Genomic DNA, 57,388 nt, shown 5'->3' with positions numbered 1-57,388 from the left:
CGACCAGGCTCTGGGCGAGGCCACCGTCGGAGAGGTCGTGCGCCGAACTGAGGTGCCCGACCCGGGCGGCCTCGGCCAGCAGGTCGGCCAGTGCCTTCTCCCGGGCGAGGTCGATCTGCGGCGGGATGCCGCCGAGGTGCTCGTGCGCCACCCAGGCCCACTCCGAGCCGGAGAGCTCCACGTTCGTCTCGCCGAGCAGGTACAGCTGGTCGTGGTCGCCACCGGCGCGCGGCACGAAGCCCATCGGCACCCGGTCGGCGACGTCGTCCAGCACGCCCAGCACACCGACCACCGGGGTCGGGTGGATGGCCGCCGCACCGGTCTGGTTGTAGAAGCTGACGTTGCCGCCGGTGACCGGGATGCCCAGCTCCAGGCAGCCGTCCGCGAGGCCGCGCACGGCCTCGGCGAACTGCCACATGACGGTCGGGTCCTCCGGGGAGCCGAAGTTGAGGCAGTTCGTCACGGCGATCGGCTTCGCGCCGGTCACCGCCACGTTCCGGTACGCCTCGGCCAGGGCCAGCTTGGTGCCGTTGTACGGGTCGAGCCGGGCGTACCGGCCGTTGCCGTCCACCGACAGCGCCACGCCGAGCCCGGTCCGCTCGTCGATCCGGATCACGCCGCCGTCCTCCGGCTGGGCGAGCACGGTGTTGCCCAGCACGTAGCGGTCGTACTGCTCGGTGACCCAGGTCTTGTCGGCCAGGTTGGGCGACGCGATCATGCGCAGCACGGTCTCCCGCAGCGCCTCCGGGTCGGCCGGGCGGGGCAGTGTCTCGGCCCGGTCGGCCTGGAGCAGAATCAGGTCGGCCGGCTCACGCATCGGTCGGGCGTACACCGGGCCGTCGTCCACCAGCGAGCCCGGCGGCACGTCGACGACCAGGTGGTCCTGCCAGGTGATCAGCAGTCGACCCGGGCGGCCGTCCGGCTCCGGAGCGGTGACCTCGCCGATCGCGGTGGCGAGCACGCCCCACTTCTCGGCGGTCTTGAGCACCGCGTCGAGCTTGTCCGGCTCGACGACCAGCAGCATCCGCTCCTGGGACTCGCTGGCCAGGATCTCGTGCGGGTCCATCGAGGGCTCACGCAGCGGCACCCGCTCCAACCAGACCCGCATACCGGTGCCGGCCGCGGCGGCGGTCTCGGTGAGCGCGCAGGTCAGCCCGGCGCCGCCGAGGTCCTGGATGCCGACCACAAGCTGGCCGTCGTACAACTCGAGGCACGCCTCGATCAGCAGCTTCTCGGTGAACGGGTCGCCGACCTGCACGGCGGGGCGGCGCTGCTCGCTGCCCTCGTCGAAGGTCGCGCTGGCCAGCACCGACACGCCGCCGATGCCGTCCCGGCCGGTCTTGGCGCCCATCAGCACGACGACGTTGCCGGGGCCGGCGGCGGCCTTGTTCTGCAGCCGGTTGACGGGCAGGACGCCGAGGCAGAGCGCGTTGAGCAGGGGGTTGCCCTGGTAGGAGGGGTCGAAGACCAGCTCACCACCGATGTTGGGCAGGCCGAGGCAGTTGCCGTAGCCGCCCACACCGGCGACGACGCCGGTGAGCACCCGGGCGGTGTCCGGGTGGTCCGCGGCGCCGAAGCGCAGCGGGTCCATCACCGCGATCGGGCGGGCACCCATGGCGAGGATGTCCCGGACGATGCCGCCGACGCCGGTCGCCGCGCCCTGGTACGGCTCGACGAAGCTCGGGTGGTTGTGCGACTCGACCTTGAAGGTCACCGCCAGCTCGTCGGACACCTGCACCACGCCGGCGTTCTCGCCGATGCCGGCGAGCAGCCGGTCGCTCTGCGGGGCCTTCTCGCCGAACTGCCGCAGGTGCACCTTGCTCGACTTGTAGGAGCAGTGCTCGCTCCACATGATCGAGTACATCGCGAGCTCGGACTGGGTGGGCCGGCGGCCGAGGATCTGCCGGATCCGGTCGTACTCGTCGTCGCGGAGCCCCAGCTCGGTGTACGGCTGAAGCTCGCCCGGGGTGCCGTTCGCGCGCGGCACGGTGTCCACGCCGTCGGTCCAGTCGACGGTCGCCGGCTGGACCGGGACGACCGCCGGGGCGGCGGGCTGCGCCGGGAGCGGCGCGGCGGCTGCGCCGGGGCGGAGTACGCCTCCGGTGTGTCCCGTACCGGGTCCGGATGGGTGGTCATGACCTCTCCTCGCTGCGCTCGTGCCCGCCAGACCGGCGGTTGAGCTGACCGGTGATCGTGTCGCCGGTCACCGTTCCGCTCTTCGTTCGCGACTGCGGGGCTCGCGGACCCGGCTCGCTCCTCGCGCTCACCAACGCGCCGTTCGTTCGCGACTGCGGGGCTCGCAGACCCGGCTCGCTCCTCGCGCTCACGCCGGCGTCCCCACCAGGTGCTTGAGGACCGAGGTGAAGAAGCCGAGGCCGTCCAGTGAGGGGCCGGTGAGCGCCTCCACCGCGTGCTCGGGGTGCGGCATGATGCCGACAACGTTGCCGGCGGAGTTGGTGATCGCGGCGATGTCGCGCAGCGACCCGTTGGGGTTGCCCCCGACGTAGCGTGCGACAACCCGGCCCTCGGCTTCGAGCTGGTCCAGCGTCGCGGTGTCGGCGACGTAGCAGCCCTCGCCGTTCTTCACCGGGACGAGCACCTCCTGGCCGGGCTGGAACGTGTTGGTCCACGCCGTGCCGGCCGACTCGATGCGCAGGACCTGGTCCCGGTTGCGGAAGTGCAGGTGCTGGTTGCGGGTGAGCGCGCCGGGCAGCAGGTGCGCCTCGCAGAGGATCTGGAAGCCGTTGCAGATGCCGAGCACCGGCAGGCCACCCTGGGCGGCGTCCACGATCGTCTCCATCACCGGCGCGAACCGGGCGATGGCGCCGCAGCGCAGATAGTCACCGTAGGAGAAACCGCCGGGCAGCACGACCGCGTCCACCCCGTGCAGATCCGGGTCACCGTGCCAGAGCCGGACCGGCTCGGCGCCGGCGATCCGGACGGCCCGGGCCGCGTCCCCGTCGTCGAGCGAGCCAGGGAAGGTGACCACACCGACCCGGGCGTCACGAGCGGGCGTCCGCGGTCTCGTCGGCCTCGACCAGGCGGACGGTGAAGTCCTCGATGACCGGGTTGGCGAGCAGCTTGTCGGCGATTTCCCGGGCCCGGTCCAGGTCCGGTTCACCGGTGAATTCGATCTCGATCCGCCTGCCGATCCGAACCGAGGCGACGTCGCTGACGCCGAGCCGGGGCAGCGCGTTTGCGACGGCCTGGCCCTGCGGATCGAGGATCTCGGGCTTGAGCATGACGTCGACGACGACGCGAGGCACTGGGCACTCCTGACTGTGTACGCAGTTGGGTGCCGACCCACAACGGGCGAGCGCAGCCAGCGTACCTGGCAGATTCCGTCGCGGACGCACCGGCCGGGTGCAGTTCAGACGGTGATCGACATAACCGGTGCCCGAGGTGGGTCGCCAGCCGGGACACGCGGTCTCACCAGGGCATACACGGCGCTCGGGGTAGCCGAATCGTTACATTGGTTAACCTCGATCGAATCCTTGAAAACGCCGGCCGTGGGCCCTAATGTACATCGACGTACCTCGATGTAGAGCGATGGCGGGGACCTCCCGCCGTCGCCGTCCGGCACCCGGCGACCCCGGGCCCGCCCCGTCCAAGGAGTCCACCCGATGCGCATCCGTCCCCTGCTCGCCGTACTCGGCACGGCGCTGGTCGGCGTCCTCGGCGCCACGTCCGGCGCGGTCGCCGCCCCGGCCGGCCCGCAACCCATCATCGGCGGCAACACCGTCTCGTCCGCCCCCTGGGCCGCCGCGGTGCTCAGCAACGGCTCGTTCACCTGCTCCGGCAGCGTGATCGCCCCGCAGTGGGTGCTCACCGCCCGACACTGCATCAGCGGCACCATGTCCGTACGGGTCGGCAGTGTCTACCGCGCCTCGGGTGGCGTCACCCGCACCGTCAGCGCCACCTACACCCGCAACGACCTCGCCCTCATGCGGCTCTCCAGCACCGTCAGCACCTCCGCGGTGAGCCTGGCCAGCAGCAACCCGCCCGTCGGCTCCACCAACTCGATCTACGGCTGGGGCATGACCTGCTACAGCGGCTGCTCCGCGTCCAGCCAGCTCAAGACCGCCACCGTCCAGGTGACCAGCAACAACGCCACCGACGCGTACGGCGGACAGGCGATCCGCAGCACCCGGATCAACGGCAACGCCTGGCGTGGTGACTCCGGTGGGCCGCAGTTCTACAACGGTCAGCAGGTCGGCGTCGCCTCCACCGCCGACGGGTCGAGCATCCAGAACTACGGCAGCGTTGCGTACAACCGAGCCTGGATCACCTCGACGGCCGGTGTCTGACGGTTAGCGCCCGGCGCGGCGTGGATGGCCGGCCGAGTGCCCGCCGTCCGCGCCGCGCCGTTTTGCAGCATCCGATCAGGTGAACAATGCGCACGATCGGGTCGGGCCGCTCCTGACAGCATCGGAATCGTGCTGGTCGTGACGACGGAGCAACTGCCCGGCTACGAGATCCGCCAGATTCTCGGTGAGGTGGTGTCATCGATGGCCAGGACGCGCAACCCGTACCGCGAGGGGGTCAAGAACCTGCGCGGTGGCGCGTACGACCCGATGGCACCGGACAACCTGACCCGGTGGCGTACCGACTCGGTGGCCCGCCTCGGCGAGGAGGCGCTGCGGCTCGGCGCGAACGCGGTGATCGGCATGCGGTTCGACAGCCGGGACTGCGGCGAGATGTGGATGGAGATCTGCGCCTACGGCACGGCGGTGATCGTCGTACCCAAGATGCCCGAGGTCATGCCGGCCGACCAGCCGGTGGTCGCGGCGGAGACCGCGGAGCCCGCGGGCTTCACGGGGTCGCCCGGCGGCATCGCCGAACCGGCCAGCGCCCCCAACCTGAGAACCGCCGCAGAAACCCCCACCGGCGAGTAACCCGCGCCCGCCGCAGTCCGTCGATCATGAAGTTATTGCCCTACACATCGGCGTGTCGGGGCAATAACTTCATGATCAACCGATGGGAACGCGGGGGTCAGAGGATGGGGGGTGGGGAGTAGGTGGCTGCGTCGGGGTGGGCTTCCACCACCCTGGTGATTCGGCTTGTCACCGCTGCCACCTGGGCCTGGGCGGTGCCGACGAAGGCGCTCCGGTCGGCGACGAGGGTGTCGATGTCGGCGCGGGACAGACCGAGCCGCCCGTCCGCCGCCAGCCGGTCGAACAGGTCGTTCTCCGGCGCGCCCTTCTCCCGCATGGCCAGCGCCACCGCGACCGCGTGCTCCTTGATCACCTCGTGCGCGACCTCCCGGCCGACGCCACGCCGGACCGCCGCCACCAGGATCTTGGTGGTGGCCAGGAACGGCAGGAACCGCTCCAGCTCCCGGTTGATCACCGCCGGGTACGCGCCGAACTCGTCGAGCACGGTCAGGAACGTCTGGAACAGCCCGTCGGCGGCGAAGAACGCGTCCGGCAGGGCCACCCGCCGGACCACCGAGCAGGACACGTCCCCCTCGTTCCACTGGTCACCGGCCAGCTCGCCGACCATCGACAGGTAACCCCGGATGATCACCGCGAAGCCGTTCACCCGCTCCGACGAGCGGGTGTTCATCTTGTGCGGCATCGCGCTGGAGCCGACCTGGCCCGGCTTGAAGCCCTCGGTGACCAACTCCTGACCGACCATCAGCCGGATCGTGGTGGCCAGCGACGACGGCGCGGCGGCGACCTGCGCCAACGCGGCCAGCACGTCGAAGTCCAACGACCGCGGGTAGACCTGCCCCACGCTGTCCAGCACCCGCGAGAAGCCCAGGTGCTCGGCGACCCGGCGCTCCAGGTCGGCCACCTTGTCGGCGTCGCCGTCGAAGAGGTCGAGCTGGTCGGCGGACGTGCCGACCGGGCCCTTGATCCCGCGCAGCGGGTAGCGGGCGATCAGCTCCTCCAGCCGCTCGTACGCGATCAGCAGTTCCTCCGCCGCCGACGCGAAGCGCTTGCCCAGCGTGGTGGCCTGCGCCGCCACGTTGTGCGAGCGGCCGGTCATCACCAGCTCGGAGTGCTCGTACGCCAGCCAGGCCAGCCGGGCCAGGGTGGCCACCACCCGGTCCCGGATCAACTCCAGCGAGGCACGCACCTGGAGCTGCTCGACGTTCTCGGTGAGGTCCCGCGAGGTCATCCCCTTGTGCACGTGCTCGAACCCGGCGAGCGCACTGAACTCCTCGATGCGGGCCTTCACGTCGTGCCGGGTCACCCGTTCCCGCTCCGCGATCGAGGCGAGGTCGACCTGGTCGAGCACCCGCTCGTACGCCTCGACCACACCGTCCGGCACCGGTACGCCCAGATCGCGCTGGGCGCGGAGCACGGCGAGCCAGAGCCGCCGCTCCATCCGGACCTTCTCCTCGGGCGACCAGAGGGCGACCAACTCGGGCGAGGCGTACCGGTTGGCGAGCACGTTGGGGATCGTCGTCACGTACCTCATTGTCCCGCACGTGCTGGCCAGCACCCGGACCGGGCCGGGCCGGGCCGTCAAGGGTTGCTCAGCTCGTGGACGGTGACCGTGCCGGCGACCAGCCGCACCGGGGCGAGCCGGGCCAGCTCCGGGGACACGGCGCCCGCCCTGGTGTCCGCGAAGAGCCACCGGACACCGTGGCGCGTGCGGAGCAGCTCCAGGTCGGTCGCATCCGGGGCGGCGAATACCCGCTCGTTGAGCGCGAACAGGTCCTGGTCGGGGAAGCTCTGCCGGGCGTACCCCAGGTTCGCCACACCGTGCGCGGCCACGACCGCGTCGGTGTAGCCCCAGCTCTCCACGACCGCCCGGTGCCCGCCCAGACCGGTCACCCAGAACGCGCGGGCGTCGCAGTGCGGGCTGGTCGGCACCGGCTGGCAGTGCACGTTCGTGGCGATCACGTCGTCGTCGGCGGCATGCCCGTCCAGCCACAACGCCGCGCGCATCTCGTCGGCCGTCAACGCGTACGGCTGCGGCCCGCTCGCCGGCACCGGCTCGCTGAGCACGGAGCGGACGGTCCCGGCCAGGACGAGCGCGACGCTGGCGCCGAGCAGCGCGGCGGTGATGCCGGCCATCGCCACCGGCACCGCCCGCCGACGGCCGTCCGGTGCCGGTACCCGCCGCCGCCACAGCGCGGCCACCACCACGGCGAGGGCCGCGGCCACCACCACGAACAGCGCGTACCCGGCCGCCGAGGCGCCCAGCGCCCGCAGCCACCCCTCGACGCTCGGCGGAACGGGACGGTCGATCGTGGGCACGGCGAGACCCACCACCGTGCCGGCCGCGGCGAGCGCCATCAACGCGCCGACGCCCGCGGTCGCCGTCAGCACCGTCCACGGCACCCGGGCCGCCGCGAGCGACCAGGCGGTCAGCACCACACCGACCGGGATGACACCCATCCAGAAGTAGATCTGGCTGACCGACGGGTGCTGGAACACCCAGGTGGTGGCGGCACCGGCCAGCACCGTGCCGGCGAGCAGCCAGACGGCCGGGTCGGCCCGGCGCTCCCGGTCGGCGAGCAGGGCCATCCCCACCCATCGCGGCGCCTGACCCAGCACCCACCACCCCACCAGGGCGAACGCCAACAGCCACCCGAGAGCACCGCCGTCGTCGATGCCCGGCGGCAGCGGCGCGGCCGGCCAGATCCCGTCACCCCGACCGAGGGTCTCGGCGTACGGGCCGATGAAGTGCAGCAGCGCCAGGGCCTGCACCCGCAGTGTGGAGGCCCCGCCGCCGGCGAACAGTCGGAAACCGAGTGCCATCGCCGCCACCAGGCAGGCCAGCGCCACCAGCGCGGGGCGTGGCACCCGCCGGTCCCGCCACCAGACGACGGCGGCGGTGAGACCCAGGCCGGCGATCAGCGGCGGCAGGGCGCTGGACTTCGCCCCCGCACAGGCCAGCCCGAGCGCAGGGACCAGCGGCCAGGCCGGCCCGAGGTCACGCCCCCGGGCAACGTCGACGCAGAGCCCGGTGAGCAGCAGCAACGGCACCAGCACGTACGTCTGGGACGGGCTGGCGTACGACAGCGGCAGCTCACCCGACGCCCCGACGGGCGAGGCGAGCGTGACCGTGCCCCCGACGAAACCGGCGACGGCGACCACCGGACCGGTCCAGACGGCGCCGCTCAGGTCCCGGACGAGCCCGGCCGCGAGCACCACCGCCGTACCGATCACCGGCACCAGCCAGAGCCGCAGCAGCACCACAGGCGGTGCGCTGCCGGTGATCATGCTCCCGGCGGCCAGGTGGGCGTCGGAGAGGTAGTGGTAGCGCAACTCCTCACCCGCCACGTGCGGCAACTCGAACGGCATCGCCCGGGTCAGCTCCTGCACCAGCCCCAGGTGGTAGAGCAGGTCCTGGTAGTAGTAGCCATCGACCGGCGGCAGCGGGACCAGCCGCCACTGGGTGTAACCCCAGGCCAGCACCAGCAGCAGAGCCGCGCCCATCGCCCAGTGCCACGCGAGGGGAAGCGGCCGGCGCTCGCCGACCCGCCAGTGCCGGCGCAGCCGGGGTACGGCGGCGAAGGCGACGAGCAGCGGCAGCGGCCACCACCGCAGCAGTGACTGCTGGCCGGTCGCCGCGGCCGACGCCCAGGCGACGAGTTCGAGCAGCAGACCGGTGGCCGCGCCGTGGGCGAGGTCCTCCGGCAGGTTGCCCCGGCCGCCGCGCAGCGCGCGGTGCACCAGCGTCCCGGGAAGCACCAGGGCGAAGGTCCAGTAACCGGCGTACCGGGCGAGGTCGGGGACCGGCACGCCGCCGCGCCACCAGAGCAGGAGCAGTGCGGCGACGGCGAGCAGCCAGGGCATCCCGGCGAGTGCCGGCACGAGGATGTTGCGACGTGACGCCGACGTCGGTGTGTCGACCCGCTCGGCGAGCAGGGTGTCAGCCATGGACGCCGACGGCTGGTGTGCGTGACCCGTCACCGGTTCGGTCGGGCGCGTTCGTCGCGGTGCCACCCACGCCGTCGTGGGAGTCGAACCCCACGTGGAAGGCGGGCCTGTTCTGCAGGGTGGCGTAGATCCGGCCGACGTAGTCGCCGAGCAGGCCGAGGCAGACCAACTGCACGCCGCTGAGCAGCAGCACCGCGACGAACATCGACGTCCAGCCGGGGATCGTGGCGCCGGATACGTGCACGACCATGCCGAACGCGATCAGCACGAGGCAGAGCAGGAAGCTGCACATCCCCAGCCAGGTGGCCAGTCGCAGCGGCGCCGCGGAGAAGCTCGCCGTGCTCTCCCAGGCGAGGGCGACCATCCGACGCAGCGGGTACTTCGTCTCCCCGGCGGCCCGCGCCGCGCGGACGTAGCGCACCTCGGCGCTGGGAAAGCCGAGCGACGGCACCAGCAGCCGGTAGACCGGGGCGCGTTCGGGCAGCCGCCGCAGCACCTCGATCACGTCCCGGCTGAGCAGCCGGAAATCGCCGGCCTGGGCGGGCAGCTCACCGCCGACGAGCCGGCGCATCAGCCAGTAGTAGACCCGGGCGGTGTTGCGCTTGAAGGCAGTGTCGGTGCTGCGGTCGGCGCGGACGCCGTAGACCACGTCCACATCGTCCTCGCGGGCCACCCGGAGCATCTCGGCGATGACCTCCGGCGGGTCCTGGAGATCGGCGTCGAGGCTCACCACCCACCGGCCGGCGGCCCGCTGCAGCCCGGCGGTCAACGCCGCCTGGTGGCCGCTGTTGCGCCGCAGGCGGATCACGCGCAGCTGCGGCCAGTCCCGACCGTGGTCGGAGAGCACCGACACGGTGTCGTCCCGGCTGCCGTCGTCGACGGCCACCACCTCGTAGTCGACGGCGAGCGCGTCGAGCACCGACCGCAGCCGGGTGACCAGAGCCGGATGACGGCAGTCTCGTTGAACATCGGGATGACCACCGACAGGGTGGGCGACTCCATGGTGTTACGGCCCCGTTCCGCACGCAGGAGTAATCACGTTCAGCAGCGATCACCATCGCGTGGTCAGCCCTCCACCAGCGGGCCGACTTCTGAACGGAGCGTTAACGCCGGTTGGCGGGTGCCCCGGTAAGGGACGATCGGCGCGCTCAGCGCTCCAGGATCGCCGTGACGCCCTGGCCACCGGCGGCGCAGATGGAGATCAGGCCGCGTCCGCCACCCTTCTCGGCCAGCAGTTTGGCCAGCGTCGCCACGATCCGCCCGCCGGTGGCGGCGAACGGATGCCCGGCGGCCAGCGACGAGCCGTTGACGTTGAGCCGGTCGGTGTCGATCGCGCCCAGCGGGGTGTCCAGGCCGAGCCGGTCCTTGCAGAACTCCGGCGACTCCCAGGCGGCCAGGGTGGCCAGCACCTGCGAGGCGAACGCCTCGTGGATCTCGTAGTAGTCGAAGTCCTGCAGCGTCAGCCCGGCACGGGCCAGCATCCGGGGCACCGCGTACGCGGGGGCCATCAGCAGCCCTTCGTCGCCGTGCACGAAGTCCACCGCCGCCGTCTCCGACCAGCTGAACCAGGCCAGCACGGGCAGGTTGTGCGCCGCCGCCCACTCCTCGCTGGCCAGCAGGACGGTGGAGGCTCCGTCGGTGAGCGGCGACGAGTTGCCGGCCGTCATGGTGGCCTGCTCGGCGTCCGGGCCGCGGGTGCCGAAGACCGGCCGGAGCGAGCCGAGCTTCTCCAGGCTGGTGTCCGGGCGGAGGTTCTGATCGCGGGTGAGCCCCAGGTAGGGCGTCATCAGGTCGTCGAAGAAGCCCCGGTCGTACGCGGCGGCGAGCCGCTGGTGCGAACGCAACGCCAGCTCGTCCTGGGAGCGCCGGTCGATCTGCCAGCGCAGCGCGGTGCGGGCGGCGTGGTCACCCATGGAGAGGCCGGTACGCGGCTCGGCGTTGCGCGGGATCTCCGGCTTGAACGGCTGGAGCGGGCGCAGCTTCGCGGCGATCTTCAGCCGCTCGCCGAGCGTGCGGGCGGAGTTGAGCTTGACCAACGTGCGCCGCATCTCCTCGTTGACCGCGAGGGGCGCGTCCGAGGTGGTGTCGACACCGCCGGCGATGCCCACGTCGAGCTGGCCGAGAGCGATCTTGTTGGCGACGAGGATCGCCGCCTCCAGGCCGGTGCCGCAAGCCTGTTGGATGTCGTATGCCGGGGTGTGCGGGTCGAGGCGGGACCCGAGGACGACCTCGCGGGTGAGGTTGAAGTCGCGGGAGTGCTTCAGCACCGCGCCGGCCACCACCTCGCCGACCCGCTGTCCGGCCAGCCCGTACCGGGCGATCAGACCGTCCAGCGCCGCGCCGAGCAGGTCCGCGTTGGACGCGTCCGCGTAGCGGGAGTTGGAACGGGCGAAGGGGATGCGGTTGCCCCCGATGACCGCGACCCGCCGGATGCTCTGCACGATCCGCCTCCTCCGAGATGTGTTGCTCGAACCCTACTCGCCAGTAGGCTACGCCCATGACCGACAGGTACGCGAGCTTCGTCCAATCGGCCGCCGGCCGCGCGCTGGTCAAGCGCCTCGGGCTGCCCGACCCGCCCCGACTGCGCCGACATCACCCCGGCGACCCCCTGCTGGCCGGGCCGGCCCTGCTCGGCTCGGCCACCGGCGGCCGGCTCGCCGAACCGGTCGCCGAGATCCTGACCGCCGCCGGGGTCGAGCTGGCCGACCCGGCCGCCGACGCCGCCGCCGACACCCCCCAGCGGTACGGCGCACTGCTCTTCGACGCCACCGGGATCACCGACTCGACCGTGCTGCGCCAGCTCTACGACTTCTTCCACCCGCAGGCCCGGGCCGTGCTGCCCAGCGGCCGGGTGATCGTGCTGGGCACACCTCCGGGCGAGTGCGCGACGCCCCGCGAGGCGACCGCCCAGCGCGCCCTGGAGGGGCTGGTGCGCAGCATCGGCAAGGAGTTCGGCCGGGGCATCACCGCGCAGCTCGTCTACGTGACCCGCGCCGAGAGCGCCACCCGCACGAGCCTGGAATCGACCCTCCGGTTCCTCCTGTCCGGACGGTCCGCGTACGTCTCGGGGCAGGTCATCCGGGTCGGTGCCGGCGCGGCCAGTGCCCCGACCGACTGGGACCGCCCACTGGACGGGCAGGTCGTGCTGGTCACCGGCGCCGCCCGGGGGATCGGCGCGGCGCTGGCGAAGGTGCTCGCCCGCGACGGCGCGCAGGTGGTGGCGCTGGACGTCCCGGCGGCCGGGGATGCGCTCGCCGCCGTGGCGAACGAGATCGGCGGCACCGCCGTGCAGCTCGACCTGACCGCACCGGACGCGCCGACCCGGCTCGCCGACCACCTGGCGAGCCGGCACGGCCGGGTCGACGTGGTGGTGCACAACGCCGGCATCACCCGGGACAAGACGCTCGGCCGGATGGACGCCGACCGGTGGGACCAGGTCATCGACGTCAACCTGTCCAGCCAGGAGCGGATCAACGACGTGCTGCTGGAGCGGGAGTTGATCCCGGCGGGCGGCCGGATCGTCGCGGTCTCCTCGATCGCCGGGATCGCCGGCAACCGGGGGCAGACCAACTACGCCACCAGCAAGGCCGGCGTGATCGGGCTGGTCGACTCGCTGGCCCCGGTCCTGCGCGAGCGGGACATCAGCGTCAACGCGGTGGCCCCCGGCTTCATCGAGACCCGGCTCACCGCACGCATCCCGCTGGTGGTCCGCGAGGCCGGGCGGCGAATGAACAGCCTCGCCCAGGGCGGACTGCCGGTGGACGTGGCCGAGACGATCGGTTGGCTGGCCTGGCCGGCCAGCGGCGCGGTCAGCGGCAACGTGGTCCGGGTCTGCGGCCAGAGTCTGCTGGGGGCGTGATGGCAAGGAGAAGAAAGCCGGCGGAGGGCCCGGACGACCTGTCGGTCCACGAGCTGACCGACGGCCCCACCGAGATCCTGTCGCGGGAGATCCTGGACGCGATCCACAGGCCGGAACCCTCGGGGCAGGACCTGAGCCTTGAGCAGACGCACGACCTCTCCGGCGGCGGTCCGGCCGGGCGCACCGAAACCGGTGCCCGGGAGCGGGTCGCGCTGCCCCGGATGCCGGCGGCCGGGGCGCTCTACCGGCGGGCCGTGCTCGGTGCGCTGCCGGGCCTCGGCGGTGGGCGGCGGGGGCCGGGCCTGCCGGCGGTCGAGGTGGCCGTGGGCGGGGTGACCGTCGACCGGGCGCATCTGGCCGACTACGACCGGGTCTGCGGATTCCGGCTCACCGATCGACTGCCGGCCACGTTCCCGCACGTCATGGGTTTCCCGCTGTCCCTGCGACTGATGACCATGCCGGGGTTTCCCATCCCGCTGACCGGTGTCGTGCACATCGGCAACCGGATCACCGTGCACCGCCCGATCACCGCCGACGAGACTCTCGACCTCACGACGTACGCGGAGAACCTGCGCCCGCACGACCGGGGGCGGCAGGTGGACGTGGTCCTGGTCGGCTCGGTCGCCGGGGAGGAGGTCTGGCGCGGCGTCTCGACGTACCTGGGTCGGGAGCGTAAGCCCAGCGGCGGCGAGGCGCGCGATCGGGGCGGACGCCCGGAGGCGCCGGACGCCACGGCTCGCTGGCGGGTGGAACCCCGCGTCGGCACGCGGTACGCGCGAGTTTCCGGGGACCACAACCCGATACACACGTCCCTGCTCGGGGCGCGGCTGTTCGGCTTCCGCCGGCCGATCGCGCACGGCATGTGGAGCAAGGCGCGCTGCCTGGCCGCGCTGGAGTCCCGGCTGCCGGACGCCTACACCGTCGAGGTCGCCTTCAAGGTGCCCGTGCCGCTACCGAGCACGGTGAGCTTCGCCCTTCTGCCGGACGGCGGCTTCGCCCTGCACGACTCGCGCGGCCGACCGCACCTGGCGGGTCTCGTGCGCTGACGCGCCCCTGCCAATCCGGATTCGGGCTTGGCAGGGGCGTTCGCGTGCGCTAGGTTCTTCTCACAACGAGATGTTCTCAGAATGAGAGAGACATGGTTGACGAGCAGGACTTCCTGAAGGCGTACGACCCACGGGCCTACCCGTCGGTCGCCGTGACCGTCGACGTGGTGGCACTGACCATCCGCGACGACGCGCTGCACCTCCTGCTGATCCGCCGTGGCCAGGCGCCGTTCGAGGGGCACTGGGCGCTGCCCGGCGGCTTCGTCCGCCCCGACGAGGACCTGATCGCCGGCGCCCGACGGGAGCTGGCCGAGGAGACCGGGCTCGGCGGCGAAGGGCTGCGCCGCGTACACCTGGAGCAGTTGGGCAGTTACGGCGCGCCCGGCCGCGACCCGCGGATGCGCGTCGTCTCGATCGCCCACCTCGCGTTCGCCCCCGACCTGCCGGACCCGGCCGCCGGCACCGACGCCGACGAGGCGATCTGGCTTCCGGTGACCGCGTTGACCAGCCGGCAGCTCGCCTTCGACCACGGCCGGATCATCGACGACGCGCTGGAACGGGCCCGGTCCAAACTGGAGTACACCCCGCTCGCCACGCGCTTCCTCGCCGCCGAGTTCACGATCAGCGAGCTGCGAGCCGTCTACGAGACGGTCTGGGGTCACCCGCTGCACGCGGGCAACTTCCACCGCAAGGTGCTCTCCGTGCCGGGCTTCGTGGAGAGCACGGGCGCCAGCACCGAGCGCGGTGCGCCCGGGGCGGCCCCCGCGCCCGGCTCTACCGGGCCGGCGACGCCCGGCTGCTGCACCCGGCGCTGCTGCGGCCGGCCCGCGAGGAGACGGTGCGGTGAGGACGACGGCTGCCATCCGCCTGGTCACGGCGGCCCGCACCGACGCCGACCTGTTCGGCACGGACCAGCCGGCCCGGCGCTACCGCGAGCTGGTCGCGGCCCTGCACCCCGACCGCCTGCCGGCCGACCCGGCGGTACGCGCCGAAGCCCTCGACGCGTTCATCCACGTCACCACCCGGTGGCAGGCCCGACAGGTCACCGTCCTCGGCGACTACCGACTCGGCGTGCCGGTCCACTCCGGTGACCTGGCCGACCTCTACGACGTCGGCGACGACCGGCTGCTCAAGCTCCCCCGGCGGCCCACCGACAACGACCTGATGGCCCGCGAGGCGTACGCGCTGTGCACCATCGCCGAGCGTGGCGACCCGCGCTACCTGCCGTACGTGCCCCGACTCGTCGACGAGTTCCGGCACTCGGACGCCGCGACCGGCGCCGAACGGCGGATCAACGTGCTCGCCACCGCGCCCGGCCTGCACGACCTCGACGAGGTGCGGCGCGCGTACCCCGACGGGTTGGACGCCCGGGACGTTGCCTGGATGTGGCGGCGGCTGCTGGTGGTGCTCGGTCTGGCCCACCGAGCGGGAATCGTGCACGGCGCCGTCCTGCCGCGACACGTGCTGATCGAGCCGGACGCCCACGGCGTGGTGCTGGTCGACTGGTGCTTCTCCGCACCCGTGGGAACCACTGTCCCAGCGCTGGTGCCCGGCCAGGAGGACTGGTATCCGCCCGAGGTCTTCCAGAAGCTGCCCTGCGGGCCGGGCACCGACATCGCGATGGCCAGCCGCTGCATGACCTCGCTGATGAACCGTCAGGCGCCCCGCGAGCTGCTCGACTTCGCCGACGGCTGCCGGCAGCGACCCCTGGTCGCCCGGCCCGACGACGCCTGGCGCCTGCTCCGCGAACTCGACCAGGTGCTGGACCGGCTGTACGGGCCACGCACCTTCCGCCCCTTCGCCCTCACCCCATAAGGAGCTGTCATGGGCAGTGGAATCTGGTCCACCGACGTGTACGACGCCGCCGACCGCTACCGGCGCTCCACCGGCCGCAGCGCTTTCTCCTACAGCGACAGTGGAGCCCGCACCGTGCACCCCGCGCTCGACCCCCGGGGCGCGACCCGTGAGAGCCGGGACTCCGCCGAACACCCCCGGTCGACGCCCATCGCGGTGCTCTTCGACGTGACCGGCTCGATGGGCAAGGTACCGCGCGTCCTGCAGACCAAGCTGCCGCAGCTGCTCGGGCTGCTGCAACGGCAGGGCTACGCCAGCGATCCGCAGATCATGTTCGGCGCGATCGGGGACGCCACCTGCGACCGGGTGCCGTTGCAGGTGAGCCAGTTCGAGTCGGACAACCGGATGGACGACGACCTCGGCCGGATCGTGCTGGAGGGCGGTGGCGGCGGGCAGATGACCGAGTCGTACGAGCTGGCCATGTACTTCATGGCCCGGCACACCGTCACCGACAGTTGGGAGAAGCGCGGCCGGCGCGGCTACCTGTTCATCATCGGCGACGAGCTGGCGTACCCGCGGGCGAAGGCCCGTGAGGTGGCCGGCCTGATCGGTGACGACCTGGCCGAGGACGTGCCGCTGCGGCAGGTCGTCGACGAGGTGAGCCGCCGCTGGGACACCTACTACCTGCTTCCCGCCGGCAGTCACTACGCCGGCAACGCCAAGGTGCTCGACTTCTGGCGGGACCTGCTCGGGCAGAACACCGTCGTGCTCGACGACCTCGACGCGGTCTGCGAGACCATCGCGCTCACCATCGGCCTCGGTGAACAGGCCATCGACCTGGACGAGGGCCTTCGCCACCTGGACCGCTCCGGGTCCGGCGCCACCGGCACCGTGTCCAAGGCTCTGGCCCGTCTCGGGCGGGGCCGGCGGGCCGAAGTGTCGACACTGCCGGCGTTCCGCGACACCGGTGGTGGGGTGACCAGGCTGTGAGGCACGTGGCGGTGGTCGACCTCGGTTACGGCGACGCGGGCAAGGGCACGGTGGTGGACTGGCTCTGCGCCACCCGCCCCGTGCACACCGTGGTCCGCTTCAACGGGGGCGCGCAGGCGGCGCACAACGTCGTGCTGCGCGACGGGCGGCACCACACGTTCGCGCAGTTCGGCGCCGGAACCTTCCATCCCGGGGTCCGTACGCACCTGTCGCGGCACGTGGTGGTGGACCCGCTGGCGCTGGCCGCCGAGGCCGACCATCTCGCCACGGTCGGGGTGCCCGACGCGCTCGACCGGCTGACCGTCGACGGGGACGCGCTGCTCGCCACCCCGTACCACCGGGCCGCCAACCAGGCCCGGGAGATCGCCCGGGGAGCCGACCGGCACGGCTCCTGCGGGCTGGGGGTGGGCGAGGCCGTCGCGTACGGTCTCGCCCACCCCGACGAGGCACCCCGGGTCGCCGACTGCCACCGTCCGGCGCTGCTGCGTCGCAGGCTGACCGCCCTGCGGGACCGGCTGACCGCCGAACTCGGCCCACTGGACGCACCGCCGGTCGAGGACTGCCTGCCCGCCTTCACCGGGTTCGCCGGGCGGGTCGCGATCGTCGACGAGACCTGGCTCGCCGGGGCGCTGCGCGCCGGAACCTGTGTCTTCGAGGGCGCACAGGGCGTACTGCTCGACGAGTGGCACGGCTTCCACCCGTACACGACGTGGAGCACCACCACGTTCGCCAACGCCGACAGTCTGCTCGCCGAGGCGGGCCGGTCCGGCGACGTGACCCGGATCGGGGTGCTCCGCGTGGTCACCACCCGGCACGGGCACGGCCCGTTGGTGACCGAGGACCCGAGCCTGCCGTTCACCGACCACCACAACGCCACGAACCCGTGGCAGGGCCGGTTCCGGTTCGGCCACTTCGACGCGGTCGCCCACCGGTACGCCCTCGCCGCGGCGGGCGGCGTCGACGGCCTGGCGCTGACCCACCTCGACCTCGCCGGCCCCGGCCTGCGGATCTGCCGCCGCTACGACACGACCGACCGGCTCACCCCGGGCCCGCCCGGCGACCTGGACCGGCAGGCCGCGCTCACCGCCCGGCTGCTGCGCTCCCGCCCGCTGTACGACGACCCGCCGCCCGACTGGGCGGAGGCGGTACGCGCCGAGCTGAACACGCCGGTGGTGCTGACCTCGCACGGCCCCACCGCCGACGACAAGGCCACGCACGGCCCGCTGCTCGCCGCACCGGCCCTGGCCTACCCGGTCTGAGGCCCTGGTCGAACGCGGGTGATCCGCCGACTCGGCCACCGGGCGGGTCGCACCCGGCGAGCATGAGTGCATGGACTCCGTGCTCGACCTGCTCCGACAGCTGGTCACCTCGCCATGGGTGTATCTGCTGATCTTCGGGCTCACGGCGGTCGACGCGTTCTTCCCGGCCGTACCCGGCGAGGCGGCCGTCATCACCGCCGCCGTGCTCTCCACCGGCGGCAACCCCAACCTGGCGGCGGTGATCGTCGCCGCCGCGTTGGGCGCCTGCGCCGGCGACCACATCTCGTACGCCATCGGGCGCGGCGGCGGCGCGAACCGGCTCGCCCGGTTTCCCGACAACAGCCGCCGGCGGGCCAGCTCGGAGTGGGCCCGACGCGCGCTGGACCGGCGCGGCGGGCTGATCCTGACCACCTCCCGGTACCTGCCGGGCGGCCGGACCGCGGTCACCCTCACCATGGGCGCGGTGCGTTATCCACGCCGGTCGTTCCTGCTGTACGACGCGATCGCGACGGTCAGCTGGGCCCTGTACTGCGGTCTGCTCGGCTACTTCGGTGGGCTGGCCTTCGAGCGCCACCCCGTGAGGGGAATCCTCGCCGGGATCGGCCTCTCGGTGATCGTCACGCTGGGCATCGAGGGCGTCCGTTGGCTGCGCCGCCGGGCACACCGCCACGCCGCCGCCCGCCACTGACCGGGCTCGATCGGCCTGCCACCCGTCACAGCAGGTCAGCGTCGTGCACAAGGATCGCCAGTTGCACCCGGTTGCCCGCCTGAAGTTTCGCCAGCGCCCGACTGACGTGCGCCTTCACGGTGGCCTCGCTCATCGCGAGCCGCCGGGCGATCTCCGCGTTGCCAAGCCCGCGCGCCACCTCCCGGACGATCTCCAGCTCGCGCGCGGTGAGCGGGGCGAGCCGTCGGCGCGCCGCGTCCCGACGGGCCGGACCACGCTCGGCGAACGAGCTGATCAGGCGCCGGGTCACCGTCGGGGCGAGCATCGCGTTCCCGGCGGCCACCGTGCGGACGGCGGCGGTGAGCTCGCGGGGCGGAGTGTCCTTGAGTAGGAAACCCACCGCCCCGGCCCGCAGCGCCCGGTGCACGTACTCGTCGACGTCGAAGGTGGTCAGCATGATCACCTTCGGGCCGGCGGCGATCACGTCGGGCGCGACGGTCAGCCCGTCGACGCCCGGCATCCGCACGTCGAGCAGCACGACGTCGGGGCGTAACCGGTGGGCCTGCTCCAGCGCGCCGGCGCCGTCCGCGGCCTCGCCCACCACCGTGATGTCCTCGGCCGCCTCCAGGATGAGTCGCAGCCCGGCCCGGACGAGTTGCTCGTCGTCCACCACCACCACCCGGATCACGCCGCACCCTCCACCGGGATCAGGGCCCGGACCAGGAACCCGCCGTCCGCCGGCGCCGCCTCCAGCCGTCCGCCGAGCAGTTCCACCCGCTCGCGCAGCCCGAGCAACCCCTGCCCGGCACCGGGTAGAGATTGCCCGGCTCCGGACGGGCCGTTGCGGACCGCCACCTCCAACCCGTCGGGCAGGTACCGCAGACAGACCGTCGTCTCGGCGTCGGCGGCGTGCTTGCGCACGTTGGTCAGCGCCTCTCGGACCACCCGGTACGCGGTGCGCCCCACCGTTGCGGGCAGCGCCGCGGGAACGCCCTCGTCCCGCCGCCGTACCCGGAGTCCGGCGGAGCGGGACTCCCCGATCAGCTCGTCCAGGGCGTCCAGCCCGCGCTCCGGCACCGTGGTCGGACCGCCCTGCCGCAGCACGCCCAGCACCTCGCGCAGGTCGGTGAGCGCCTGCCGGCCGGTCCTGCGGATCAGCGCGGCGGCCTCGACCGTCGCCGGGTCGGCGGCCGTCACCTCCAACGCGCCGGCGTGCACCACCATCAGCGACACCTGGTGCGCCACCACGTCGTGCATCTCCCGGGCGATCCGGGTCCGTTCCTCGGCGCGGACCCGGTCGGCACGGGCCTCCTGCTCGCGTTCCAGGCGCTCGGCCCGGTCCCGTAGCGCGGCGAGCGTGTCCCGGCGCGCCCGCACCCAGAGACCCAGGACCAGGGGAAACCCGACCAGCCAGAGGACGAGCAGCAGCACGTTGCCGAGGGTGGCGGTGGTGAGCCGACGCACGCCGCCCACCTCCAGCCCGACCAGCACCCCACCGGCCAGCACGAGGGCGGCTCCGAGGAGGAAGTCGGTGAGCCGCCGACCACGCAGCCGCAGGCCCGCCTGGTACGAGGCGACGACCCCGGGCGCCGCGGCGGCGAGCACCAACCAGCCGACCGCAGCGGCCAGGAACAGCGGCCAGCGCCGGGTCCGAACCAGGCTGGCGGCCCAACCGGAGGCCACGGCGACGAGCAGCGCGACGACGGGCGGCAGCGGCGAGCGGACCCCGATCGCGCCGGTCGCACTGGCCCAGACGGCGGCGGCGACCACGACAGCGAGCAGCCACGGGGCGTACCGCTCGACGACCCGCCGAAGCACGACGGCGCTGGAGGCCACGCAGCGAGCGTAGGGCCTCACCGGCGGATCGGGCCGCGGCGACGGACAGACCCGGGTGCGGTGGGGGAAGACCCCTACCCGCCGTCCGGGCCGGACGCTACCTAAGTCATCCCGCGCGGCTGACCACTGGCCGATGGCGGGAGCCGTCGCCGGCACCAGCATCGGGACCATGGATCTGCTCGACCTGCTGCATCAGACGATGTCCTCGCCGTGGGTGTACCTGGCGATCTTCACGATCGCGGTGCTCGACGGTTTCTTCCCGGTGGTGCCGAGCGAGACAGCGGTGATCACCGCCGGGGTGTTCGCGGCCTCCGGCGCGCCGTACCTGCCCGCGGTGATCCTGGTGGCCGCCGCCGGTGCGCTGGTCGGCGACCACATCTCGTACGCCATCGGGCGAGGCGGTGGCACCCGGCTGCTCGACCGGCTCCCGGCCGACGGCCGGCGCCGGGCCGCCGTCGAGCGTGCCCGCCGGGGAATCGCCACCCGGGGCGGTCTGATCCTCACCGTCGCCCGTTACGTGCCGGGTGGCCGGACCGCGGTCACCCTCACCATGGGGGCCGTCCACTATCCGCGTCGACGCTTCCTGGCCTTCGACGCCCTCGCCGCCGGCTCCTGGGGGCTCTACTCGGGGCTGGTCGGCTACCTCGGCGGGATGGCGTTCGAGCAGGATCCGCTGCGCGGCCTGCTGCTCGGCCTGGGTCTCGCGCTGACGATGGCCCTGGTCGTCGAGGTGGTGCGCTGGTTCGGCAGGCGCCGCCGATCGGCGCGGTCGGCACCGATGGCCGAGCCGGTGGGTGGGACCCACGTGCGGTGAAGTCCGGGTCAGCCCGCCGGCGGGCGCCAGGTGACACCGTGCAGGAGCTGGCCGGCGCCGAGCCAGGCCACGTTCATCATCCGGGTGGCGGTCTTCTCCGGGTCGGCCTCCGGGTGATCCGCGAGCCAGTCGGCCAACGACTCGGACGCGCCGACCAGCGCGTACGCGACCACCTCCAGGTCGACGGCCGTGATCTCGCGGCCCTCGGCGCGTAGCGCGTGGTCGAGCATCCCGGCGACCACCTCGACGAGCCGGGCCCGCATCGTGGCCAACTCGCCGGCGAACGGCTGCTCGCCCCGGGCCTGCCGGTAGAGCACCGCCCAGCCGTCGCGGTGTGCGCCGACGAAGCCGAAGAACGCCTTCAGTCCGCGCCAGAGCCGTTCGTCGGCCGGCAGGTCGGGGGCGGCGGCACCGGCGATGGCCTGCATCATCCGGGTGCCCTCCCGGTGCAGGCAGGCGACGAACAGCTCCTCCTTGGTGCCGAGGTACGCGTACACCATGGGCTTGGAGATGCCGGCGTCCTCCGCGATCTCGTCCATGCTGGCGGCGTGGAAGCCGCGCCGGGAGAAGACCTTCACGGCCGCGTCGAGCATCTGCTGCTCGCGGACGGCCCGTGGCAGGCGCTTGAAGGCGGGGGCGGTGGACACCTTGCGAGCATACCTACTCGTGCGTAGGGTTACGCGCGAGTAGCCAAATCTTCCGGAAGGCGCACCTCATGACTGACTTCGACCCGGCCACGTTCGCCAACGTCGGCCCCAAGGAGTTCGCCCAGCTGGTCAAGTCCACCCCGGACGACAAGATCGCCCAGGTGATGTCCGGCGACCTGCGCGGCAAGGTCCTGGGCGAGGTGTTCGGCCGGATGCCGTCGCTGTTCCGGGCGGACCGGGCCGGCTCCACCAACGCGGTCATCCACTGGGTCATCACCGGTCGCCCCGACGGTGGCAGCGACACCTACGAGGTGGTCATCGCCGACGGCAAGTGCGACGTGAACGAGACCCCGCAGCACGACCCGAAGCTGAGCCTGACCATGGGCCCGGTCGAGTTCCTGAAGATCGTCTCCGGTGGCGCCAACCCGGTGATGATGTTCATGACCGGCAAGCTGAAGGCGAAGGGCGACCTCGGGCTCGCCGCCAACATCGCCAACCTGTTCGACATCCCCAAGGCCTGACATGGCCGAGTTCTCGCTCGACCTGAACGAGGAACAGCGGGATCTACGCGACTGGGTGCACGGCTTCGCCGCCGAGGTCGTGCGCCCGGCCGCCGCCGAGTGGGACGAGCGCGAGGACACCCCGTGGCCGGTGATCCAGGAGGCCGCCAAGGTCGGCCTCTACGGCTTCGAGTTCCTCGCCACCTGCTGGGCCGATCCCACCGGGCTCTCCCTGCCCATTGCCAGCGAGGAACTCTTCTGGGGTGACGCCGGCATCGGCCTCTCCATCTTCGGCACCTCGCTCGCCGTCGCCGCCATCTACGGCGCCGGCACCCCCGACCAGATGGTCGAGTGGGTGCCACAGTGCTTCGGCGACGTCGACTCGCCGGCCGTCGCCGCGTTCTGCACCAGCGAACCCGAGGCCGGCTCCGACGTCGGCGCGATGCGCACCCGAGCGGTCTACGACGAGGCCACCGACGAGTGGGTGCTGAACGGCCAGAAGGCGTACGCCACCAACGGCGGCATAGCCGGAGTGCACGTGGTCACCGCGTCGGTCGACCCCACGCTCGGCTCCCGGGGCCAGGCGGCGTTCGTCGTACCGCCGGGCACCCCCGGCCTGGCCGCCACCCGCAAGCTGCGCAAACTCGGCCTGCGCGCGTCGCACACCGCCGACGTGTTCCTCGACTGGGTACGCGTACCCGGCCGTTGCCTGCTCGGCGGACGCGACGCCCTCCTGGAACGCCTGGACCGGGCCCGCTCCGGTCGGCGGGCCACCGGGCAGGCCGCGATGCGCACCTTCGAGCTGTCCCGACCCACCGTGGGCGCGCAGGCGCTCGGCGTGGCCCGGGCCGCCTACGAGTACGCCCTGGACTACGCCAAGGACCGGGTCCAGTTCGGGCGGCCCATCATCGAGAACCAGGCGGTCGCGTTCGCGCTGGCCGACATGCGGATGGAGATCGACGCAGCGCGTCTGCTCGTCTGGCGGGCCTCCTGGATGGGTCGCAACAACCGTCCGTTCACCGCGGGTGAGGGCTCGATGTCCAAGCTCAAGGCCGGTGAGGTGGCGGTGTCGGTCACCGAGAAGGCGGTGCAGTTGCTCGGCGGAGCCGGCTTCCTGCGCGACCACCCGGTCGAGCGCTGGTACCGCGACGCCAAGATCTACACCATCTTCGAGGGCACCTCCGAAATCCAGCGGCTGGTCATCTCAAGGGCGATCTCCGGAATGCAGATTCGCTGACCCTCCGGTTGGCCGTCCCTTGGCCCGGCTGTCGCTCGGGCGCCTCGGCGTTCCGGCTCGGGCCGGGCCAAGGGATCGGCGGCGTACTCCTACCTATCCGTGCCGTCTTCGTCACCCCACGCCGACGCCGGCTGGGTCTCGTGCCACGCCGGGTGCATGATCAAGGACGACGCCCCGACGGACGGGGAGCGCCACCGCCCTGTCCGCGTACCGCCCCCGAAGGAGGTCTGCGGCATGGACCTGCCGTTCATCGTTGCCACGCTGACCCGTCGCGGCCTGCTCACCCCGGGCCGGCCGGTCCGGATCGCCTCGCAGCTCAACGCGTTGCGCACGTGGGGGTGGAGCCTCGCCGGTGAACTCCGCCAGGCAGCCGCGCGGGACCCCGGTCGACCAGCGGTCATCGACGAGGACGGCAACGAGCTGACCTACCAGGACCTCCTCGACCGGGCCGAACGCATGGCCCGATCGATGCGGGCCGGGCTCGGCGTACAGGCCGGCGACCGGATCGGCGTGCTCTGCCGCAACCACCACGGGCTGATCGAGACGATCGTCGCGGCCACCCTGCTGGGTGTCGACGCGGTCCTCGTCAACACCGGCCTCTCCGCGGCCCAACTGGCCACCGTCGCCGAGGAGCAGCGACTCCGCCTGCTGGTGCACGACGACGAGTTCGCCGATCGGGTCCTCGGCCTCCCCGCCGAACTGCCCCGCCTCGACGAGCGCGCCCGCGAGGAACTGGTCGTCGGAGCACTGCCCGGCGAGCTGCACCCGCCGGAGCGGGACGGCCGGATCATCGTGCTCACCTCGGGCACCACCGGGGCACCCAAGGGCGCCCGACGGCCCACGCCCAGCGGCTTCGGCCCGCTGGTATCCATCATCGACCGGATCCCCCTGCACGCCAGGGACCGCGTGATGATCGCCGCACCGATCTTCCACACCTGGGGCTTCGCCGCACTCCAGGTCTGTTTCGCGCTACGAGCCACCATCGTGCTGCAACGCCGCTTCGACCCGGCCGCCACGCTCGCCGCCCTGGTCGAACACCGCTGCGACGCGCTGTTCGCCGTACCGGTGATGGTGCAACGGCTGCTGGAGGTTCCCCCGCCGGACCCGCGCCCCAAACTCAAGGTCGTCGCGGTCAGCGGCTCGGCCCTGCCCGGCGGGTTGGCGCCGAAGTTCATGGACGTCTACGGGGACGTGCTGTACAACCTCTACGGCTCCACCGAGGTCTCCTGGGCGTCCATCGCCGGACCGCCGGACCTGCGTCAGACGCCGACCACCGCCGGCCGGCCACCACACGGCACCCTCCTGGCGATCCTCGACGACGCCGGCCAGCCGGTGCCCGAGGGACGGGTCGGGCGGATCTTCGTCGGCAACGAGATGCTCTTCGAGGGCTACACCTCCGGTGCCAGCCGGGAGACCCGCGACGGGCTGCTCGACACCGGCGACCTCGGTCGACTCAACGCCGACGGGCTGCTCTTCGTCGACGGCCGCGCCGACGACATGATCGTCTCCGGCGGCGAGAACGTCTTCCCGTCCGAGGTGGAGGATCTGCTCGCCCAACTGCCGCAGGTCCGCGAGGCCGCCGTGATCGGCGTACCCGACCCAGAGTACGGCCAGCGACTGGCCGCGTTCCTCGCCCTGCACCCCGGCGAAACCCTCGACCCCGAAGCGGTCCGCGAGTACGTCCGCCACTACCTGGCCCGGTTCTCCGTCCCCCGGGACGTGGTCTTCGTGAAATACCTGCCCCGCAACGCCACCGGCAAGGTGCTCGCCCGGGAACTGCGCCGCTACTACGGCTGAGGCGCCGGCCCGACTCTCAGCCAGGGATCGTGATCCGGCCCTCGACCGCAGCGGCGGCGATATCGGTACGGTGCTGCGAGCCAGCCAGCTCCACCCCGTCCACCAGCGCGTACGCGGCATCCCGCGCCGCGGCCAGGTCGACGCCGGTGGCCGTACCGCAGAGGACCCGGCCGCCGGCGGACACCAACGCGCCGTCGCCGGCCCGCAGGGCGGTGCCGGCGTGGATGATGCCCGGACGGTCCGCGCCGGTGATCACGTCGCCGGTACGCGGCGCGGCCGGGTAGCCCTGCGCCGCGAGCACCACGGTGACCGCGGCGCCGTCCCGCCAGCGCAGCGGCGGATGCTCGGCCAACGTGCCGGTGGCCGCCGCGTGCAACAGCCCACCCAGCGGAGTCTCCAGCAGCGCGAGCACCACCTGGGTCTCCGGGTCACCGAAACGCGCATTGAACTCGATCACCCGAGGACCGGCGGCGGTCATCGCCAGACCGACGTAGAGCAGACCCGCGAACGGGGCGCCACGGCGACGCAACTCGGCCAGGGTCGGGTGGACGACGTCGCGCATCACCTCGTCGACCAGGCCCGGCGGAGCCCACGGCAGCGGCGCGTACGCACCCATGCCGCCGGTGTTCGGGCCGGTGTCCCCATCGCCGACCCGCTTGAAGTCCTGTGCGGGCAGCAGCGGCAGCGCCGCCTCGCCATCGGTGACCACGAAAAGGCTGACCTCCGGGCCGTCGAGGAACTCCTCGACCACGACCCGGCCACACTCCGCGGCGTGCGCCAACGCGGCGGACCGGTCATCGGTCACCACCACGCCCTTGCCGGCCGCGAGCCCGTCGTCCTTCACCACGTACGGCGCGCCGAACTCGTCGAGCGCCCGAGCGGTGCTCTCCTCGTCCGTGCAGACGTACGCCCGCGCCGTCGGCACGTTCGCGGCGGTCATCACGTCCTTGGCGAATGCCTTGGACCCCTCCAGCCGGGCGGCCTCGGCCGACGGGCCGAACACGGCGATGCCCTTGGCGCGTACCGCGTCGGCGACCCCGGCGACCAGGGGCGCCTCCGGTCCGATCACCACCAGGTCAGCTGCGGTCTCCACGGCCAGCGCCGCCACCGCGGCCGGATCGGTCGCGGTCACCGTCCGCAGCTCAGCCACCGAGGCGATCCCCGGGTTACCGGGCGCGGCAACGAGCGCCGAAACAGCCGGATCAGCCACCAACCCGAGCGCGAGAGCATGCTCCCGCCCGCCACCACCCACCAAGAGAACCCGCACGACCCCGCATCCTACTGTCCCGCCTGCCGCCCTAGTTGATCATGAAGTTATTGCCCGCCGTGTCGGCGTGTCGTGACAACAACTTCATGGTCAACGAGGGCGGCAGGGGGTGGCGGGTTAGCGGGGTCGTGCAGCGGCGATTGCCTGACGGACGGTCCACGGGATGTAGTCGGGGCGCAGAGTGTCCGACCAGGTGAAGCGGAGGACGGTCCAGCCGGCATTGACCAGCCGATTCTGCCGGCGTCGGTCGGCGAAGGCGGCTTCGGGAACACCATGCGGGCCCCGACCGTCCGCCTCGGCGATGACCCGGTGAATCCGCCAACCGAGGTCACCGATACCCAGCAGGTAACCGTCGAGATCGCGGACCTCCAGTTGCAGCACATCAGGCGGTACCCCACCGTCGACACAACGGAGCCGGGCACGCGTCTCGAGCGGCGACTGCGCCCGCCCATCCGCCTCAGCAAGATAGCCGCGGGCCGCGACCGCACCGCGACGCCCGCGAATGAGACGTGGGACGAAGAGCAGGTCATCAGCGGTCACCAGCCGGCGGTTCAACGCGGAGTCCAGCACGCTCACCGCCGAATAGCGGTCAACGCGCAGGCTGAGGTCAGCAAGGGTTCGTAGCGGCCCGGTGGCGCTGATTCCACCAACCCGAACGAGGTGCTCGGGCGGAACGACCAACTGATGGACCACCACCTCCGGATGGGCGAGCCGGGCCGGCCTGGCGACTTGGCCCGGCACCGACAGATGGATCAGCTCGGTCGCTCGCACACCGGCTATGCCGTGCAGCTCCGCCGCCGTCGCGAGGACGGCCGCAGCCGCGGGGCCGAACGAGGCGACCGCTGCCCTGATCTGCGCCCGTCGAGGTAAACCGTCGTAAAGGTCGGCGTCCACCAGATAGCTGCCCCGCGCCACCGCACGCCAGCGGCCGGCCCGACAGAACCGCTGCACCTCATGCGTGGTCAGGCCGCAGCTCGCGCCTGCCCAAGTGTGACAATTCCGTCCCGCGCGGCCGCGATCCGCCGTACTACGTCCAAGGGAGCCATCCAGCCACCCTGGCTCACTCAAAAGCCCGAAACACACCCCTGTGGACAACCGTGGGAACCCTGTGGATAACGCGCCGGCCAAACAGCGTTGATCATGAAGTTATTGCCAAGACACGCCGCAGCAATTGGCAATAACTTCATGATCAACAGGACTCGGATGGGGTGGGGGTTAGGGGAGGAGGGGGTGTCGGAGGACGTTTTCGTCTCGGCCGGGGCCTACGCCTACGACGCTCACCTTGGTCTTGCAGAGTTCCTCGATGCGGGCGATGTAGCGGCGGGCGTTCTCCGGCAGCTCATCGGCGGTGCGGGCCTTGGTGATGTCCTCCCACCACCCGTCGAGCTCCTCGTAGATGGGCGTGGCGTGGTGGAAGTCCGTCTGGCTCATCGGCATGTCGTCGAACCGCTCACCGTTGATTTCGTAGCCGACGCAGATCGGCACCTTGGCCAGCCCGGTGAGCACGTCCAGCTTGGTGATGACCAGGTCGGTGACGCCGTTGAGGCGGCAGGCGTACCGGGCGACGACCGCGTCGAACCACCCGCAGCGGCGCTCCCGGCCGGTGGTGGTGCCGTACTCCGCGCCGATCTTGCGCAGGTGCGCGCCGTTCTCGTCGAACAACTCGGTCGGGAACGGCCCGGAGCCGACCCGGGTGGTGTACGCCTTGCTGACCGCGATGACCTTGCTGATCGCGGTGGGCGGGATGCCGGCGCCCACGCAGGCGCCACCTGCGGTCGGGTTGGACGAGGTCACGAAGGGGTACGTGCCGTGGTCCATGTCCAGCATGGTGGCCTGGGCGCCCTCCAGGAGCACCGTCTCGCCGCGGTCCAGGGCGTCCCAGAGCATGACCCGGGTCTCCGCGATGTACGGCTTGAGCCGCTCCGCGTACGCCAGGTACTCCTCGACGGTGGCCTCAAGGTCGATCGCCTTGCGGTTGTAGACCTTGAACAGCATCTGGTTCTTCTCGCGCAGCGCGAGTTCCAGCTTCTTACGCAGGATGCCCGGGTCGAGCAGGTCCTGAAGCCGGATGCCCATCCGGGCGACCTTGTCGCCGTACGCCGGGCCGATGCCGCGGCCGGTGGTGCCGATCCGGGACGAGCCGAGGTACCGCTCGACCACCCGGTCCAGTGCACGGTGGTGCGGCATGATGAGGTGTGCGTCACCGGAGATCCGCAGCCGGGACACGTCGACGCCCCGCTCGGCGAGACCGTCGATCTCGGCGAGCAGCACCTTCGGGTCGACCACCACGCCGTTGCCGATGACGATCATCGCGCTCGGTGACAGCGCGCCGGAGGGCATGAGGTGCAGCGCGTACTTCTGGCCGTCCGGGGTGATCACCGTGTGCCCGGCGTTGTTGCCGCCGGAGTAGCGCACGACGTAGTCGACCCGCTCACCCAGCAGGTCGGTAACCTTGCCCTTGCCCTCGTCGCCCCACTGAGCGCCGATGAGCACGATCGCTGGCATCTTTTCCGCCTCCAGAAGGCTCGGGTGCCAGGTGGCGACCGGTTGGCGAGCCCGGGGTGTCAGGTTAACAAGTAGTGACGGCGCGGCCGGCAGGGGTCGCGGCGATAGGCAGGAGGCTCCTTCCGTGTACGACGTGGTGCTGCTCACCCTCGGTTCGGAGCGGGACGCTCCCGGGGGCTGCGGGAGCGGCGGAGCCTGCTGCGGCGGCGCGACCGGGAACGAGACCGGCCCGGCGACCGACGCCGCAACCGACCCGACGGCCACCGACGGTGAGCATTGCGTCACCGATCGGCCCCGGGTTCCCGTGCTGGCCTGCGCCGACGCGCTGAACGCCCGGGGCGCCCGGGTGCAGACGGTCACCGCCCGGTCGGACGCGGAGATCGACGAGGTGTTGGCGCTGTTCGACGGTCCGGCCCGCCCGGACGGCCTGACCTGGCCCGACCCGGACAGCAAGACCCGGCTGGTCGTCGCCACGGCCAGCGACGGGCAGTTGCGCGCCGTGCTGCGCCGGCTGGTCCGGCGGTACGCGCCAGCGCCGAGTCGCCGCCCGGCTGACCTGCCCGGTGACCGGACCCTGCCCGACCTGCCGCCGGTGGCCGTACTTCCGCTCGACGCGGCGCGCGGTGGCACCCACCGGGACCTGGCGGCGCAGCTCGGGTTGCCGCGCGACCCGGCTGCGGTGGCCACCGCGGTGCTGGACGGCACGCCGCGCCGGCTGGATCTGCTGCGCAACGATGGTGGCTCGGTGACCCTGGACGGCGCCCTGCTCGGCGCCGCCGACGACGCCGGCCGGCCGCTGCACTGGCGAGCCCGGGTGGAGGTGGACGACGCCATCCTCACCAACGGTGACGAACCACTGCTGGCCTGCGCGATCGGCAACGCCGGCGGGTACGCGACGCTCGACGACGTGACGCTGCTGGCCGCGCCGGACCCGGCCGACGGCCAGGTCGAGGTCGCGGTGGCCGTGCCGGTGGTCGTCCGCTCGGCGTTGGGTCGCAGGCGGGTACGCCTGGAGGTGCGCCGGGCTCGCGGGCGGGCCGTGTCGGTGCTGCCCAGGGAGGGGAAGGTGCCCTACCTCGACGATGGTGTGGAGGGGGAGCTGACCCGGAAGCGGTCCTGGTGGATCGAACCGGGCGCCTGGGCGGTCTGGTCGATCTGACCCGGCTGCGTCATCGGCCCCGGTCGGCCGGTGCGCCTATCCTCGCAGGAGGACTGGGGAGGGCCGTAATGGACGAGAACGCCGACCGGGCGCGGAAGCCCGGCCAGCAGCCGGTGCCGGAGCGGGACATCGAACCACTCTGGCCACCGGATCCAGCCGATCCGGGCGCGGGTGGCGTGGTGCCGCCGTGGGCGTCGGTCGTCGAGCAGCGGGGTACGCCGCCGTCGGCCGCGCAGTCGCCGGTGACGCCACCGGTGGCCGCGCCACCGATCGGCCGCCCGCCGGTTCCCGGGCAGCCCGGGGCCCCGGCGCTGCCTCCACCGTCGCCGTCGGACTACCCGTCGCTCACCGGTGCGGTACCGACGCCCGGCGGGTGGGGGGTCAACGGTCCGTCCGGCACGGCGTCGGGCTGGGCCCCGGCGCAGCCGAGCTGGCCTCCGCCGGCCGAACCGGCCGCGCCAACCGTTCCGCCGAACGGCGCGGCGGCCGGCACGGCCAGCACAGCCGGGGCAGCGGGCACCGTCCCCGGCTCGGCGACGGCGGACGGGAACTCGGGCTCGGCCGCTCCCGTCCCTCCGATCGGGTCGGGCGGCGTCGACCTGGACCTGCCGTTCTCGCTGGACCGCCCGGCGGCGTCCGCCGCGCACGCGGACAGCCCCGGCACAGGCGGCAGCCCACGCACGGACAGCCCGAACGTCGACAACCCGGACGCCGCAGCTGCCCCCGCTTCGGCGGGCCCGTCGGGCCCGACGGCAGGTGGCACGACAGCGGCCGGACCAACGACGACCACCGGGCCAACGACAGCGACCGGGCCAACGACGACCACCGGGCCAACGACGACGGCGGGGCCAACGTCAGCGACCGGGCCGGCGACGGCCGCCGCAGCCGCAGCGACCGCACCGGTGCCACCGCAGGGTGGCGCCGGGGAGGACGGGCCCGCCGTCGGAGCGGCGCGGCCGACCACCGAGTCACCCTGGGCGTATCCGCCGCAGCGGCCGGCCAGCACGCCCGAGGCGGCTTCCGACGAGGCGGCCACCCCGACGCCCTCGGTCCCCGCCCCTCCCAGCGTGCCGCCGCCACTGTCCGGCGGATCGGCCGTCCCGCAGGCCGGCGGGGGGCAGACGTACGCCGGCCAGACGTATTCCCCGGCGATCCCCGGCCAGGTTCCGCTGCCGCCGCCACCGGACCCGTCGCAGTTCGGTGACCCGCCGCAGGGTGAGGCCGTGCCGCAGCAGGGTGGTGGCCCGGCGACCCCTCCGCCGGGGCCGTTCCCGCCGTCGCCGGGCTGGTATCCGCCGCCGTGGCAGCAGGGAACACCAGGAGCTCCACCACCGCCGCCGCAGCAGTACCAGGAAGCTGACGGGGTGACCCGGGGGCCGGCGGCCGGCTATCCGGACGCCGCCTGGGCACCGGAGAGCGCCGCCGCGCCGACCGCCGAGGACTTCGCCCGGCGCCGGCAGGTCCGGCCGCCCGAACCGGTGGCGACCATGGGCGTACGCGCCGTGGTCAACAAGATGGGTCTGCTCCGGCTCGCTCCGGGACGGCACGAGCAGGAGCTCAAGCGGGACATCGAGATGGTGCGCCGCAACTTCGGTGGGCTGCGGCAGGTGACCGTGGTCAACCCGAAGGGCGGTGCCGGTAAGACGGTGGCCATCCTGCTGCTCGCGATGACGTTCGGTCAGAAGCGCGGCGGTTACGTGCTGGCCTGGGACAACAACGAGACCCAGGGCACCCTGGGGATGCGGGCCCAGCAGGACTTTCACTCCCGCACCGTGCGGGACATGCTGCGCGACCTCGGGCAGTTCCAGGGTGCGCACGGGCGGGTCGGTGACCTGTCGCAGTACGTCCGCTCGCAGGGCGAGGGGATGTTCGACGTGCTCGCCTCGGACGAGTCGGCCACCGGGGGCGAGATGCTCACGGCGGCCGCGTTCGCCGAGATCCGTGAGGTGGTCAGCCGGTTCTACAAGTTGATCTTCGTGGACACCGGCAACAACGTCCGGGCGCAGAACTGGCAGGCCTCGATGGACGCCACCGACCAACTGGTGGTCACCATGTCCGCCCGTAACGACTCGGCGGAGACCGCCGCCCGGATGCTCGACCACCTGGAGCAGAGCGGCCGGCAGCGGCTGGTCCGGCAGGCGGTGACCGTGGTGTCGATGCCGCCGTCCCGCAAGGAGATCGACCTGCCGGCGATCCAGGAGCACTTCGCGGCCCGTACGCGGGCGGTGCTGCTTGCCCCGTACGAGCGGCTCATCGACAGCGGCGAGCCGATCCGGTACGGGGGTCTTTCCTCGGCCACCCGGGACGCCTGGTTGAAGATCGCCGCCGCGGTCGCCGAAGGGTTGTGACCCGCCGACGGCCGGCCCGCGGTGGATGCCGGGCCGGCCGTCGGTGCGAGGCTCAGTTGCTGGCCAGCGCGTCCGCCGCCGACGGGTCGCAGTCGCGCAGGAACTGGGCGCAACGGGCCGCCTCGTCGGCCTCGCCGATCTCGTCGGCGGCCCGGGACAGGACGTACAGGCAGCGCAGGAAGCCCCGGTTCGGCTCGTGCGACCACGGCACCGGGCCGTGCCCCTTCCAGCCGCTGCGGCGCAGCTGGTCCAGGCCGCGGTGGTAGCCGGTGCGCGCGTACGCGTACCCCGTCACCACCTGACCCTGCGCGAACGCCCGCGCCGCGAGCGCAGCCCAGGCCGCGCTGTAGGTCGGGAAACGGGCCGCGACCTCGGTGAACGCCTCGTCGGTGCCGGCCTCCTCGGCGGCGGCCAGGGCGGCGTCAGCCTCGTCGTGCGCGGGCAGGAGGGTGGCCGGTGGCTCTGGCAAAAGGTTCTGCATCGCCTTATTCAACCCGCTGGACAGGGCGACACGCGAGCGGGTCGGACGACACGTTCCGCTGAACGGCTGAGGGTTCGCTCACGCCTGCGGCCTATGCCGCCGCCAGATATTTTCCGCTACAACTAATGGTCCGGAGCCTCCCCAGGACCCGGTTACGCAGGAGCCCGGTGGTCGTGGCCACCGGGCTCCTGTCGTTGCCCCCCCGGCCCGGGGTTTGGCCGGTCCCCGTGGACGGGCAGGATTGCCGGGTGCCGACCCCACCTCCCGCGGACGTCATCGAGCCGCACCTGCACACCGACGAGATCCAGACCCGCGACGAGTTCGACCGGCAGTTGGCCACCGGCCGGCTGACCGGCCTGACCGTGCAGGGGCTGCGCCTCGACCTCGACCCGTTGCCCGACCTGACCGGCGTCGAGGTCGCGGGCACCCTCTTCGTGGGCTGCCGCTTCGCCTCCCGCGACGTCGGCGCGGACCTGGTCCGGCGCGGCGCGAACGTGGTGCCGCCGTTCTCCGGGCTGCCGTACCCGACCCAGCCGACGCACCTCTACACCCCGGAGGAGTTGGCCGCCGGGTTCACCGAAGGCGGGTTCGCCGGGATGTACGACACCCGGGTGTACGAGCACTACCGTGCGCACGGCGGCGCGCTGCCGGACGTCAAGGAGGCGCTCGGCCAGCGGCTGCACGATCACGGCGTGGACAACGCGTTGGGCGACGCCACCAGGGCCTGGCTGGCCGCGTACGGGCCGCAGTCGGTGGTGGGCATCATGGGCGGGCACGCGGTGCGGCGCGGCAGTCCGGCGTACCGGATGGCGGCCGTGCTGGGTTGGGAGCTGGCGCGGGCCGACCGGCTGGTGGTGACCGGCGGCGGGCCCGGGGTGATGGAGGCGGCGAACCTCGGCGCGTACCTGGCGGACCAGCCGGCGGCGGAGCTGACGGCGGCGATCGACCTGCTGGCCGCGGCGCCCGACTTCACCGACCACCACCGGTACACGGCCGCGGCGTTGGCGGTCCGGCAGCGGTACGCGGGCGTGCCCCGGCAGCGCGGCACCGACGCGGGTTGGGCGCGGGCCGGTGGACTGGCCATCCCGACCTGGCTGTACGGGCACGAGCCGGCGAACCTGTTCGCCGGCCGGATCGCCAAGTACTTCTCGAACGCGATCCGGGAGGACACCATCCTGCGGCTCGCCCGGGGCGGCATCGTCTTCGCCCCCGGCCGGGCGGGCACGGTGCAGGAGGTGTTCCAGGCGGCCACCAAGACCTACTACGGCACCGACGGGGCCAGCGGCGCGTACATCTTCCTGGACCGCGGGTACTGGACCACCGAGCTGCCGGTGGAGTCGTTGTTGCGCCCGCTGCTGGCCGCGTCGCCGTTCGGCGACCTGTCGGCGTCGATCCACCTCACCGACGACGTGCGCGAGGCCGTCCGCCTGCTGACGACCTGACGGCGACGGCCGGCTCCCCGAGGGAGAGCCGGCCGTCGGTGGAGCGTTGTTACTTGGACATCGTGGTGCCGGTGGAGCGCAGGTCCTCGCACGCCTTGACGACCCGGGCGGCCAGGCCGGCCTCGGCGGCCTTGCCCCAGGCCCGCGGGTCGTACTGCTTCTTGTTGCCGACCTCGCCGTCGATCTTCAGCACGCCGTCGTAGTTGCGGAGCATGTGGTCCGCGACGGGCCGGGTGAAGGCGTACTGGGTGTCGGTGTCGATGTTCATCTTCACCACGCCGTAGTCCAGAGCCTCGCGGATCTCGCTCAGCAGGGAGCCGGAGCCGCCGTGGAAGACCAGGCTGAGCGGCTTGTCCTTGCCGTACTTGGCGCCGACCGCCTCCTGGATCTGGTTGAGGATCTCCGGGCGCAGCTTGACGTTGCCCGGCTTGTAGACGCCGTGCACGTTGCCGAAGGTCAGCGCCGCCATGTAGCGGCCCTTCTCGCCGAGGCCGAGCGCCTCGACCATGGCCAGGCCGTCCTCGGTGGTGGTGTAGAGCTTGTCGTTGATGGCGTTCTCGACGCCGTCCTCCTCGCCGCCGACGACGCCGACCTCGATCTCAAGGACGATCTTGCCCTTGGCGGCCTCGTCGAGCAGCTGGGAGGCGATCTGCAGGTTCTCGGCGACCGGCACGGCCGAGCCGTCCCACATGTGCGACTGGTACAGCGGCTGCTCGCCGCGCTTCACCCGCTCCTGCGAGATGCCCATCAGCGGCCGCACGAACCCGTCCAGCTTGTCCTTCGGGCAGTGGTCGGTGTGCAGCGCGATGTTGACCGGGTACTTCTTGGCCACCTCGTGCGCGTACGCGGCGAACGCGACCGCGCCGGTGACCATGTCCTTGATCGAGGGACCGGAGAGGTACTCGGCGCCACCGGTGGAGACCTGGATGATGCCGTCGCTCTCCGCGTCGGCGAAGCCCTTGAGCGCCGCGTTCAGCGTCTGGGAGGAGGTCACGTTGATCGCGGGGTACGCGTACCGGCCAGCCTTGGCGCGGTCCAGCATCTCCGCGTAAGCCTCGGGGGAAGCGATGGGCATGTTGAACGCTCCTTACTTACCACTCTCGGCCGTGCTGGCCGCTGTTGTTCACTTGTGCGCCGGACCGCGCTGTCCTCCGCCCGGAAGTATCCCGTAGGTGAGGTGCGCCGGAACAACCGACCCGGGTGCCAGCCGTTCACCGCCGGTCCAGGTTGTCCGGCACGATGACGCTGATCAGCCAGGTGACGACGGTCATCACGATCGCTCCCCAGAACGCCGGCCAGAAACCGTCCACCTGGAACGGAAGGTCCAGCCCGCGGGCGATCCGGTCGGTGAGCAGGAAGAGCAGCGCGTTGACCACAAGCGCGAACAGGCCCAGGGTCAGCAGGTAGAAGACGCAGCCGACGACCTTGATCACGGGCTTGAGCACGGCGTTGATCACACCGAAGATCAGGGCGACCACGATCAGCGTGAGTACGGTGTTGCCACCCGAGCGGCCCTGCACGTCGACCCCGGGCACGATCAGCGTGGTTATCCACAACGCGACCGCGGTGATCGCCAGTCGGATGAGGAAGCCCACGGCCCCATCCTGGCACCGGGGCGCACCCCCGAGGGGAGATTCCGCCGACTCGGCTTCCGGGCGTCACACCGGCACAGCCCGTACGGTGGGTGGGAACCGTGCACCGAGACCCCCGGGAGGGACGATGGGTCAGCCCGACGAGGACTTCACCCCCGGCGACCACCTCGCCGCGGACGAACGTGACCCCGAGGCGGAGCCGGCCGACGCGGTCGAGCAGGCCGCGGTGGTCGGCCCCGCCGACGTCGACAGCGAGCCGCACCGCGGCCTGGAGGTCGACGAGTGGGACGCGATGGAGCAGGCCAGGGTGGTCACCGGGGACGAGGACGACTACCGCTGAGCCGCCGCGGGCGGCCACCTGCTCGCCCGACGCCGAACCACCCCGCTTCGTCGCCTGACCCAAATGCCCGCCCCGCGCCGTGCGTTACCGCCGTCGTGGGTTGCGCGCAAGCGGGTGGCGCGGGGCCGGTCCGGCGCGGTGCGGCACCCGGGCTTCGGTACCCTTTGTGGCCGTGGACACAGCTGAGAAGACCCGCGCTCTCACGGAGAGCGTCGCCCTCAACCCGCTCGATCCCAAGGAGCTGTTGCAGACCTTCGGGCTGATCGGCGTCTGGGTGATCCTCTTCGCCGAGACCGGCCTGCTGGTGGGCTTCTTCTTCCCGGGGGACTCGCTGCTGTTCCTCGCCGGGGTGGCTGCCTCGCCGGTGGCGGACGCCATCTTCGGCGACGGCACCCGGCTCTCCCTCGCTGGCCTGCTGATCGGTGGGCCGATCTGCGCGGTCGTCGGCGCACAGTTGGGGCACTGGCTCGGTTCGCGCTACGGGCGGCCGATGTTCGAGCGACCGAACTCCCGGCTCTTCAAGAAGGAGTACGTGGAGAAGGCGGAGTACTACTTCCAGAAGTTCGGCCCGGCGAAGGCCGTGGTGCTGGCGCGCTTCATCCCGATCGTCCGCACCTTCCTCAACCCGGTCGCCGGTGCGCTGGGTATGCCGGCCCGGCAGTTCCTGATCTGGAACATCGTCGGCGCGGTGCTCTGGGTGGACGGCATCCTGCTGATCGGCTACCTGCTGGCCGAGCAGATCTACCAGGCCATCGGGGACAAGATCGACCACTACATCCTGCCGGTGGTGGCCCTGATCATCGTGATCTCGGTGCTGCCGATCTTCTTCGAGTTCCTGCGTGACCGGCGGGCCCGCAAGCGCGGCGAGGCCGTTGCCGTGGTCGCGGCGGCCAGCGCCGCAGGCGCGGTTGAAGCGGTCCGCGAGGCGTTCGACCACGACGAGCACCCGCACGACCGGCGGCGCCCGGAGCACGGCCAGGAGCGCTGACCTCGGGTACGACGACGGCCGGCCCCCTGGTGCGGGGGTCGGCCGTCGGCATGTCGGACCCGGCCTCCGGCGGTGCGGCCGGGGACGAGCAGGTGTCAGCGACCGGTGGCGCCACCCCTGGCTCGCCACCGGACACCGCCCCGGAGTGGGACGGTGCGCAGCGCCTAGGTCAGCGAGCCTTCTTGGTGGCCCGCTTACGCGGCGGGGTCAGCAGGTCCGCGATCGTCGCGATCGCACTCGGAACCAGGCTGTAGTACGCCCAGACACCGCGCTTCTCCCGCTGCAGCAAGCCAGCCTCGGTGAGGATGCGCAGGTGGTGACTGACCGTCGGCTGGGAGAGGCCGAGCGGCGCGGTCAGGTCACAGACGCACGCCTCGCCCTCGGGGGCCGACTGGATCAGGCTGAGCAGCCGCAGCCGAGCAGGATCGGCAAGGGCCTTGAGGACCCCCGCGAGACGCTCGGCATCGGCACGTTCGATCGGCTCGCCGTTAAGCGGCGAGATCTGAGGCATAGTCATTTCGGCCAACGCAGTTCCCACGTATTCCATCCTTCCACCAGCAGCATCGATCCGCCTGCATATCAGCAGATCCGAATCGGCAAATTTTTACGCCACAAGGCCGAGGTCAGCCAACGTATAGGCCGCCCGGTATGGCAATCCGGCGGCTCGCACCGCGTCGCCGGCACCTCGATCAACAATAACCGCCACGCCAACGACTTCGGCTTCGGCCTCACGAAGCGCCTCGACCGCGGTCAACACACTTCCGCCAGTCGTCGACGTGTCCTCCACCGCCAACACCCGGCGGCCGGCCACCTCCGGTCCCTCGATCCGCCGCTGCAGACCGTGCGCCTTGCCCGCCTTGCGCACTACAAAGGCGTCCAGAGCGCGGCCGGTCGGAGCGGCGGCGTGCAGCATCGAGAGCGCGACAGGGTCCGCGCCCAGGGTGAGCCCGCCGACGGCGTCGTACTCCCAGTCGGCGGTGAGGTCGAGCAACACCCGACCGACCAACGGAGCAGCCTGGTGATGGAGCGTGACACGTCGCAGATCGACGTACCAGTCTGCCTCGCGCCCCGAGGACAGCACGACCCGTCCGTGGACCACAGCCAGGTCGGTAATGAATTTACGCAGGTCGTCGTGGTCCCCCATGGCGATAGAGGTTACTGCGCAAGTCTGGATGCCGTGTGAACGGCCCACCCCGATCAGCCCGGTGAGGGACCGATGACTGGCGATGTTCGACTACGCTCAGCGACCGGCCCGGTTGCGGCGCGCCAACGTGGCGGCGACGCCACCCGAGGGCTGAACGGCCGTGGAGGCTCAGCGCTCGTCGCGACCGATCCGGCCGCGTGTGTCCCGGGCGACCGCCTGGAGCAGCCGGCGCGGCGCGTGCCGCAGACCGGCGACGGCCACCTTGTACTTCCACGCCGGAATGCTGACCAACTTGCCTTTGCCCAGGTCACGCAGCGCTTCGTCGACCACATCCTCGGCTTTCAGCCACATCCACTCAGGTGTCTTCGACATGTTGATGCCGGCCCGCTGGTGGAATTCGGTGCGGGTGTAGCCGGGGCAGAGTGCCATCACCCGAACGCCGAACGGCCGCGCCGACTGGCCTACGGACTCACTGAAGTTGGTGACCCACGCCTTGCTGGCCGAGTAGGTCGACCCCGGCATCACCGCGCCGAATCCCGCGACCGAAGAGACATTTATCACTGCCCCATCACGCCGTTCGGTCATTCGCCGCAGCGCCGCGAGGGTCAGCCGCATGACCGCGTGCACGTTGAGCCGCAGCAGACGCGCCTCGTCCTCCGCCGTGGAACGGAGGAACGGTTTGTTCAGGCTGATGCCGGCGTTGTTGACCAGCAGATGCACCGGGCTACCACTGCTGAGGCGCTGCTCGACGGCATCGCAGCCGTCGTCGGTGGACAGGTCCGCCGAGAGCGTCTCGACCTCCCGGCCGTGCCGGGATCCCAACTCGTCGGCCAGCTCGGTCAGCCGGCCCGCGTCGCGGGCGACCAACACCAGGTGCCAGCCGTCGGTGGCGAGCCGTCGGGCGAACGCCGCACCGATGCCCGCGGTGGCGCCGGTGACCAGGGCCCGTCGCTCGGCGGTGGAGGGGTCGAGCGTCACGGGCGGTCCTCACCTGGGCGGATACGGGGACGATGGCTGGTACGGGGCGGGCGGAAACCCGGGCGGAGCGGACGACACGGTCGGTGCCGACAGTCGGTGCCGACCGAACCAGGTGTTCGCCGCCGGCAGCGCCAGCAGCGTAGCTACCACAAGGTAACCGAGGCCCTGCCCCACGGAAAGCCCGGCGTTGACCGGAATCCACCATGACGGGTACGCGTCCGCGATCAGGCCCAGCAGCTCGGCGGTGGACCGTTCGCCGTCGCCCAGCCGCAGCGGCGCGGCGCGCTCACCGACGAGCACCGCCACGCTGCAACAGCCGGCGAGCAGACCGAGCCCGCAGACGACCCAGGTGGCCACCCGAACGCCGCGCCGGCCGGCCAGCAGCCCGAGGGCCAGGCCGGCCAGCAGGACCGCGGAGATCGCCGCCAGCACCGCCGACAGCACCGCGGACAACCGCAGCACGGTCACCACGTCGTCGATCTCCTGGGGGCTCGCCGACGTGTCCCGGGCGGCCGAGCGGAACGCGTCGACCGTCCGCCCCAGCACCGCCAGGTCGACGACGGTGTACGCGAGCGCGGCAACCGCCATCACCAACAGCACCGCCGTGGCCAGCAGGACCACGGCGGGCCGTCGGGCCGGTGCCGATTCGGGGTACGACACGACGAATCCCTCCGGTAGGCGTCGGCTTGCAACCTACTCGGAGGGATCGTCGGCGTCGTGCTTACCGAGCCGTCAACTCGACGGCGGGGTCGTGCCGGGACGGTCGGCCGGCGGAGTGTCGTCGGGCCGGTCCGCACTGGACGGCGGCTTACCCGGCTGTTCCGGTCCCGGCGTCGACGGGTAGCCCGGCTCGCCGGTCGGCGGGTAACCCGGCTGGCCGGACTGCCCCGGAGCCTGCGGGTAGCCCGGGTAGCTTGCCCCCGGGGTCGGCGGCTCCCAGCCCGCGGCGGGCTTGCGGAAGAACGCGTTGGCCTTCGGCAGCGCCAGCAGAATCAGCGCCGTGAGCAGCGCGAGCAGGCTGACCACGCCCAGCAGGAGGCTGACCGGGGTGGCCCAGGATGGCATGGCATCCTCGATGCGGCGCTGGATCTCCTCGCCGCTCGGACCGCCCGCGGTGTCCCCGCCGGTGGTGAAGCTGCCGGCCGCCCCACTGATGAGGCCACCACCCGTGCAGCAGACCAGGATGCCGCCGACGATCCAGGTGGTGATCCGGGATCCGTTACGGCCCTGGTTGTTGAACAGGGCCAGCACGCCCAGCACAATCGCGAGGAGCAGCAGCAGGATGGCGCTGCCGATGCCGATGGCGAAGAAGACGTCCGCCACCTGATCGGCGTTCTCGACGGAACTGCCCGCGTACGCGTCGCGGATCGCGTCACGCGTCTTACCGATGGTGGTGAGCGTGATGATCACGCTGATCACCTGGCACGCGAGGAACAGGAAGAGCAGGTAACTGGAAATCGTCACGATGGATGGCCGCTGACGGGCCGGCGTGCTCTGGGTATCGACCACGATTCTCCTTCCCTAGATCGCGCCAACACCGTATCGACAACCGGCCACTCCGGCATGCCGTGGCGGGCCGGCGCGCCCATCCGATCCGCTCAGTGTTCCCCGGCGGCGGGTCGGATCGTCAGGTCAGCGGGGTCGAGCAGGTCACCACGGGCCACCCTCCAGCCCTCCTCGCCGTACGCCTCGAAGGAGAGCCGCGCGGCGCCACCGGACTGGTAGTCGTGGTAGCGCATCGTCCCGGCCGACGGCAGGTCGGTCTCTCCGGTGGCGGTGTAGCGCGCCTGCCCGGTCTCGGACCAGGTGTAACGCCGGCCGTCGAGGTCGATGGTCGGGGCGCCCGGGGTGACGGTCGCACCGGGTTCGGCGGTCCAGAGCACCAGCTCCAGTTCGGGACCGTCCTCCACGGAGAGCCGGCGTCGGCTGCCGGACTCGTCGTCGAGCAGGTGCTGCACCCAGCTCCAGTCCCCCTCGACCAGGCGGATGGTGCCGCTCACGACGTACTCCCGTTGGCGGATCCGCACGCGGTCGCCCAGGGCCAGACGGTGGCGGGCCACCGCGCGGCGCCTCGGCCGGCTGGCCGCCGGGCCGTGCCGTCGCCGCCCGCCGGGCGCGCGCGACGACCACGACGACGACCACCGCGAGTACGGCAACTGCCGCCACCAGGTACGTCACCTGCGCTTCCACCCGACCACCTCCCCAGGTACGTCGGCGCAGACGGTAACAACCTTCGGCACCGGGAAGGCCCGCGCTGTGGCCGACAGCTCAGCTAGCGGGGATCGTCGGATGCGCCGTCCGGCACCAGTCGCACCGCCCGGTCGATCTGGCCGTCGAAGTGCACCGCCTGGGCCACCGTCAGCGCGGCCAGGCCGAGCAGGACCAGCACCACGGCGAGTTGCAGCCAGAAGGCGATGGTCACGGTGGCGGGGCGGGGCGGACGGGATGCGGCGGCGGGCGGACTCAAGGCTCGCAACGTACGGCGGGTCGTCGGCCATCGGCAGGACCGATCGGGCGGCACCGACCGGCAGATGGATCATGCTGCGGCGAGGCGCTGGTTGGCGTAGTTCCCGAGGGTTTCGCGACCCATCACGCAGCCGACGAAGGTGGTGAACTCGGTCGGGTCGTCCCGCAGCGACGTCCACGCCGCTCGGGCCGCCGCGGGATCGATCCGTTCCAGCAGCGTGGCCGCGTACGCCCGGCCGGCGGGTGAACCCTTGGCCAGCACGCGGTCGAGCTGCCGGCGTACCTCCTCGGGGTGGTCGGTGAGGGCGGCCTCGACCCGGTGGTACGCCTCGGTCACCGGCAGCAGCGTGCCGGCGATGCCAACCCCGCCGAAGGCGAGCGTGTCGGCCCCCGCCAACTCGTCGACGGCCGCACCCAGTTCTCGCTCCCACGCCTTGCGCATCCCGAACATGTCCTCACCCTTTCCCCGCCCGCCCACCTCTCACCCTGTTGATCAAGAGGTTTGCGTCATGGGAAGACATCCCGATGACGCAAACCTCTTGATCACCGCGATCAGGCCGGGTGGCCCGGTCAGGCCGGGGTCACCGTCAGGGTGTTGGTGTTGGGGTCCAGGTCCGTCTTCACCGTGTCGCCGTCTCGGATCGATCCGCTCAGCAGGGACTTGGCCAACTGGTCACCGATCGCGGTCTGGACCAGGCGGCGCAGCGGGCGGGCACCGTAGATCGGGTCGTAGCCGTGCTCGGCCAGCCAGCCCCGAGCGGCGTCGGTGATCTCCAGGCCGAGCCTGCGGTCGGCCAACCGCCGTCGCATCCGGTCCAGCTGGATGTCCACGATGGAACGCAGGTCGTCCCCCCGCAGCGAGGCGAAGACCACGATGTCGTCCAGCCGGTTGAGGAACTCGGGCTTGAAGTGCGACCGGACCACGGCGAGTACGCCCTCCCGGCGCTGCTCCTCGGCCAGCGTCAGGTCGCTGATCACCGACGACCCGAGGTTGGAGGTGAGGATCAGGATCGCGTTGCGGAAGTCCACCGTGCGACCCTGGCCGTCGGTGAGCCGACCGTCGTCGAGCACCTGGAGCAGCACGTCGAAGACGTCCGGGTGCGCCTTCTCCACCTCGTCCAGCAGGATCACCGAGTACGGCCGGCGACGCACCGCCTCGGTGAGCTGCCCGCCCTCCTCGTAGCCGACGTACCCGGGCGGAGCACCGACCAGGCGGGCGACGGAGTGCTTCTCGCCGTACTCGCTCATGTCGATGCGGACCATCGCCCGCTCGTCGTCGAAGAGGAACTCGGCGAGCGCCTTCGCCAGCTCGGTCTTGCCGACACCGGTCGGGCCGAGGAAGAGGAAGCTGCCGGTCGGCCGGTCCGGGTCGGCGACACCCGCCCGCGCCCGGCGTACCGCGTCGGAGACGGCACCGACCGCCTCGGTCTGGCCGACCACCCGGCCGCCCAGCGACTCCTCCATCCGCAGCAGCTTCGCCGTCTCACCCTCCAGCAGTCGGCCGGCCGGGATGCCCGTCCAGGAGGCGACGACCGCGGCGATGTCGTCCGCGCCGACCTCCTCCTTGAGCATCGCGCCGTCGGCCTGGAGCCGGGCCAGTTCCTCCTCGGCCTGCTTCAGCTCGACCTTCAGCGCGGGGATCCGGCCGTAGCGCAGCTCGGCGGCGCGCTCCAACTCCCCGTCGCGCTCGGCCCGCTCGGCCTCGCCGCCGAGGCGCTCCAGCTCCTCCTTGGCGGTGGAGAGCTTGGTGATGTGGCTCTTCTCCGTCTGCCACCGCTCGGAGAGCACGGTGAGCTGCTCGCGCTTGTCGGCCAACTCCTTGCGCAACCGCTCCAGCCGCTCGGCGGAGGCGGCGTCCGGCTCCTTGGCCAGCGCCATCTCCTCGATTTCCAGCCGGCGGACCGCCCGCTCGATCTCGTCGACCTCGACCGGCCGGGAGTCGATCTCCATCCGCAGCCGGGACGCGGACTCGTCGACCAGGTCGATCGCCTTGTCCGGCAGGAAACGGTCGGTGATGTAGCGGTCGGAGAGGGTGGCCGCGGCGACCAGCGCGGCGTCGGTGATCCGTACGCCGTGGTGCACCTCGTAGCGCTCCTTGAGCCCACGCAGGATGCCGATGGTGTCCTCGATGGTCGGCTCGCCGACCAGCACCGGCTGGAAACGTCGCTCCAGCGCCGGGTCCTTCTCGATGTGCTCGCGGTACTCGTCCAGCGTGGTGGCGCCGACCATCCGCAGCTCACCACGGGCGAGCATCGGCTTGAGCATGTTGCCGGCATCCATCGAACCCTCGCCCTTGCCGGCGCCGACGACGGTGTGCAGCTCGTCGAGGAACGTGATGACCTGCCCGTTGGAGTTCTTGATCTCCTCCAGGACGGACTTCAGCCGCTCCTCGAACTGGCCCCGGTACTGGGCGCCGGCGACCATCGCGCCGAGGTCCAACGAGACCAGCTTCTTGTCGCGCAGTGATTCGGGCACGTCGCCGGCCACGATCCGCTGGGCGAGGCCCTCCACGATCGCGGTCTTGCCGACGCCGGGCTCGCCGATCAGCACCGGGTTGTTCTTGGTACGCCGGGAGAGCACCTGGATGACCCGGCGAATCTCCGAGTCCCGACCGATCACCGGGTCGATCTTGCCGTCGCGGGCGCTGGCGGTGAGGTCGACGCCGTACTTGGTGAGGGCCTGGTAGGTCTGCTCCGGGTCGGCGGTGGTGACCCGCCGGTCCCCGCCCCGGACGGTCGGGAAGGCGGCGACCAGGGCCTCCTCGGTGGCACCGGCCGACTTCAGTGCGGCGGACACGCCGCCGCCCACCCGGGCCAGGCCGGCGAGCAGGTGCTCGGTGGACGTGTACTCGTCGCCCAGCGGCCGGGCGATCTGCTCGGCGGCGCCGATGGCGTTGACGAACTCCCGGGCCAGGGTGGGCTCGGCGATGCTGGAACCCCGTGCCGCCGGCAGGGCGTCGACCGCCCGCTGGGCGGCCCGGCGCAGCTCGGCGGGATCGGCCCCGACGGCGCGCAGCAGGCCGGCGGCGGTCGAGCCGTCGGTGTCCAGCAGGGACAGCAGCAGGTGCCAGGGCTCCACGGTGGCGTGGCCACGCTGGTTGGCCAGCGCGACGGCACCGGTGATGGTCTCGCGGCTCTTGGTGGTGAGTCTTTCGGTGTTCATGGGCTCCCCCGGATCGGCGTTGTCCATTGGGTTGGACACAACCAGAGTTGAGCGTATTCCACTCAACCTTAGCCTGTGGCGCCCATCACGCCCGGTGCCGCCACCGCCAGTCGAACTCCCCGGCCGCCGGGGGTGGGCCGGGCAGCGGGTCGGCGTCCGGCACCGTCGACAGGCCGGCCAGCAACACCGCGAGCTGCCGGCGGCGCAGCTGGCCGGTCCGCTCCGGATCGGGTACGCGCACCGCGGCGCACGCCTCCAGCAACAGCCCCAGATCCTGTGCGACCGCGTCGGGGCGCAGCCGCCCGCTGGCGTGAGCCCGGTCGACGAGCGCGGCGGCCAGCTCGTTGGCGCGCATGGCATCCCGACCCATTTCCTCGGTCGGGGTGAAGGTGCCGGCAAGGTGGACGGTGAGCGAGTGCACGTCGGCATCGACCACGCGGCCCAGGAACCGGTTGAACGCGGTCCAGTCGTCCGGCTCGGCGAGCGCCGCCTCCGCCTCGGCGATGTAGCGACGCAGCCCGTCGTGGCAGAGCTGGCGCAGCAGATCCTCCTTGCCCGCGTACCTCCGATAGAGGGCGCTGATGCCGACGCCGGCGCGTTCGGCGACGGCGGCGATCGGGGCCTTCGGGTCGTCGAGGAAGACGGCGCGGGCGGCTTCGAGGATCACCTCGTCGTTGCGGGCGGCCTGGGCACGGCGGCCGGCCAGCGTCTTCGCGGGTGGAGTCGACATGACCTCAGACTAACAGTGGAACGGATCGTTCCGGTCTGCTAGTCTCAATGCAGAACGAAACATTCCGTTCCGAAGGAGTCCCGCATGACTGGCACCGAGATCCGCCCGTTCCGCGTCGAGATCCCGCAGACCGCCCTCGACGACCTGGCCGCCCGACTGGAGCGCACGATCTGGCCCGCCGACCTGCCGGGAGTCGGCGACGCGTACGGGATGAGCACCGACCGCGTGCGCGCCCTCGCCGACCGGTGGCGCGACGGGTTCGACTGGAGGGCCGTCGAGGCCCGGCTGAACGCCCACCCACAGTTCGTCACCGAGATCGACGGTGCGCAGATCCACTTCCTGCACGTCCGGTCGTCCCGGCCGGACGCCACCCCGCTGGTGCTCACCCACGGCTGGCCCGGCTCGGTGCTGGAGTACCTCGACGTGATCGCCCCGCTCACCGAGCCGACCGACCCGGACGCGCCGGCCTTCCACCTGGTCGTTCCGTCGCTGCCCGGCTTCGGGTTCTCCGGCCCGACCCGCAGCACCGGCTGGAACCGACACCGCACCGCCCGCGCCTGGGCGGAACTGATGAACCGACTGGGGTACGACAGCTACGGCGCGGGCGGCAACGACGTGGGCTCGATGGTCGCGCCGGAGCTGGGCCGGATCGACCGGGAACACGTGCTGGGCGTACACGTCACCCAGCTCTTCTCGTTCCCCTCCGGCGACCCGGCCGAGTTCGCCGGGCTGTCCGAGGCGGACCAGGCGGCGCTCAAGCACCTCCAGTGGTTCTACGAGAACAAGTTCTCCTTCAACCAGGTGCACAGCCAGCAGCCGCAGACCCTCGCGTTCGCGCTGGCGGACTCGCCGGTCGGGCTGCTGGCCTGGAACGCCCAACTCTTCGACGAGGGCCTGGACGCGGACTTCATCCTGGGCAACGTGGCGCTGTACTGGTTCACCGGCACTGCCGCCTCGGCGATCCGGTTCTACTGGGAGGACGCCCACGCCGACGAGTCGTCGACCGAGCCGACCACGGCGCCAACCGCGCTGGCCATGTTCCCCGGCGACTTCCAGTCGATCCGCCGATTCGCCGAGCGGGACCACGCGAACATCGTCCGCTGGACCGCGTACCGGACCGATGTCGAGGGGCACGGGGACGTCGGGGGCCACTACGCCGCCCACCAGACCACCGATGTCCTGGTCGCCGACCTCCGCGAGTTCTTCGCCAGCCTCCGCTGACGTCAAGGTTCATGATCGGCACGACATCGCTGATGTCGGGGTATCCCACCGCCGGATACCCCGATGTCGGCGATATCGGGTGGATCATGCGCGCGCTCGTTCCAAGATCTGCCTTCTGTTTACCTAGCGGTAGCCTTGGCGGGTGCGAGTACGTGTCGAGCAGACCGCCTTACCCGGGATCGGGGTACGCCACGATCTGGTGACGGAGTCCGGACGCCGCCTGGGCGTCGTCTCCCACCGCAACGGTCGCCGTGATCTCGTCCTCTACGATCCCGACGATCCCGACTCCTGCCAGGCGGACATCCCCCTGACCGACGACGAGGCGGAGGCGCTGGCCGACATCCTCGGCGCGTCGCTGATGCTCGGTCAGCTCTCCGGGCTGCGGGAGCAGGCCGCCGGTCTGCTCACCGAGCAGATCGCCATCTCGGCGGGGTCGCGGTACGTCAACCGGCAACTCAGTGACACCAAGGCGCGTACCCGCACCAGCGCCTCCATCGTGGCGGTGCTGCGCGACGGCGAGGTCATCGTCTCGCCGCTTCCCACCTTCCGCTTCGCCGCCGGTGACGTGGTGGTCGTCGTCGGGACCCGCAAGGGCCTCGACGGCGTGTCCGCCATCCTCGCCGACAGTGACCCGGACGGCTGAGGCGGATGCACGATTCCACCACACTGCTCGTCGAAGTCGGCGCGCTGCTGTTCCTGCTCGGTGTCCTCGGTCGGCTCAGCCGTCGCGTCGGTCTCTCACCCATCCCCCTCTACCTGCTGGCCGGGCTCGCGTTCGGGCACGGCGGGCTGCTTCCGCTCGCGGCCAGCGAGGAGTTCTTCGCGGTCGGCGCCGAGATCGGCGTCATCCTGCTGCTGGTGATGCTCGGCCTGGAGTACTCGGCCAACGAACTTGTCGGCAACCTCCGCTCGGCGGCACCCGCCGGGCTGATCGACGGCGTACTCAACGCGCTGCCCGGCGCGGCGTTCGCCCTGCTGCTCGGCTGGGACTGGGTGGCCGCCCTGGTGCTCGGCGGCATCACCTGGGTCTCCTCCTCCGGGGTGATCGCCAAGGTCCTCGCCGACCTGGGCCGACTCGGTAACCGGGAAACCCCGGTCATCCTCTCGGTCCTGGTGATCGAGGACCTGGCGATGGCGCTCTACCTGCCGCTGGTCACCGCGGTGCTGGCCGGCACCGGCCTGCTCGGCGGCGGCATCGCGCTCACCGTGGCGGTGGGCACGGTACTGATCGTGCTGGTGGTCGCCATCCGGTACGGCCACCTGATCTCGTCCGCCCTGTCGGCGAAGGATCCGGAGGCGCTGCTGCTCGGCGTCCTCGGTCTGACCCTGCTGATCGCCGGCATCGCGGCGAAGCTCCAGGTCTCGGCGGCGGTCGGCGCGTTCCTGGTCGGCATCGCGCTCTCCGGCCCGGTGGCGCACCACGCCACCGAACTGCTCTCCCCACTGCGGGACCTGTTCGCCGCGGTGTTCTTCGTCTTCTTCGGCCTGGTCACCGACCCACGGGACATCCCGCCGGTGCTGCTGCCGGCGCTCGCGCTGGCCGTGGTCACCATGGCGACGAAGACGCTCACCGGCTACCTCGCGGCCCGCCGGGTCGGCATCGCCGAACCCGGTCGATGGCGGGCCGGTCTGGCACTCGTACCCCGTGGTGAGTTCTCCATCGTCATCGCCGGGCTCGCGGTCGCCGCCGGCAGCGTCGAGCCGCGGTTGGCCGCGCTGGCCACGGCGTACGTCCTCATCACCGTGGTGACCGGACCGATGCTGGCCCGACTTCCCGACTTCCCGTGGTTCAAGCGGTGGCTGCGCACCCGCGCCGCCGCGGCGGCCCAACGGTCGGCGCCGGTTCCGCTCCACGACTGACACCACTCCGGCCAACGGTTGCTGAATTGCTCCTCACAAGGACTACCGCAGCACCCGGCGGCGGGTTACCGTTTCGCCGCAGCAGCCAGCGTTCGCGGGTGGGCGGTACCCACCGCGGGCGAGAGCGGAAGGTTGGCCGGTGAGCGTGCAGGAGTCGACGTTCCACGGCTTCGCCAACCCCGTCGATCCGACTCCGGCGGAGTTGCGAGCGTGGGCGTACCAGCCCGATTCGGTGCCGTTGGCTTCCATGCCACCGGACTGGGACCTCCTGGTCTCCGGTGACCGGCTGGTGCTGACGCTCTTCGAGTTGGCGATGGACCCGACCTGCCCGGCCCGGCGCTTCGCCCTGCACTGCCTCTACATCTACGCGGCCGACGGCATCCGGACGAACTTCCGCGCCCACCCCAAGCGCCGCTTCCGGAAGCTGGTGGAGCAGGCCGAACGTGACGGCGACGAGCTGATGAGGATCTGGGCGCACAACGGCCGCGTGCTGCAGGCCCGCCCCGACCTCTTCGTCTACCGGGACTGGTGCGAGGGCGGCCTGGTCCGCGAGAACCGCCGCCTCGGCTGACGGCAGCCACCTCCGTCAGCGAGCAAGGCGAACGGGCCGGGACCCCCCGTGAGTCCCGGCCCGCACGTCGTCACCGGTCAGGCGCGCTTCCGTTCGGTCTCGGCTCGGGCCTGGTCGACGCCGTGGTCGACCTGGTCGGCGAACCGCCCCTCGACGATCCGGTCCCGGAAGCTTCCCTCGGTCACCTTGTCGAACTTCTCGCGGACGGTGTCGGCCAGGTTCTCCAACCGTTCCTCGGTCTGTTGGGCGACCTTCTTCGCCGGCTCCGCCATCGCTCCCCCTCGCCATGTCGGTAGGTCCGAATTAAGCCGGTTGGACCCGTATCGACAGGCTAACGGAAGCGGCCCGACCCGCGCCGGGAAATCGGAGCGCGGGCCGGGCCGAAAGAAACGGAACGGTACGGGCGGTGGGTCAGCGATCGGGCGTGCGGCGGGGCCGCCAGACCACCAGCGCGGTGGACGTGCGGTTGGTCGGCACCAGATCCCGGCCCGGGAAACGGGCCAGCGACTCCAACTCGGCCACCCTGCGGTACGCGGCGTCCAGCTCCGCCTCCAGCCGGGCCACCCGCTGCTGCGCCTGCTCCAGCAACCGCTCCAGTCCGATGATCCGCTTGACGCCGGCCAGGTTGATCCCGTCGTCCTGGCTGAGCCGCTGCACCTCGCGCAGCAGCACCACGTCGCGCACGCTGTACCGACGCCCGCCACCAGCCGCCCGACCGGGCTGCACCAGCCCCAGCCGGTCGTACTGGCGCAGGGTCTGTGGATGCATCCCCGCCATCCGCGCCGCGACCGAGATCATCAGAACCTTGGCCTCGTAGGCAGGGTCACTCGAACCGAGGAACTCGCCCGACATGCCGCTCACCTCCGCGTCCATCCCACCGGACTAACTGACCCGACGCACCCGAGCGTCGAGATGTTCCCGCGCAGCCGGCGGGCTCTGCTCGGCGAATGCCTCCAGCGCCGAGCGCGCCTCGTCGGACAACCGGGACGGCACCACCACGTCCAATGTGACCAGCAGATCACCGGCCTGCCCGTCGCGGCGGACCACACCCTTGCCCCGCGCCCGCAGCACCCGACCGCTCGGCGTGCCCGGCGGCACCCGCAGGGTCACCGCGCCGTCGAGCGTGGGCACCCGCAGGTCCGTGCCGAACACGGCCTCCGCGAAGGTCACCGGCACGGTCAGCGTCAAATCATCACCGGTACGCCCGAACAGCTCGTCCGGCCGCACCTTGACGTGCACGAACAAATCGCCGGCCGGGCCACCGCGCTCACCCGGCTCGCCACGCCCGGCCAGCCGGATGCGTTGGCCGTCGGCCACCCCGGCCGGGAAGCGCACGTTCATCGTGCGGGTCTTGGTGACCCCGCCGCTGCCGTGGCACTCCGGACACTTCTCCTCGACCACCGTGCCGACACCCTGGCAGTTGCGGCACGGCTCGGAGAAGCTGAACGACCCCTGGTTGCGGGTGGTCACCCCGGCGCCGTGGCAGACCGGGCAGGTCCGCGGCTGGGTGCCGGGCTTGGCCCCGTTGCCGTGGCAGGTGTCGCAGACGCCCGGGGCACGCAGCGTCAGGGGCAGGGTCACCCCGCGCACCGCGTCGCCGAAGTCCAGTGCCACCTCGGTCTCGACGTCCCGGCCACGGGCCGGACCGCGCGGCGCGGCCTGCCCACCGGCCTGCCCGCCGGAGAAGATCGAGCTGAACAGGTCCTGGAAGCCGGCCCCGCCGAAGCGGCGGTCACCGCCTCCGGCAGCACCGCCGCCGAACAGGTCGGAGACGTCGAACGGCATGCCGCCCGGCTGGCCGCCGCCCCGGGCGTTGCGCCGGAACGCTCCCGAACCGAACAGCGAACGCATCTCGTCGTACTCCCGGCGGCGGCCGGCGTCGGAGAGCACGTTGTACGCCTCGGACGCGGCCTTGAACCGCTCCTCGGCCTTGGCGTCGCCCGGGTTGTGGTCCGGGTGCGACTCCCGGGCCACCTTGCGGTACGCCTTCTTGATGTCATCCGCGGAGGCGGCCTTGTCCACGCCGAGCACGGCGTAGAAGTCCTTCTCGAGCCAGTCCTTGGAACTCACCGGTCCACCCCCTTCCAACCGTCGTGGCCCGGCCGTCCCGCCCACCGGCGTGCGATGGGCGGGACGGCCCGATCACCGTCTCGCACTATTCCGGATCCGCGACCGCGACCAGCGCGGGGCGCAGCAGCCGCTCACCGAGCTGGTAGCCGCGCCGCATGACCTGCACGCAGGTCGGTTCGCTGACCTCGGCCGAGGTCTGGTGCGCGACCGCCTCGTGCCGGGTCGGGTCGAACGGGTCGCCCTGCTCGCCGAAGGCGTTCAGACCGAACTTGCCCAGCGCGGTGGTGAGCTGTTCCGCCACCGTGCCGAACGGTCCGACCAGGTCGCCGTGTTCCCGAGCCCGGTCCAGGTCGTCGAGGATCGGCAGCAGAGCGGCCAGCACCGAGCCGGTCGCCTGCTCCTGCACCAGGCTGCGGTCCCGGTCGACCCGCTTGCGGTAGTTGGCGTACTCCGCCGACACCCGCTGCAGGTCCCGGGTCCGCTCGTCCAGCTCGGCCCGGAGCGCCTCCAGCTCGGCGCCGAGCGACGTGCCGTTGCCGCCGCCGTCCGCCGGCTTCGCCGGGGCGTCCACCACCGCCGGGCCGGAGGGCTCCGGACCGTCGGTGGAGTTGACCTCGACCTCGATCTCGTCGACCACGATCTCGGCGTCCTCGACCAGGCCCTCGGCAGGAACGTCACTCCCCGCGTCGGTGGCGGCGCCCTCCGGCTCCGTCGCGTCGCTGAGCTTGCGGTTGTTGCGGATGACGACCCGCTCCTCGGCGCCGGTGGTCGGCTCCGTGGGCGCGGAGCCACCCGGCGTCGACCCGGTGTCGTCCGGGTCGACGGCTCGTGGCTTCTGCGTCATGCGGCTACCTCATCCCTTCGCCGTGGATACGTGTCGGAGGCCGACGGTCACTTCTTGCCGTCCTCGTCCACGATCTCCGCGTCGACCACGTCGTCGCCGCCACCGGCACCGCCGGCCTGCGGGCCGGTCGCACCGGCCGCACCCGGGCCGGCCTCGCCGCCCGGCTGCTGGCCCTGCTCGGCCTGCTGGGCGTAGAGCAGCGAACCGGCCTGCTGGGAGACCTGCGCCAGCCGCTCGTGCGCCGACTTGATCTTCTCGATGTCCTGACCACCGAGGGCGCCGCGCAGCTCGCCGAGCGCCTCGTTGAGCTGCTCCCGGTTCTCGGTGGGCAGCTTGTCGCCGCTCTCGGCGAGGAACTTCTCGGTCTGCCACTGCAGCGCCTCGGCCACGTTGCGGGTCTCGGCGTCGTCGCGGCGGCGCTTGTCCTCCTCCGCGTGCTCCTCGGCGTCCCGGCGCATCCGCTCGATGTCGTCCTTCGGCAGCGAGGAGCCGCCGGTGATCGTCATCTTCTGTTCCTTGCCGGTGCCCAGGTCCTTGGCGTGCACGTTGACGATGCCGTTGGCGTCGATGTCGAAGGCGACCTCGATCTGCGGCACACCGCGCGGCGCCGGCGGGAGGCCGGTCAGCTCGAAGGTGCCGAGCTTCTTGTTGTAGGCCGCGATCTCCCGCTCACCCTGGAACACCTGGATCAGCACCGACGGCTGGTTGTCGTCGGCCGTGGTGAACACCTCGGAGCGCTTGGTCGGGATGGTGGTGTTGCGCTCGATCAGCTTGGTGAAGATGCCGCCCTTGGTCTCGATGCCCAGGCTCAGCGGGGTCACGTCGAGCAGCAGGACGTCCTTGACCTCACCCTTGAGCACACCGGCCTGGAGGGCGGCGCCGACGGCGACGACCTCGTCCGGGTTGACGCCCTTGTTGGGGTCGCGGCCGGTGAGCTGCTTGACCAGGTCGGTCACGGCCGGCATCCGGGTCGAACCACCGACGAGGATGACGTGCTCGACGTCGGAGATCTTGATCCCCGCGTCCTTCACGGCCTGCTCGAACGGGCCCTTGCAGCGGTCCAGCAGGTCCTGCGTCATGCGCTGGAACTCGGCGCGGCTCAGCGTCACGTCGAGGTGCAGCGGGCCGGCCGAGCCGGCGGTGATGTACGGCAGGTTGATGTTGGTGGTGGTGGCGGCGGACAGCTCGATCTTGGCCTTCTCGGCGGCCTCACGGAGCCGCTGGAGGGCCATCTTGTCCTGACCGAGGTCGATGCCGTGCTCACCGCGGAACGTCTTGACCAGGTGGTCGATGATCCGCTGGTCCCAGTCGTCGCCACCGAGGTGGTTGTCACCGCTGGTCGACTTGACCTCGATGACGCCCTCGGCGAGCTCCAGCAGCGACACGTCGAAGGTGCCGCCGCCGAGGTCGAAGACGAGGACGGTCTGCTCCTTGGAGCCCTTGTCCAGCCCGTACGCCAGGGCCGCGGCGGTCGGCTCGTTGACGATCCGCAGCACGTTGAAGCCGGCGATCTCGCCGGCCTCCTTGGTGGCCTGGCGCTGGCTGTCGTTGAAGTAGGCCGGAACGGTGATCACCGCGTCGGTGATCTGCTCACCCAGGTACGCCTCAGCGTCCCGCTTGAGCTTCATCAGCGTCCGGGCCGAGATCTCCTGCGGGGTGTACTTCTTGCCGTCGATGTCGACGGACCAGTTCGTGCCGACCTCGCGCTTGACCGAGCGGATCGTCCGGTCCGGGTTGGTCACCGCCTGGCGCTTGGCGACCTCACCGACGAGCACCTCGCCGTTGCGGGCGAACGCGACGATCGACGGGGTCGTCCGCGAGCCCTCAGCGTTGGCGATGACGGTGGGCTCACCGCCCTCCAGAACGCTGACGCAGGAGTTCGTCGTGCCGAGGTCGATACCGACCGCACGTGCCATCTTCGCTTCCTCGCTTCGTAAGGTTGTGCAGGTGACGGGCATTGCCCGTGGCTGCCTGGCGGGCGCCGCCCGCAGCGGGCCCCACCACAAGTTGAGTGAACTTGACTCAATAGTGCCACGCCCCGGCAAATCGTCAAGTCGACTTGAGTCGACCCGACGCAACCCAGCCGTTATTACCGTCCGGTTGTCTTCCCTTGCATCGGTCGGGCACGCTTTAGCGGTGACGACGCACGGCGATTCCGCCACCCGTTCCGGCGCGCCCGCCGTCGCAGCCCGCACCGGCCCGCCGGACGCCGCGGAGGAGCCGCCCGCCACCACCGGGGACGACAGCCTCCCCGGCGCGCTGTCGGGCCTCCGGGCCGCGATCGGCGCCACCCGCTATCCACTCGCCCTGCCCTCCGCCGGGTCGGCCCGGCACACCGCCGCCGCCCTGACCGACCAGCTCGACGACTATCTGCTGCCCCGGCTCGCCCGGCTGGACGCCCCCCTGCTCGTGGTGGTCGGCGGCTCCACCGGCGCGGGCAAGTCGACCCTGGTCAACAGCCTGGTCAAGGCCCGGGTCAGCGCCGCCGGTGTGCTGCGGCCCACCACCCGCTCCCCGGTGCTGGTCTGCAATCCGGCCGACGCGGCCTGGTTCCGGCAGGGCGACCTGCTGCCCGGGCTGACCCGCACCACCGAGCCGAGCGACGATCCGCGCGCCCTGCACCTGGTCACCGCCCCCGCCCTGCCACCCGGGCTGGCCTTCCTCGACGCACCGGACATCGATTCCGTGGTCGACGCCAACCGGGCACTCGCCAGTCAGCTGCTGGCCGCCGCGGACCTCTGGCTCTTCGTCACCACCGCCGCCCGGTACGCCGACGCGGTGCCCTGGGAGCTGCTGCGCAGCGCCCGGGCCCGGGGCGCGGTCATCGCCATGGTGCTGGACCGGGTCCCCGCCGAGGCCTCCGACGAGATCGCCGCGCACCTGGCCGAGATGCTCGACGCACAGGACCTCGGCCGGGCACCCCTGTTCGTACTGCCCGAGACCTGGGTCGACGGCCAGGGGCTGCTGCCCGAGGCCGTCACCGCGCCGCTGGCCGACTGGTTCGCCCGGCTGGCCGCCGACGCCGACGCCCGGGCCGCCGTCGTCCGGCAGACCCTGGACGGCGCGCTGGCCGCGCTGCACCCGGCCGTCGAGGAGCTGGCCGACGCCGCCGACGAGCAGGTCGCCGCCGCGGACGGGCTGGACGAGCGGGTCCGGGCCGCGTACCGGGGCGCCGAGCGGACCGTCGAGCAGGGCCTTCAGGACGGCCGGCTGCTCCGCGGTGAGGTGCTCGCCCGCTGGCAGGAGTTCGTCGGCACCGGGGAGCTCTTCCGCACCCTGGAGGCGCGCATCGGGCGTCTCCGGGACCGGGTGGTCGCCGCCGTCACCGGCCGGCCGGCACCCTCCGCCGAACTGCGCAACGCCATCGAGTCGCAGCTGGTCACGTTGCTGCGCGGGGTGGCGTCCGAGGCGGCCGAGGCCACGTACACGTCGTGGAAGGCGCACCCCGCGGGAGCCGGCCTGCTCGAACCGACGCTCGCCCACCCGAGCGACGACCTGCCCGAGCGGGCCGAACGAATGGTCCGCGACTGGCAGCGGGGCGTGCTGGAGCTGGTCCGGGTCGAGGGCGCCGACAAACGGTTCGTGGCCCGCACCGCCGCGTACGCGGTCAACGCCACCGGCCTGGCCGTGATGATCGCCGTGTTCGCGTCCACCGCGTTCATCCCGACCGGGCTGGAGCTGGCCACCGGTGCCGGCACGACGGTCGCCGCGCAGGCCGTACTCCAGGCGATCTTCGGCGACCAGGCGGTGCGTACCCTCGCCGCCAAGGCGCGCGGTGACCTGCTGGAACGGGTACGGACGCTGCTCGACGCGGAGGCCGACCGCTTCCTGAGCCGCACCACCGACGCCCGGCCCGACGCGGAGGTCGGCGACGGGTTGCGCCGGGCCGCCGGCCGGGTCGAGCTGGCCCGACACCGCAGCGGCCTGGCCGCCGACGAGGAGGACTCCCGGTGACCAACATCACCGGCCGGATCCGGGAGGCGTTCCGGGGTGACCAGCGGGTCGACCCCGACGCGCTGATCGCCCGCCTGGACGCCGTACGCCGGTTCCTGACCGCGGTGGACGGCCTGCTGCCCGACGCCGAGCTGGTTCCGGCGCACACCCTGGTCGAACGGGCCGGCACCCGGCTCGCGTTGTCCCGCGACCACACCGTGGTCGCCCTCGCCGGCGCCACCGGCAGCGGCAAGTCCAGCCTGTTCAACGCGCTGGCCCAACTGGAGCTCTCGCCGGTCGGCGTCCGCCGGCCGACCACCGGTGTCACACACGCCTGCGTGTGGGGGCCGCTGGAGGGCGCCAACCGGTTGCTCGACTGGACCGGTGTGCTGCCCCGGCACCGCTTCGTGCGGGAGAGCGCGCTCGACGCGGACGACGAGACCGCGTTGCACGGGCTGATCCTGCTCGACCTGCCCGACTTCGACTCGGTGCAGCGATCCCACCGCCTGGAGGTGGACCGGCTGCTCGGCCTGGTCGACCAGGTGGTCTGGGTGGTCGACCCGCAGAAGTACGCCGACCGGGTCATCCACGACAGCTACCTGCGCGAGTTCCACCGGCACCGCGACGTCACGCTGGTCGTGCTCAACCAGGCGACCGGCTGCCCCCGGCCGAGCTGCCCCGGGTCCTGGACGACCTGCGCCGGCTGCTCGACTCCGACGGCCTGACCGGCGTGCCGCTGCTGGCCACCACCGCCATCGACCCGGCCGGGATGGTCGGGCTGCGCAGCGCGCTGGAGCGGACGGTCGCCGAGCGGCAGGCCGCCCTGCGCCGGCTCGCCGGTGACGTCGACTCGGTGGTCGCCGGGCTGGACGAGCTGGTCGGCTCGGCACGGCCCGCCGGTGGGCCGGACGACACGACCGTGCACGGGCTGAACCGGGCGCTGGCCGGCGCTGCCGGCGTGCCGGCGGTGACCGAGGCGGTGGAACGGGCGTACCGGCATC

General features: G+C 72.0%; 51 protein-coding genes and 4 pseudogenes (1 of these 55 cut by a window edge). 24 read left to right on the top strand and 31 right to left on the bottom strand.

Features of this window, described 5'->3' with window-relative positions; genetic code table 11:
- The 3 genes and pseudogenes from purL to purS all read right to left on the bottom strand — a co-directional run.
- A pseudogene (gene purL, locus JNW91_RS06385) lies at positions 1 to 2,136 on the bottom strand (phosphoribosylformylglycinamidine synthase subunit PurL) (it extends 548 nt beyond the left edge of the window).
- A gap of 187 nt (positions 2,137 to 2,323) precedes the next feature.
- Positions 2,324 to 2,989 carry a phosphoribosylformylglycinamidine synthase subunit PurQ gene (gene purQ, locus JNW91_RS06380; protein WP_203173987.1) on the bottom strand — a complete coding sequence of 222 codons (666 nt, stop codon included), beginning with the start codon at positions 2,987 to 2,989 and terminating at the stop codon, positions 2,324 to 2,326.
- Positions 2,990 to 3,002: 13 nt separating this feature from the next.
- Positions 3,003 to 3,266 (bottom strand): phosphoribosylformylglycinamidine synthase subunit PurS, encoded by a 264-nt coding sequence (purS, locus tag JNW91_RS06375; RefSeq protein WP_030332194.1) that lies wholly within the window; start codon positions 3,264 to 3,266, stop codon positions 3,003 to 3,005.
- A 357-nt stretch (positions 3,267 to 3,623) separates the two neighbouring features.
- Between purS and JNW91_RS06370 the strand changes: the two genes are divergently transcribed.
- Positions 3,624 to 4,307 carry a S1 family peptidase gene (locus JNW91_RS06370; RefSeq protein WP_203173986.1) on the top strand — a complete coding sequence of 228 codons (684 nt, stop codon included), beginning with the start codon at positions 3,624 to 3,626 and terminating at the stop codon, positions 4,305 to 4,307.
- A gap of 24 nt (positions 4,308 to 4,331) precedes the next feature.
- A complete protein-coding gene (locus tag JNW91_RS06365) occupies positions 4,332 to 4,895 on the top strand; it encodes a YbjQ family protein (protein WP_203173985.1) in 564 nt (187 codons plus the stop codon).
- A gap of 97 nt (positions 4,896 to 4,992) precedes the next feature.
- Here the strand turns inward: JNW91_RS06365 and purB are convergent, their stop codons facing one another.
- The 4 genes from purB to JNW91_RS06345 form a co-directional block, all read right to left on the bottom strand.
- Positions 4,993 to 6,417, bottom strand: coding sequence for an adenylosuccinate lyase (gene purB, locus JNW91_RS06360; protein WP_203173984.1), 1,425 nt, complete (start codon positions 6,415 to 6,417; stop codon positions 4,993 to 4,995).
- Between the two features lie 56 nt (positions 6,418 to 6,473).
- Positions 6,474 to 8,840 (bottom strand): hypothetical protein, encoded by a 2,367-nt coding sequence (locus JNW91_RS06355; RefSeq protein WP_203173983.1) that lies wholly within the window; start codon positions 8,838 to 8,840, stop codon positions 6,474 to 6,476.
- Positions 8,833 to 9,759, bottom strand: a complete 927-nt coding sequence (locus tag JNW91_RS06350) for a glycosyltransferase family 2 protein (RefSeq protein WP_309244258.1) — start codon at positions 9,757 to 9,759, stop codon at positions 8,833 to 8,835. Before JNW91_RS06350 ends, JNW91_RS06355 begins: the two co-directional genes overlap by 8 nt.
- A gap of 229 nt (positions 9,760 to 9,988) precedes the next feature.
- Positions 9,989 to 11,281: an acetyl-CoA C-acetyltransferase gene (locus JNW91_RS06345; protein WP_203173982.1), complete on the bottom strand. Its 1,293-nt coding sequence runs from the start codon at positions 11,279 to 11,281 to the stop codon at positions 9,989 to 9,991.
- A 56-nt stretch (positions 11,282 to 11,337) separates the two neighbouring features.
- Here JNW91_RS06345 and JNW91_RS06340 point away from each other — a divergent pair, with 56 nt between their 5' ends.
- From JNW91_RS06340 to JNW91_RS06310, 7 genes and pseudogenes are all read left to right on the top strand, one after another.
- A complete protein-coding gene (locus JNW91_RS06340) occupies positions 11,338 to 12,699 on the top strand; it encodes a 3-oxoacyl-ACP reductase (protein ID WP_203173981.1) in 1,362 nt (453 codons plus the stop codon).
- A 221-nt stretch (positions 12,700 to 12,920) separates the two neighbouring features.
- On the top strand, positions 12,921 to 13,745 hold the full coding sequence (locus JNW91_RS06335) for a MaoC family dehydratase (RefSeq protein ID WP_203173992.1): 825 nt from the start codon (positions 12,921 to 12,923) through the stop codon (positions 13,743 to 13,745).
- Between the two features lie 92 nt (positions 13,746 to 13,837).
- Positions 13,838 to 14,592, top strand: a pseudogene (locus tag JNW91_RS06330) (NUDIX hydrolase).
- On the top strand, positions 14,589 to 15,560 hold the full coding sequence (locus tag JNW91_RS06325; protein ID WP_203173980.1) for a protein kinase family protein: 972 nt from the start codon (positions 14,589 to 14,591) through the stop codon (positions 15,558 to 15,560). The pseudogene JNW91_RS06330 and the gene JNW91_RS06325 overlap by 4 nt, the downstream one beginning before the upstream one ends.
- Positions 15,561 to 15,569: 9 nt before the next feature.
- Positions 15,570 to 16,529 carry a hypothetical protein gene (locus tag JNW91_RS06320; RefSeq protein ID WP_203173979.1) on the top strand — a complete coding sequence of 320 codons (960 nt, stop codon included), beginning with the start codon at positions 15,570 to 15,572 and terminating at the stop codon, positions 16,527 to 16,529.
- Positions 16,526 to 17,788: an adenylosuccinate synthetase gene (locus JNW91_RS06315; RefSeq protein WP_203173978.1), complete on the top strand. Its 1,263-nt coding sequence runs from the start codon at positions 16,526 to 16,528 to the stop codon at positions 17,786 to 17,788. The genes JNW91_RS06320 and JNW91_RS06315 overlap by 4 nt, the downstream gene beginning before the upstream one ends.
- 70 nt (positions 17,789 to 17,858) lie before the next feature.
- On the top strand, positions 17,859 to 18,476 hold the full coding sequence (locus tag JNW91_RS06310) for a DedA family protein (RefSeq protein ID WP_203173977.1): 618 nt from the start codon (positions 17,859 to 17,861) through the stop codon (positions 18,474 to 18,476).
- A gap of 25 nt (positions 18,477 to 18,501) precedes the next feature.
- Here the strand turns inward: JNW91_RS06310 and JNW91_RS06305 are convergent, their stop codons facing one another.
- On the bottom strand, positions 18,502 to 19,143 hold the full coding sequence (locus tag JNW91_RS06305; protein WP_203173976.1) for a response regulator: 642 nt from the start codon (positions 19,141 to 19,143) through the stop codon (positions 18,502 to 18,504).
- A complete protein-coding gene (locus JNW91_RS33105) occupies positions 19,140 to 20,291 on the bottom strand; it encodes a sensor histidine kinase (RefSeq protein WP_203173975.1) in 1,152 nt (383 codons plus the stop codon). The genes JNW91_RS06305 and JNW91_RS33105 overlap by 4 nt, the downstream gene beginning before the upstream one ends.
- Before the next feature lie 169 nt (positions 20,292 to 20,460).
- Here JNW91_RS33105 and JNW91_RS06295 point away from each other — a divergent pair, with 169 nt between their 5' ends.
- A complete protein-coding gene (locus JNW91_RS06295; RefSeq protein WP_203173974.1) occupies positions 20,461 to 21,105 on the top strand; it encodes a DedA family protein in 645 nt (214 codons plus the stop codon).
- A gap of 8 nt (positions 21,106 to 21,113) precedes the next feature.
- Here JNW91_RS06295 and JNW91_RS06290 read toward each other — a convergent pair whose 3' ends face one another.
- A complete protein-coding gene (locus JNW91_RS06290) occupies positions 21,114 to 21,752 on the bottom strand; it encodes a TetR/AcrR family transcriptional regulator (RefSeq protein WP_203173973.1) in 639 nt (212 codons plus the stop codon).
- A gap of 68 nt (positions 21,753 to 21,820) precedes the next feature.
- On the opposite strand from JNW91_RS06290, the gene JNW91_RS06285 reads away from it, so the two are divergent.
- The 3 genes from JNW91_RS06285 to JNW91_RS06275 all read left to right on the top strand — a co-directional run bounded on the left by JNW91_RS06285 (position 21,821) and on the right by JNW91_RS06275 (position 25,286).
- Positions 21,821 to 22,273, top strand: coding sequence for an SCP2 sterol-binding domain-containing protein (locus tag JNW91_RS06285; RefSeq protein WP_203173972.1), 453 nt, complete (start codon positions 21,821 to 21,823; stop codon positions 22,271 to 22,273).
- A gap of 1 nt (position 22,274) precedes the next feature.
- A complete protein-coding gene (locus JNW91_RS06280; RefSeq protein ID WP_203173971.1) occupies positions 22,275 to 23,489 on the top strand; it encodes an acyl-CoA dehydrogenase family protein in 1,215 nt (404 codons plus the stop codon).
- A gap of 234 nt (positions 23,490 to 23,723) precedes the next feature.
- A complete protein-coding gene (locus JNW91_RS06275) occupies positions 23,724 to 25,286 on the top strand; it encodes an AMP-binding protein (RefSeq protein WP_203173991.1) in 1,563 nt (520 codons plus the stop codon).
- A gap of 16 nt (positions 25,287 to 25,302) precedes the next feature.
- On the opposite strand, the gene purD is transcribed toward JNW91_RS06275, so the two are convergent.
- The 3 genes from purD to JNW91_RS06260 all read right to left on the bottom strand — a co-directional run bounded on the left by purD (position 25,303) and on the right by JNW91_RS06260 (position 29,058).
- Positions 25,303 to 26,553 (bottom strand): phosphoribosylamine--glycine ligase, encoded by a 1,251-nt coding sequence (gene purD, locus JNW91_RS06270; protein WP_203173970.1) that lies wholly within the window; start codon positions 26,551 to 26,553, stop codon positions 25,303 to 25,305.
- Positions 26,554 to 26,670: 117 nt separating this feature from the next.
- A complete protein-coding gene (locus tag JNW91_RS06265) occupies positions 26,671 to 27,504 on the bottom strand; it encodes a hypothetical protein (protein WP_309244257.1) in 834 nt (277 codons plus the stop codon).
- Between the two features lie 264 nt (positions 27,505 to 27,768).
- Positions 27,769 to 29,058, bottom strand: coding sequence for an adenylosuccinate synthase (locus JNW91_RS06260; RefSeq protein ID WP_203173969.1), 1,290 nt, complete (start codon positions 29,056 to 29,058; stop codon positions 27,769 to 27,771).
- 124 nt (positions 29,059 to 29,182) lie between these two features.
- Here JNW91_RS06260 and JNW91_RS06255 point away from each other — a divergent pair, with 124 nt between their 5' ends.
- Together JNW91_RS06255 and JNW91_RS06250 are read left to right on the top strand one after the other, a co-directional pair.
- Positions 29,183 to 30,217, top strand: coding sequence for a diacylglycerol kinase family protein (locus JNW91_RS06255; protein ID WP_203173968.1), 1,035 nt, complete (start codon positions 29,183 to 29,185; stop codon positions 30,215 to 30,217).
- A 68-nt stretch (positions 30,218 to 30,285) separates the two neighbouring features.
- The gene (locus JNW91_RS06250; protein ID WP_203173967.1) at positions 30,286 to 32,565 is read left to right on the top strand and encodes a MinD/ParA family ATP-binding protein; all 2,280 of its coding nucleotides are present in this window, start codon (positions 30,286 to 30,288) and stop codon (positions 32,563 to 32,565) included.
- A 52-nt stretch (positions 32,566 to 32,617) separates the two neighbouring features.
- Here JNW91_RS06250 and JNW91_RS06245 read toward each other — a convergent pair whose 3' ends face one another.
- A complete protein-coding gene (locus JNW91_RS06245) occupies positions 32,618 to 33,046 on the bottom strand; it encodes a DUF3151 domain-containing protein (protein WP_203173966.1) in 429 nt (142 codons plus the stop codon).
- A 248-nt stretch (positions 33,047 to 33,294) separates the two neighbouring features.
- Between JNW91_RS06245 and JNW91_RS06240 the strand changes: the two genes are divergently transcribed.
- Positions 33,295 to 34,488, top strand: coding sequence for an LOG family protein (locus tag JNW91_RS06240; protein ID WP_203173965.1), 1,194 nt, complete (start codon positions 33,295 to 33,297; stop codon positions 34,486 to 34,488).
- Between the two features lie 49 nt (positions 34,489 to 34,537).
- Here JNW91_RS06240 and fbaA read toward each other — a convergent pair whose 3' ends face one another.
- Both fbaA and JNW91_RS06230 read right to left on the bottom strand, forming a co-directional pair.
- Positions 34,538 to 35,563 (bottom strand): class II fructose-bisphosphate aldolase, encoded by a 1,026-nt coding sequence (fbaA, locus tag JNW91_RS06235; protein WP_203173964.1) that lies wholly within the window; start codon positions 35,561 to 35,563, stop codon positions 34,538 to 34,540.
- A gap of 136 nt (positions 35,564 to 35,699) precedes the next feature.
- Positions 35,700 to 36,083, bottom strand: a complete 384-nt coding sequence (locus JNW91_RS06230) for a phage holin family protein (RefSeq protein WP_203173963.1) — start codon at positions 36,081 to 36,083, stop codon at positions 35,700 to 35,702.
- A gap of 124 nt (positions 36,084 to 36,207) precedes the next feature.
- Here JNW91_RS06230 and JNW91_RS06225 point away from each other — a divergent pair, with 124 nt between their 5' ends.
- Positions 36,208 to 36,420, top strand: a complete 213-nt coding sequence (locus JNW91_RS06225; protein ID WP_203173962.1) for a hypothetical protein — start codon at positions 36,208 to 36,210, stop codon at positions 36,418 to 36,420.
- A 166-nt stretch (positions 36,421 to 36,586) separates the two neighbouring features.
- Positions 36,587 to 37,408 carry a DedA family protein gene (locus JNW91_RS06220; protein WP_203173961.1) on the top strand — a complete coding sequence of 274 codons (822 nt, stop codon included), beginning with the start codon at positions 36,587 to 36,589 and terminating at the stop codon, positions 37,406 to 37,408.
- Positions 37,409 to 37,577: 169 nt separating this feature from the next.
- Here the strand turns inward: JNW91_RS06220 and JNW91_RS06215 are convergent, their stop codons facing one another.
- The 10 genes and pseudogenes from JNW91_RS06215 to JNW91_RS06170 all read right to left on the bottom strand — a co-directional run bounded on the left by JNW91_RS06215 (position 37,578) and on the right by JNW91_RS06170 (position 45,888).
- On the bottom strand, positions 37,578 to 37,955 hold the full coding sequence (locus JNW91_RS06215; RefSeq protein ID WP_030332125.1) for an ArsR/SmtB family transcription factor: 378 nt from the start codon (positions 37,953 to 37,955) through the stop codon (positions 37,578 to 37,580).
- Positions 37,956 to 38,012: 57 nt separating this feature from the next.
- The gene (pyrE, locus tag JNW91_RS06210; protein ID WP_203173960.1) at positions 38,013 to 38,552 is read right to left on the bottom strand and encodes an orotate phosphoribosyltransferase; all 540 of its coding nucleotides are present in this window, start codon (positions 38,550 to 38,552) and stop codon (positions 38,013 to 38,015) included.
- Between the two features lie 168 nt (positions 38,553 to 38,720).
- On the bottom strand, positions 38,721 to 39,530 hold the full coding sequence (locus JNW91_RS06205; protein ID WP_203173959.1) for an SDR family NAD(P)-dependent oxidoreductase: 810 nt from the start codon (positions 39,528 to 39,530) through the stop codon (positions 38,721 to 38,723).
- 9 nt (positions 39,531 to 39,539) lie between these two features.
- Entirely contained in the window at positions 39,540 to 40,190 is a 651-nt protein-coding gene (locus JNW91_RS06200; protein WP_203173958.1) for a hypothetical protein, read from the bottom strand.
- 72 nt (positions 40,191 to 40,262) lie between these two features.
- On the bottom strand, positions 40,263 to 41,039 hold the full coding sequence (locus JNW91_RS06195) for a hypothetical protein (protein ID WP_203173957.1): 777 nt from the start codon (positions 41,037 to 41,039) through the stop codon (positions 40,263 to 40,265).
- 89 nt (positions 41,040 to 41,128) lie between these two features.
- A pseudogene (locus JNW91_RS06190) lies at positions 41,129 to 41,720 on the bottom strand (DUF4178 domain-containing protein).
- 82 nt (positions 41,721 to 41,802) lie between these two features.
- A complete protein-coding gene (locus tag JNW91_RS06185; protein WP_203173956.1) occupies positions 41,803 to 41,997 on the bottom strand; it encodes a hypothetical protein in 195 nt (64 codons plus the stop codon).
- A 69-nt stretch (positions 41,998 to 42,066) separates the two neighbouring features.
- A complete protein-coding gene (locus JNW91_RS06180; RefSeq protein ID WP_309244256.1) occupies positions 42,067 to 42,474 on the bottom strand; it encodes a hypothetical protein in 408 nt (135 codons plus the stop codon).
- 92 nt (positions 42,475 to 42,566) lie between these two features.
- Positions 42,567 to 45,158, bottom strand: a complete 2,592-nt coding sequence (gene clpB, locus JNW91_RS06175) for an ATP-dependent chaperone ClpB (protein WP_203173955.1) — start codon at positions 45,156 to 45,158, stop codon at positions 42,567 to 42,569.
- An 85-nt stretch (positions 45,159 to 45,243) separates the two neighbouring features.
- Entirely contained in the window at positions 45,244 to 45,888 is a 645-nt protein-coding gene (locus tag JNW91_RS06170; RefSeq protein ID WP_203173954.1) for a TetR/AcrR family transcriptional regulator, read from the bottom strand.
- Between the two features lie 84 nt (positions 45,889 to 45,972).
- On the opposite strand from JNW91_RS06170, the gene JNW91_RS06165 reads away from it, so the two are divergent.
- The 4 genes from JNW91_RS06165 to JNW91_RS06150 all read left to right on the top strand — a co-directional run bounded on the left by JNW91_RS06165 (position 45,973) and on the right by JNW91_RS06150 (position 49,540).
- A complete protein-coding gene (locus tag JNW91_RS06165) occupies positions 45,973 to 47,109 on the top strand; it encodes an epoxide hydrolase family protein (protein ID WP_203173953.1) in 1,137 nt (378 codons plus the stop codon).
- Between the two features lie 142 nt (positions 47,110 to 47,251).
- Positions 47,252 to 47,752 carry a cation:proton antiporter regulatory subunit gene (locus JNW91_RS06160; RefSeq protein WP_203173952.1) on the top strand — a complete coding sequence of 167 codons (501 nt, stop codon included), beginning with the start codon at positions 47,252 to 47,254 and terminating at the stop codon, positions 47,750 to 47,752.
- A gap of 5 nt (positions 47,753 to 47,757) precedes the next feature.
- On the top strand, positions 47,758 to 48,969 hold the full coding sequence (locus JNW91_RS06155; RefSeq protein ID WP_203173951.1) for a cation:proton antiporter: 1,212 nt from the start codon (positions 47,758 to 47,760) through the stop codon (positions 48,967 to 48,969).
- Positions 48,970 to 49,108: 139 nt separating this feature from the next.
- The gene (locus tag JNW91_RS06150) at positions 49,109 to 49,540 is read left to right on the top strand and encodes a hypothetical protein (protein ID WP_203173950.1); all 432 of its coding nucleotides are present in this window, start codon (positions 49,109 to 49,111) and stop codon (positions 49,538 to 49,540) included.
- A gap of 77 nt (positions 49,541 to 49,617) precedes the next feature.
- On the opposite strand, the gene JNW91_RS06145 is transcribed toward JNW91_RS06150, so the two are convergent.
- The 5 genes from JNW91_RS06145 to dnaK all read right to left on the bottom strand — a co-directional run bounded on the left by JNW91_RS06145 (position 49,618) and on the right by dnaK (position 54,370).
- Entirely contained in the window at positions 49,618 to 49,812 is a 195-nt protein-coding gene (locus JNW91_RS06145) for a hypothetical protein (protein ID WP_203173949.1), read from the bottom strand.
- 139 nt (positions 49,813 to 49,951) lie between these two features.
- Positions 49,952 to 50,392: a heat shock protein transcriptional repressor HspR gene (locus JNW91_RS06140; RefSeq protein WP_203173989.1), complete on the bottom strand. Its 441-nt coding sequence runs from the start codon at positions 50,390 to 50,392 to the stop codon at positions 49,952 to 49,954.
- Positions 50,393 to 50,422: 30 nt separating this feature from the next.
- A complete protein-coding gene (dnaJ, locus tag JNW91_RS06135) occupies positions 50,423 to 51,610 on the bottom strand; it encodes a molecular chaperone DnaJ (protein WP_203173948.1) in 1,188 nt (395 codons plus the stop codon).
- Positions 51,611 to 51,695: 85 nt separating this feature from the next.
- A complete protein-coding gene (gene grpE, locus JNW91_RS06130) occupies positions 51,696 to 52,454 on the bottom strand; it encodes a nucleotide exchange factor GrpE (RefSeq protein WP_203173947.1) in 759 nt (252 codons plus the stop codon).
- A gap of 47 nt (positions 52,455 to 52,501) precedes the next feature.
- A complete protein-coding gene (gene dnaK, locus JNW91_RS06125; RefSeq protein WP_203173946.1) occupies positions 52,502 to 54,370 on the bottom strand; it encodes a molecular chaperone DnaK in 1,869 nt (622 codons plus the stop codon).
- A gap of 220 nt (positions 54,371 to 54,590) precedes the next feature.
- Between dnaK and JNW91_RS06120 the strand changes: the two genes are divergently transcribed.
- Together JNW91_RS06120 and JNW91_RS06115 are read left to right on the top strand one after the other, a co-directional pair.
- Positions 54,591 to 56,408 (top strand): GTPase family protein, encoded by a 1,818-nt coding sequence (locus tag JNW91_RS06120; RefSeq protein WP_203173945.1) that lies wholly within the window; start codon positions 54,591 to 54,593, stop codon positions 56,406 to 56,408.
- A pseudogene (locus JNW91_RS06115) lies at positions 56,405 to 57,388 on the top strand (GTPase); the annotation flags it as partial. The gene JNW91_RS06120 and the pseudogene JNW91_RS06115, both read left to right, overlap by 4 nt.

It is taken from the genome of Micromonospora parastrephiae (genome assembly GCF_016802865.1).
In the GTDB taxonomy this organism is placed as follows: Bacteria; Actinomycetota; Actinomycetes; order Mycobacteriales; family Micromonosporaceae; genus Micromonospora; species Micromonospora parastrephiae.
The sequence above is the reverse complement of the archived record's forward strand: the minus strand, read 5'-3'. Positions and strand labels throughout refer to the sequence as shown.

What these genes read in the sequence shown, in the direction of transcription:
- JNW91_RS06370 (WP_203173986.1), top strand. Translation starts at nt 3,624, where the DNA reads ATGCGCATCCGTCCCCTGCTCGCCGTACTCGGCACGGCGCTGGTCGGC.
- JNW91_RS06365 (WP_203173985.1), top strand. Translation starts at nt 4,332, where the DNA reads ATGGCCGGCCGAGTGCCCGCCGTCCGCGCCGCGCCGTTTTGCAGCATC.
- JNW91_RS06355 (WP_203173983.1), bottom strand. Translation starts at nt 8,840, where the DNA reads ATGGCTGACACCCTGCTCGCCGAGCGGGTCGACACACCGACGTCGGCG.
- JNW91_RS06340 (WP_203173981.1), top strand. Translation starts at nt 11,338, where the DNA reads ATGACCGACAGGTACGCGAGCTTCGTCCAATCGGCCGCCGGCCGCGCG.
- JNW91_RS06335 (WP_203173992.1), top strand. Translation starts at nt 12,921, where the DNA reads ATGCCGGCGGCCGGGGCGCTCTACCGGCGGGCCGTGCTCGGTGCGCTG.
- JNW91_RS06320 (WP_203173979.1), top strand. Translation starts at nt 15,570, where the DNA reads ATGGGCAGTGGAATCTGGTCCACCGACGTGTACGACGCCGCCGACCGC.
- JNW91_RS06310 (WP_203173977.1), top strand. Translation starts at nt 17,859, where the DNA reads ATGGACTCCGTGCTCGACCTGCTCCGACAGCTGGTCACCTCGCCATGG.
- JNW91_RS06295 (WP_203173974.1), top strand. Translation starts at nt 20,461, where the DNA reads ATGGATCTGCTCGACCTGCTGCATCAGACGATGTCCTCGCCGTGGGTG.
- JNW91_RS06285 (WP_203173972.1), top strand. Translation starts at nt 21,821, where the DNA reads ATGACTGACTTCGACCCGGCCACGTTCGCCAACGTCGGCCCCAAGGAG.
- JNW91_RS06280 (WP_203173971.1), top strand. Translation starts at nt 22,275, where the DNA reads ATGGCCGAGTTCTCGCTCGACCTGAACGAGGAACAGCGGGATCTACGC.
- JNW91_RS06275 (WP_203173991.1), top strand. Translation starts at nt 23,724, where the DNA reads ATGGACCTGCCGTTCATCGTTGCCACGCTGACCCGTCGCGGCCTGCTC.
- JNW91_RS06260 (WP_203173969.1), bottom strand. Translation starts at nt 29,058, where the DNA reads ATGCCAGCGATCGTGCTCATCGGCGCTCAGTGGGGCGACGAGGGCAAG.
- JNW91_RS06250 (WP_203173967.1), top strand. Translation starts at nt 30,286, where the DNA reads ATGGACGAGAACGCCGACCGGGCGCGGAAGCCCGGCCAGCAGCCGGTG.
- JNW91_RS06245 (WP_203173966.1), bottom strand. Translation starts at nt 33,046, where the DNA reads ATGCAGAACCTTTTGCCAGAGCCACCGGCCACCCTCCTGCCCGCGCAC.
- fbaA (WP_203173964.1), bottom strand. Translation starts at nt 35,563, where the DNA reads ATGCCCATCGCTTCCCCCGAGGCTTACGCGGAGATGCTGGACCGCGCC.
- JNW91_RS06225 (WP_203173962.1), top strand. Translation starts at nt 36,208, where the DNA reads ATGGGTCAGCCCGACGAGGACTTCACCCCCGGCGACCACCTCGCCGCG.
- JNW91_RS06215 (WP_030332125.1), bottom strand. Translation starts at nt 37,955, where the DNA reads ATGGAATACGTGGGAACTGCGTTGGCCGAAATGACTATGCCTCAGATC.
- pyrE (WP_203173960.1), bottom strand. Translation starts at nt 38,552, where the DNA reads ATGGGGGACCACGACGACCTGCGTAAATTCATTACCGACCTGGCTGTG.
- clpB (WP_203173955.1), bottom strand. Translation starts at nt 45,158, where the DNA reads ATGAACACCGAAAGACTCACCACCAAGAGCCGCGAGACCATCACCGGT.
- JNW91_RS06170 (WP_203173954.1), bottom strand. Translation starts at nt 45,888, where the DNA reads ATGTCGACTCCACCCGCGAAGACGCTGGCCGGCCGCCGTGCCCAGGCC.
- JNW91_RS06165 (WP_203173953.1), top strand. Translation starts at nt 45,973, where the DNA reads ATGACTGGCACCGAGATCCGCCCGTTCCGCGTCGAGATCCCGCAGACC.
- JNW91_RS06155 (WP_203173951.1), top strand. Translation starts at nt 47,758, where the DNA reads ATGCACGATTCCACCACACTGCTCGTCGAAGTCGGCGCGCTGCTGTTC.
- JNW91_RS06145 (WP_203173949.1), bottom strand. Translation starts at nt 49,812, where the DNA reads ATGGCGGAGCCGGCGAAGAAGGTCGCCCAACAGACCGAGGAACGGTTG.
- JNW91_RS06140 (WP_203173989.1), bottom strand. Translation starts at nt 50,392, where the DNA reads ATGTCGGGCGAGTTCCTCGGTTCGAGTGACCCTGCCTACGAGGCCAAG.
- grpE (WP_203173947.1), bottom strand. Translation starts at nt 52,454, where the DNA reads ATGACGCAGAAGCCACGAGCCGTCGACCCGGACGACACCGGGTCGACG.
- dnaK (WP_203173946.1), bottom strand. Translation starts at nt 54,370, where the DNA reads ATGGCACGTGCGGTCGGTATCGACCTCGGCACGACGAACTCCTGCGTC.